This is a genomic window from Amycolatopsis dendrobii, assembly GCF_014145675.1.
Lineage (GTDB): Bacteria > Actinomycetota > Actinomycetes > Mycobacteriales > Pseudonocardiaceae > Amycolatopsis > Amycolatopsis dendrobii.
The window spans coordinates 227,662-285,015 of sequence record NZ_JACGZW010000006.1 but is presented as its reverse complement, the minus strand read 5'-3'; the positions used below and the strand labels follow the sequence as shown (position 1 = coordinate 285,015).

Below are 57,354 nucleotides of genomic sequence, written 5' to 3'. Positions count from 1 at the left end.
CGGTTCGGGCGGCCGTGGCGGCTCGCGGGCGTGTGGTTCGCGCCGAACCTCACCATGACCGCCGTCTTCACCGGCACCCTCGGCGCGACGCTCGGGCTCGGCTTCACCACCGGGTTCGTCATCGCGCTGATCGGCACGGTGATCGGTTCGCTGCCGGTCGCGTGGCTGTCCACCTGGGGTCCGCGCACCGGCACCGGCCAGCTGCCGCTCGCGCGGCTCCCGTTCGGCCGCGGCGTCGTGCTGCCCGGCCTGGTGCAATGGCTCGGCTCGATCGCGTGGGACGCGCTGGTCGGGCTGTTCGGCGGCGAAGCGCTGGCGCAGCTCACCGGGCTGCCGTTCTGGGCGGCGGTGCTCGTCGTGCTGGTGCTGCAGTGCACGCTCGGCGTATTCGGTTACGCGGTGATCCACCGGGTCCAGGCCGTGATGAGCGTGGTGCTGGTTGTCGCATTTGTCGCGCTTGCGGTAAAGGTGGTGCTTGACCACCCGATCACATTCGCCGATTCCGCCACGGGTGGCGATTTCGCCGGCGCCGTCGTGCTGTTTTCCACCATTACGCTCAGCCTGGCTATTTCGTGGGCTCCTTATGCGTCGGATTTCAGCCGTTACTTGCCCGCTTCGACTCGGCCGAGCGGCGTCTTTTGGTTCACCCTGCTCGGACTGACCGCGTCGTACGCGCTCGGCGAGGGCATTGGTCTCGCACTCGGCACCGCGCTGGGCGACCAGACCGCCGCCGGGGTGTCGACGCTGCTCGGCGGCGGTGTGCTGGGTGCGGTGGCGTTGCTGGTGATCGCGCTGGCGGCGGTCTCGTCCAACGCGATGAACGACTACAGCGGCTCGCTCGCGTTGCAGACCGTCGGCGTACGGGTGCGTCGTCCGGTTTCGGCGGTGGTCGTGACGGTGCTGGCGTTCGCGCTGATTCTCTGGATGCACACCGGCGACCTGGCGGCGAAATTCCAGAACGTGCTGCTGGTGGTGAGTTACTGGATCCCGCCGTTCCTCGGCGTCGTCGTGCCGGACTGGCTGCGGCGCACGCGTCGCGGCCGCGAGGTCGACGTGCTGGCTGAGCTGCGACGTCCGGTGCACAGCTGGGCAGCGCTGGTGGCGTTCGTGGTGGGCTTCGCGGCGGCGGTGCCGTTCATGAACACGACTGTCTACACCGGACCGGTTGCCGCGGCGCTGCACGGTGCGGATCTGGCCTACTACGCCGGGTTCGTGGTTTCGCTGGTGGCGTACACGGTGCTGCGCGGCCGCCGTCCGGTTGACCTCCAGTAAGGTAGAGGTCGCACGCTGGCAGGTGCCTACTTCTGGAGGGACCATGCCAGTAGCTGTTGTCACCGGCGCTTCCGCCGGTCTGGGCCGGGCGCTCGCCTCGGCTCTCGTCCGTCGCGAATGGACAGTGCTGGGCACCGGGCGCGACCCGGGCACGCTGCGCGCCGCCGCGGCGGAGGCCGGGTTCACCCCGGTGCCCGGCGACGTCACCGACCCCGCACACCGCAGCCAGCTCGCCGAAGCCGCCGGACCCCGGCTCGACCTGCTCGTCAACAACGCCAGCACGCTCGGCGTCAGCCCGCTGCCGCCGCTGGCCGAGTATCCGCCGGACGAGCTGGAAACTGTCTTCCGCACCAACGTTTTCGCGCCGCTCGCACTCGCCCGCCTGCTGTTGCCCGCGCTCGCCGCGGCAAAGGGAGTGCTGGTGAACATCAGCTCCGACGCCGCCGTGGAGGCGTATGAGGGTTGGGGCGGCTACGGTTCGGCGAAGGCCGCGCTGGACCACGTGAGCGCGGTGCTCGGCGTGGAAAACCCGGATATCGCGGTGTACGCCGTCGATCCCGGGGATCTGCGCACCGCCATGCACCAGGCCGCCTTCCCCGGTGAGGACATTTCGGACCGGCCGCTGCCGGAGACCGCGGTACCGGCTTTCCTGCGGCTGCTGGAGGAACGCCCGGCGAGTGGCCGGTTCCGCGCGGCAGATCTGCAGGTGCAGTCATGACCGCACCGCGTACCCGGTTCGACCTGGCCGAGGACCGCAGCGCGTCCGTGCCGCCGGAAGCACGAGGTCTCGCCCGGGACGAGGTGCGGCTGCTCGCGGCCGGTCCCGAGGGTGTGCACCACGCCGCTTTCCGCGACCTGGCGGCGTTCTTGAATCCTGGCGACCTGTTGATAGTCAACACTTCCGGAACCTTGCCCGCTGCGGTCGACGCCGTCCGGGACGACCACGTCATCGCCATCCACTTCTCCACCGAACTCGACGACGGCACCTGGGTGGTCGAACTCCGCGCCCCAGGAGGCCCTCTTCTCGACGGGCGCGCTGGGGAGCGGCTCAGCCTGCCCGCCGGCGCCGTCGTCACACTGCGCGAGCCGCACGTCGCCGGTGCGCAACGGTTGTGGCGCGCGAAGATCGAAGTGGAAGGCGAGATCCCGCGGTATCTCGCGAAGGTCGGGCGGCCGATCCGCTACGGCTATGTCCCGCGCGCCTGGCCCTTGCCGAATTACCAGACCGTGTTCGCGCTCGATCCGGGTTCGGCGGAGATGCCGAGCGCGGCCCGGCCGTTCACTGCGGAGCTGGTCGCTCAACTCGTCTCGCGCGGGGTGCTGTTCGCGCCGATCTTGTTGCACACCGGCGTCTCGTCGCCGGAAGCGGGGGAACCGCCTTACGGTGAGCGATTTCGCGTTCCGGCGACGACTGCCGCGTTGGTCAATTGGGTGCGCGACCAGGGTGGACGCGTTATCGCAGTAGGGACAACTGCGGTGCGCGCGATCGAATCGGCCGCGAATCCCGGCGGACTCGTCACCGCGGCGGCGGGCTGGACCGAACTCGTGCTCGGTCCCGACCGGCCTGCCCGCGCGGTCGACGGATTGATCACCGGATTGCATGCCCCGGAGGCATCCCACCTGCTGCTTCTCGAAGCGGTCGTGGGTCCGGAGCTGGTGCAGCGGGCTTACGACGCGGCAGTGCGGCGGGAGTATCTGTGGCACGAGTTCGGCGACGTCTCGCTCCTGACAAGCAGGTGAGGCCCGGGCCTGTCAAGTAATCCCACACAATTTCCCGGGATGCGGATGCATATGCAGTCTCGCGGGTGACCGTGTCATTCTCGCCCCGTTCCGCTGACCGCGAAAGGGCCATTTGTGCGTACATTTCCGCGAACCCGATTGCTCGCTTCCGCACTCGCCGCGCTGACGGTGCTCGGGGCGCTCGCCGGGTGTTCCCGCGCGGACCGCACCGAGGCCGCGACCAACCAGGGCGCCGCCGGGGAGATGCGCGTCGGCTTCTTCCCGAACGTGACGCACACGCCCGCGCTGATCGGGGTCAAGAAGAACTTCTTCGCGCAGAACCTCGGCGGCGCCAAGCTCACGACACAGACGTTCAACGCCGGTCCGTCCGAAGTGAACGCGCTGCTCGGCGGTTCGCTCGACGTCGCGTTCATCGGCTCCGGGCCGGCGATCAACGCCTTCACCAAGTCCAAGGGCGCGATCCAGCTCGTGGCCGGCGCGGTCACCGGCGGCGCGCAGCTGGTGGTCAAGCCCGGGATCACCTCGGTCGACCAGCTCAAGGGCAAGACGATCGCGACGCCGCAGCTGGCCAACACCCAGGACGTCGCGCTCAAGAAGTTCCTCGCCGAGAAGCACCTGACCGGCCAGGTCAACGTGACCAACCTGGACAACCCGAAGACGCTCGACGCGTTCCGCAAGGGCGAGGTCGACGGCGGCTGGCTGCCCGAGCCGTGGTCGTCGCGGCTGGTCACCGACGCGGGCGCGAAGGTGCTGGTCGACGAGAAGTCGTTGTGGCCGGAAGGCCGGTTCCCGACCACCGTCGCGATCGTGCGCAGCGAATTCCTCAAGCAGCACCCGGACACCGTGCGCGCGCTGCTGAAGGGCGAACTGCAGGCGATCGACTGGGCGAAGAAGAACCCGGCCGAGGCGAAGACCGTCGTCAACGGCGCGCTCAAGGAGCTTTCCGGCAGCTCGCTCAGCCCGGCCGTGCTCGACCGCGCGTTCGCGAACATCGAACTGACCACCGACCCGGTGCCCGCGCAGTTCCCGCAGCTGGCCAAGGACTCGGTGACCGCGGGCGTGGTCGACCAGGTGGTGGACCTCAAGGGGTTCGCCGACTTCGGCCCGCTCAACGAGGTCCTCAAGGCACAGCAGCTGCCCGCCGTCAACGCGCCCGAACTGGCGAAGTGACGTCCCGACCGGAAGGCGATCCGCGATGACCACCACCCTGGCCCGGCCCGTGACCGCCGCCGTCCACCTCGACCGCGTCGGCAAGGTGTTCGGCTCCGCGGGCAGCGCCGTGACCGCGCTCGACGGGGTCGACCTCACCGTCGAACCGGGCGAGTTCGTCTGCCTGCTCGGCGCGTCCGGCTGCGGCAAGAGCACGCTGCTGAACCTCGTCGCCGGTCTCGACCAGCCGTCGGCCGGTGAGATCACTCTCACCACCTCGCGGCCCGCGGTGATGTTCCAGGAGGCCGCGCTGATGCCGTGGCTGACCGCGTCCCGGAACGTGGAACTGCCGCTGCGGCTCGCCGGTTTCGGCCGCTCCGAGCGTCGCGAGAAGGCCGCTGAGCTGCTGGATCTGGTGCGGCTGAGCGACGCGGCACGCAAGCGTCCGCACGAGCTGTCCGGCGGGATGCGGCAGCGGGTCGCGCTGGCCCGCGCGCTGGCCGCGACCCACCGCGTCGGCGGCGACGACGGCAACGCGTTGCTGCTCATGGACGAACCGTTCGCGGCGCTCGACGCGATCACCCGCGACGTGCTGCAGAGCGAACTGCTGCGGGTGTGGCGCAGCACCGGTACGTCGGTGCTGTTCGTGACCCACGACGTGCGCGAGGCCGTCCGGCTCGGACAGCGCGTGGTGCTGCTGTCGTCGCGTCCGGGCCGAGTGGTCCGCGAATGGCACGACGTGCCGTCCGCCGATGCTGAACTGCTGGCCGAGGAGATCACGGCCGATCTGCGAAAGGTGATCAGCACCCATGCCGCAGCCTGACCAGGCGGCCCCGGAGCTGGACGAAGCCGTCGGCGCCGGACTGGACCGGCTCGACACCCCCACCGGCGCGCGGCCGGCTTCGCTGCGCCGCCGGTTCGTGCGCGGTTTCCTGCCGCCGGTCGGCGCGCTCGTGCTGCTGATCGCCATCTGGCAGGTCCTGTGGGCCGCCGCGTTCTGGCCGGAAACGACGCTGCCCGCGCCGCTGGACGTCTGGGCCGAGTTCTGGCACACCGTCACCGACGGTTCGGTGTTCGGTTTCATCTGGACCTCGGTGCACCGTGCCGCTTTGGGTTTCGCCGCCGGGGTGATCATCGGTACGCCGCTGGGCATCCTGGTGGCGAAGGTCCGCATAGTGCGCGCGGCGATCGGCCCGCTGCTGAGCGGATTGCAGAGCCTGCCGTCGGTGGCCTGGGTGCCCGCCGCGGTGATCTGGTTCGGCATCAACGACGCGGCGATCTACTTCGTCGTGCTGCTCGGTTCGGTCCCGTCGATCGCGAACGGCCTCGTGGCGGGCATCGACCAGATCCCGCCGATCCTGCCGCGCGTCGGCAAGGTGATGGGGGCAGGCCGGTTCGCCGCGGCTCGCCACATCCTGCTGCCCGCCGCGCTGCCCGGGTTCCTGGCCGGGCTCAAACAGGGCTGGGCGTTCTCGTGGCGCTCGCTGATGGCCGCGGAACTGATCGCGCGTTCGCCGAGCCTCGGCGTCGGGCTGGGGACGTATTTGAACGACGGGTCGTCGTACAACTCGATGCCCATGGTGATCGCGGCGATTTTCCTGATTCTGTTCGTCGGGGTGGCGATCGAGCTGATCGTGTTCCGTCCGCTGGAGCGGTCGGTGCTGCGCGCGCGGGGCTTGACGACGTCACTCTGAGTACCTGCCCGAGCGCCGCTCACGGGTGCCAGACAGAATGCTGGACCATGACTTCCGGGCTGTTCGCGCTGGCTTCCGCGCTCGTATTCGCCGTACGGTTCGCGCGCGAGCCGCGGCGGGTCGGCAACGCGGTGTGGTTCCTGGTCGCGCTCGGGTTCACCGGGTTGTGGCTGCTGTCGTTCTTCAACCACGTCGAATGGGCCCAGATCGCGATCATCGCGCTGGTGGCGCTCGTCGGCGGGCTCGGCGCGTTGGCGTTGCCGTGGGCACTGATCGCGAACGGCGTTGTGATGCTGCGCCGCGAAGGACGGCGGCTCGCGAACCTGCTGTCATTGCTGGCCGGGCTCGGTCTGCTCGCGGTGTTCGCTCTCGCGGTCAGCTCGCTGGTCTTCGACGATCAGCCGGTGCTGCGCGTGGCCGCGATGGCGGTGCTGTTCGTGACCGGGTACCTGGCGTTCCTGTTCACGGCGCTGTTGCTGTACTCGATCCTCTACAGCCGGGTCACCCGCCGCGCTCGTGCCGGAGCGGTGGTCGTCCTCGGCTCCGGCCTGCAGGGCGACCGGGTGCCGCCGCTGCTGGCGAGCAGGCTCGACCGCGCGGTGCAGGTGCAGCAGCGGTCGCCGGGGGCGTTGCTGGTGGTGTCCGGCGGGCAGGGCGCGGACGAACTGACGTCGGAAGCGGACGCGATGGCGCGGTACCTCATGGACGCTGGGGTTCCGGCGGAGCAGATCGTGCTGGAAGACCGGGCGACGACCACGAGCGAGAACCTGCGGTTCAGCGTCGCTTTGCTTGCGCAGCGGGGGTTTTCCGGGCCGATTCTGGCGGTGACGAACAACTACCACGTGTTCCGGACCGCGGTGCTGGCTCGGCAGTTGGGGTTGCGGCTCAACGTGATCGGGGCGAGGACGGCGTCGTACTTCGTGCCGAGCGCGTTCTTGCGGGAGTTCGTGGCGTTGCTGCTGGAGTACCGGAAGACGAACGCGGCCGCGTTGCTGGTTTTGGGCGTGGGGCCGTTTTTGCTGTTCCTGATCAGCTGATCGGGCCGGATCGCCGTGCCGCACTCCGGAACGCGGCACGGCGATCCGGTTTCTAGCGAACCAAGGTGCAGGAGTTGCGCTGCGCCTCCACGTCGGAGAACTGCTGCCACCCGCCGTCGCCGATCACGGTCGGGCCGGGGGACCAGGTGTCGCTGTAGGGCAGGTAGCGGTACCAGCGCAGTTCGCCCTTGCCGGTGACGGTGTAGAGGACGTCCGCGCCCGCGGAGGTGATGCGGGTGAACGCGTTCCAGCCGCCGTTGCCGACTAGCTTCTTTTCCTGCGCCCACTTGTGTCCGGCCTCGTCCCAGACGTAGCGGTACAGGAAGCCGCCGGTGCTGCGGGCGTAGAGCACGCCGTCGCCGCCGCCGGTGATGAGGTCGTAGGAATTCCAGCCGGTGCCGAGGGTTTCGGCCGACCAGGTCTTGGCGGCGTTGTCGTAGCGGCGGCGGGAGAGCGAGCCGTCCGCGTTGACGACGTAGATGTCGCCGCGGCTGTCGATGGTGATGCGGTTGTGGTTGGCCGCGTCGTCGAACCCGGTCCAGCCGGTGGCGACGACGGTGCGCGAGTCGGCCGTCCAATCGGTGCCGTTCCATTGGTAGCGGTAGACGTCGCCGTTCGCGCGGATGCCGTAGACCAGCCCGTCCGGTCCGGCGAGGAGGCGGACGTAGCCGTTCCAGCCGCCGGTGCCGATCGTGGACTGCTGGGGCGCCATCGGCCCGCCGTCAGCCGGATTCGGGTGCTGGTAGAGCTGCAGGTCGCTGGTGACAGCGAAGAGCGGAACCGTTGCCTGGCACTGGATTGTCAACTCGGGCGCCTGCGCGCGGATCCAGTCGACGAGGTCGTCGGTGCGGGTTTCGACGCTGCCCTGGCGAGTTTCGGCGACGGCGAGGCAGCCGTGCTGCCACGACCGCGAGTTGATCCCGACGAGTTCGGGAGTGTTGTTCGCCGCGGTGCGGATCGCGGGGCCGCCCGCGTCGCCGAGGCAGGTGTCGTGCCCGTTGGCGTTGGCAAGGCTGAAGGTGGTGGCCGCGACCGACGCGGTGATGAAGGGCGAGGTCGTGGCCTTGTCCGGAACCCAAGTGTCGGAGGTGCGGCCAAATCCGGCGACGGTAAGCGCTTCGCCCACCGCCGGCGCGGTCCGTCCTAGAGCGATCGGGGTGACGTTGACGATCGGAGTGGCGAGCTTGGCCAGCACCAGATCCCGGTCCGGCCGCGGGACCAGCGTGGCGACCTTCGCGGTGGTTCCGCCCGCGGTGACGGTGACCGGACTGCTCGGCGCTCCGGAGCCAGCCGGAACGCACCCGCTGGCGGTGACGATCCACTGCGGTCCGAGAAGAACGCCGCTGCAGCCGTGCCCGTCGGCGGCGACGCGAACGACGAAGTCGAATGCCTTGTCGGGGACGGGGGTTCCGCCGCTGATGGCGTCCGCGGCCGGAACGATCAGCAGGCCTGCCGCGAGGGCGGCCGAGACAGCGACGGCCAGCCTCAGGCGTGGGGGAGTAGTCACGGCAACGTTATCGGGGGTGCGGGCGCGGTATTACCGCGAGTGCCGGTGAGCGGGAGCGGTATTCCCGGCCGTCGGTACAGACGCGCGGAAACGGCCGGCGAAACAGTTTCCGCCAGCCGCTCCGAAATCACGAGGATGCGTCCAATTGGAGCAGGGTGGTCGGCGCGCCGGGCGGGTTGGTCCCGACTCCGACCTGAGTCGTTCCGCTCGGATTCACGTCGACGGTGCTGTGCTGCCCGCTGTCGGTGGTCAGTTCCGCCCGCACCTTGTGCCCTGTCCCGGAATTGATCCCGTCGCCCCGGATGGAATAGACGGCCGGGATTTTCATCGTGAGATGACCGGTCGGCGCGATGACGTGGAAGCACACGCGGCCGTCGCTGCCCTGCCCGACCGGTTCGCTGGTCCGGACCTGGATCAGGCCGACGGTGTCCGGGCCGGACGGGCAGGCGGCGAACAGGATGTGCCCGTCGCCGGAGAGCAGTTCGACGTGATAGTCGGCGAGAATCTGCGCCGCGCCGGGGTAGTGGTAGTCCTCGACGACGGAGGGCTGCTGGTCCTCCGCGGTGGCGGCGGCTCCGGTGCTCAGTGTCAGCGCCGCCGCTGCCGCGGTGCAGGCCGCGGCCGCGGCCGCGGCGGCGGATTTCGTTCGGGTCGACAAGCTCAAAATTCCCCCTTGCGGACTAGCGAATCATGGCAAAGCGAGCAATGAACCCGGCTCGGCCTGCGTGCGCGGACGATCCTGGCGGGCGTTTTTCGCTGAACCCAGTGCGAGTGTTAGCACTAATGTGACGCGGTTCACTTTCTATTCTTCAATAAAAGAAAAAGTAAACAGTTCTTGACTCGGTTTCCCTTGGTAACTTTATGAATTCGAAATCGCTTCCGGGTGGCGGCGACTGGCTAGTCTCGACCGGAGACGCGTGGTGATCGGACGGTCACCGGGGATCGCGTGGCATTTCACAGGGGGAATCGATGCGTACGGCGAAAGCCCGCTTTCGTGCTGCTCTGATGACGTTCTTGACCGCCTCCTTGGCCGCCGGAACGGTGCAGGCCCCGGCCGTCGCGGCCGAGGCGCCGCGAGCAGCGGCTTCCGCCGCGCCGGCGGGCAGCACGGATACCGATCGGGCCAAGACCTGGCGGTTGTGGCAGTTCGGCGGCCCGGCGACCAAACGGGACGCCGCGGTCGCGCTGGTCGGTTCCGACGCGGATGTCACGCGATTCCTCACCTCGCAGAAAGACGTCGACGCGTCCATCGACCGGAGCATCCACGTCAACCAGCTGATGTCCTCCGGCGGTGTCGCGACCCGGACGGCCGCGCAGAAGGCGCTGGACGCCAACAGCGACGACGCACTCGAAGCCTTCCTCGACACCGGCTGGGAAGGCGCGCACGAGAACGACCTCGCGCTGCGCGTCAACCAGATGATGGCCGCGGGCGGGCCGCAGCTGAAGCAGGCCGCTCAGAAAGCCTTGGACGCCAACACCGAAGAAGCGTTGCGGACCTTCCTCGCCACCGGCTGGAAGGTTCCGTTCGGGACCGACCAGGCGGTCAAGGTCAACCAGGAAATGGCCGCAGGCGGACCGGAGGTGAAGAAGGCCGCGCAGCAGGCGCTGGACGCCAACACAGACGACGCCCTCACCCAGTTCCTGGCCATCGATCTTCCGGTCGCGCAAGCTCGCGACGCTGAAACAGCGACCATCGCCGACCTCGTCGCCACCGCCAACTCGGCTTCGGCGCAGGCAGCGACCCAAACTGAGCTGGCAAAACAGGAATCCGACCGCGCAGTCGCCGAAGCTGCTGCAGCGGCGAAGGCCGCGCAAGCCGCCAAGGACGCTGCTGCGGCCGCGCAGGGACATGCCGGTCAGGCGACCGAAGCTGCTTCGCAGGCTGCGTACGCCGCGAACCAGGCCGCGATCACCGCTCGAGAGGCGATCGGGGCCGCGAACGCTGCTTCGCGCGCCGCACACACCGCGGCCGCTGCGGCGTCTCGTGCTGCTGCGGCGGCTTCCCGTGCGGGACAGGCTGCGTCGAACGCGTACGACGCGGCTGCGCAGGCATCGCTCGATAAGGAGCACGCGGACGTCGCGCGGAATGCCGCGCAGACCGCGCGCGATGCCGCAGTAGGTGCGGAGAAAGCAGCTGGTGCTGCCCGCGCGGCGCGGACGGCGTCGCAGCAGGCGGAGAACGCGGGTGCCGCCGCACACGATGCTGCACTGCAGTCAAGCAACGCTGCCGCTGCCGCTACGGATGCCGCTAACAACGCTGCTGCCGCAGGCGCGGACGCACGTCAGGCGCAAGCCGCGGCCGCGACGGCTCGCGCGCAGGCGGCTCGCGCCGTCTCGGCGGCGAACGCGAGCCAGTCGTGGGCACACCAGGCGAGCGATGCCGCTGATCAGTCTGCGAACGCAGCGCACGCGGCTGCCCTCGATGCGAACGCCGCTGCGCAAGCGGCCGACGACGCGGCAGCACATGCCGGCGAGGCAGCGGACGCGGCGAAGAAAGCCACCGAGCACGCGAACGCCGCGACAGCCGCCGCGAACGCCGCGGTCACTGCCGCCAATCAGGCCATCCAGATCGCGCAAGCCGCGCGCAAGGCGGACGACGACCGGATCGCACAGGCCAGCCAAACAGCGGACGATGCCGCCAAATCCGCGTTGGCCGCTTACGCCGCACAGCCGAAGCCGAAGCGGTGGGACGTCGACCAAGTCAGTACCTGGGACGCGGAAACCACCCGGTTGATCGCCGAAGCGACGGCGGCAGGCGCTCCGCGGGCCACAGTGCTCGCCGACGCGCGCAAGGTCGCGCTGACGCTGGCCGACACCGGAGGACAGTGGACGAAGGCGGCCGCGCAGGCAGCGCTCGCAGCGACCGACGACGAGGCGATCGACTTCGTCACCACCGGCGTGCAAGCCGCCGCGGGGCAGGACGACCGGTCGATCCTCCGGCAGCTGTGCGAAACCGCGACGACCGGTTTCCAGACCGCGGCGAACACCGCGCTCGCCGGCAGCGACGCTCAGGTGCGCGACTTTTTGCGCAGCCGGGATTACCCGGGCCGGGAGCAGGACGACGCGCTGCAGGTCAACCAGATCATGTCGGGCGCTCGCACGGCCGGGCGCACGATCGTCGTCCAGTACGCGCAGAAGGCGCTGGACGCCAACACCGATCAGGCTCTGCGCGACTTCCTCGATGCCGGCCAGTACACCGCGCTCGGAATCGACGACCAGGTCAAGGTCAACCAGGTGCTGTCCGGCGCCCGTAACGCCGGGCAGCGCGAGGTGGCCGCCGGAGCGCAGGCCGCGCTGGACGGACCGCCGACGCTGGCCCACGAGTTCTTGGTCGTCGGGCAGTACAGTGCGGCGCGGCGGGACCAGAACACTGCCGCGCACAACGCTGCGATCGATTCCTTGCTGGCCCAAGCGTCCCGCGCGGCCGCGAACGCGACTCACGACGCCAATGAAGCGCAGGCTGCGGCCGCCCGCGCCCGCAACGCGGCGGATGACGCGAACCGGTACGCACAAGAGGCCAACGCGGCCGCCGCTCAAGCCGCGGACTACGCGAAGACCGCGCAGACGGCCGCCGACCGCGCAGCCGCGTCCGCTAAGCAGGCGCAGGATTCCGCGAACGCCGCCGCTCGGGCAGCGGCCTCCGCGGTCGCTTCCGCGGACGCGGCCGGCCGTTCGGCGGCCTGGGCGCAGCATTCCGCGCAGGTAGCCGCGAACTATGCCCGCGAGGCAGCGGATTCAGCCGCGACCGCGCATCGGATGGCGGTCGACGCGGGCAAGGACGCCCACGATGCCGCGGTCGCCGCGCAGCAGGCCTGGGAGGCCGTCGCCACCAAGGCGAAGGCGGAGAAACAGCAAGCGATCCAGGACCGGCAAGCGTCCTGCCGAGACCAGTACCGGTCGCACGACTCGCTGCTCTACCTGAACAACCAGGACTGCAACCTGCTGTTCTCCGGCAGCAAGGCCGACCAGGAGCGGATTCTCGCGCACCTGCAAGAGGTCTGCCGGAACATGAACCCGGCAGGCAGCGCAGACACCGCGCGCTGCCTCGACCCGCACAACCTGCTGAGCTCCAACTTCGTGGCCCGGCCGTTCGACGGTTCCGGCCAGGAACTCTCCGAGTACGGCGGTTTCGTCCTGATGGGCTTGGTCGCACTGGCCTGCCCGGAGTGCGACCTGGTCGAACTCCTGGGCGGGGCGGTCGCCGACCTGGCCGACGGGGTCGGGCTCGGCGAGATCTTCGCCGGGGACCTGCTCGACGCGGCCATGGGCAGCGCGCTGGACACGGTGACCTCGCGGGCCATCGCCGCGGCCGGCGAGGCAGGCGACCTCGCCGCCGAGGCGGTCGCGGAAGCGGCGCAAATGGCCAGGGTGGCGCAAGAACTGTCGGAAAACCCGTTGCTGTGCGGGCTGAACAGCTTCACACCCGAGACGCGGGTCTTGATGGCCGACGGGTCGGCGAAGCCGATCAAGGACATCCGCGTCGGGGACGCGATCACCAACGCCCGCCCCGACGACGCGACGCGGCAGCAGCACACGGTGGCGCACATCAGCGTCACCGACACGGACACCGATTTCGTCGACCTGCGCATCGACACCCCGGCCGGGCCGCGGACGATCACGTCGACCGCGCACCATCTGATCTGGAACACCGGTGCCCACGCGTGGACCGCTGCGGCCGACTTGCGCCCTGGCGATCAGCTAGACACGCCCGGAAACGGGCATGCGCGGCTGATCGACAGCCGCCGGTACACGGCGAACAGCCGGACGTACAACCTGGCGATCAACACCACGCACACGTTCTACGTGCTGGCCGGCGAGACGCCGATTCTGGTGCACAACGGGGCCAAGTGCATCGAAGAGGTGGAGCCGGGAATCTTCCGCTATGACGACGGCTCGATCCGGACGTCGGACGGCAAGTTCGCGGGGACCGACGGGACGAACGTCGGGGCGGACGCGGAGAAGGCGGTATGGGACGCGCTCGAGGCGGATGGGTTCAAGGTCGTCCGCGGCCGGATTTACACCAAGGGGAACGGCGACCAAATCCGGGTCTACGACGGTGCGGTCGATCTCGGGAACGGCCGGTACCGCGGACTGGAAATCAAGAGCGGAAACGCGAGAAAGACGACTGCGCAGAACCGGTTCGACAATTGGGTCATGTCCGGGAACGTCGCGGTCGGCATCGGGAATTCGACCGGCTTTGCTATCGTTGACGTCGAGTTGCGGAAATTTGGCGGCTGAGCCGGCGAGGCCGGTCGCCTCCCACGGGTGCGGGCAAGGTGGGCAGCATGTTTTCGACGAGTCGGGCCTTGGTGTCGAGAGGGCTGGTCGAGTACGGGGAGGAGGCCGTGGCCGAGTGGGTTTCCGGATGCGGCGACGACGACTTCCACCGGGTGTGCGGCGTCGCGGAATGGCTCATGGCGGATCCGTTGGGATGTCTGCCCGGCCCGGGGTTCACTCCTGTGGCGGCCTCGTCGATCGCCGCGGTCTTTGTACACGACGGGCATCCGAGGAAACTTGCCAGGGCCAGGAGGCGGAAGCTTCCCGAGTTGTCCCGGGAGGAAGCTCGCAAATTGTCCTTCGCCGGTTCACCGGATTCGCGTGATTTGGCAGCAAAAGGAAGCTTCTACGGGGTGACTGAGGAGTTCAAGTCGTTTTGGCGGGAGGCTCGGCGTTCGTGACGAGCCGCTGCGCTGTCGGTGCCGCGGCCTGAAGGCCACGGTGCGGGCCTCGAACGGCGTCGCCCTCGGAAACGCTGCGGAGGCGAATATCGTCGCGATTCTCGAATCGATGTTGCGTGGCGGGGAATGCGGTCATCTCCAGCAACCGCAACCCGGAGAACGTCTTCATTCAGGTGTGGCTTCGCGACAAACGCTGACTTTCCCGCAGGGCAAGGTCGTCGCCGCCATCGTCGGATGGCTTGCCGCCGACGGCTGCTGGACAGCAGCTTTCCCATAGAAGCACATCGGCGACTGGTTCGCCGACGAGGAAGCGGGCTGACCCCCGCACGGAAAAGCGGGTCGGGGACCGAAATCCCCGACCCGCCCCGTGCACAACTCAGGACTCTGACTGCCGCCGACCGCTCGAGCCGTTGCGGCGATTGCGTGGCGGCTGGCCCGATCCGCGACGGTCGGCACCGGCAGCGCGACGTCCAGCGCCCTCCGCCCCTCGGCGACCGGCACCTGATCCGCCGCGGCGCTGGTCTTCCCGCCGGGCCTGACCTGGCTGCCGCTCCGCGGAACGAGCCTCGCCCTGCCGAGGTCCGCCGCGGCCGCCGGAACGCCGGGACTGCGCGCCAGTCCGAGCGCCGAGCCCGCCTCGGTTCTCCGAGGGGGCGCCGCGGCGTCGGCCGGTGCCTGGTGCGGCGCCGGAGGCGGTCACCGTCTTCGGGCGGTTGTCCACCACGGGGCGGCGCGGCGAAGCGGTGAACGAGCGGTCCCCGGGGGCCAGTTCGGCCAGCAGCGGGTGCGTCGGCGAGATCCGCGTGGTGGTCGGCGAGATGCCTGCCTTCCGGGTCAGTGCGCGGACGTCCGCGACCTGCTCGTCGGTCATCAGGGTCACCACGGTGCCGGACGCGCCCGCGCGAGCGGTGCGGCCGGAGCGGTGCAGGTACGCCTTGTGCTCGACCGGCGGGTCGGCGTGGATGACCAGCGTGACGTCGTCCACGTGGATGCCCCGGGCGGCGATGTCGGTGGCCACCAGGGTTTTCGCGGTGCCCGACGAGAAGGCTTCCAGGTTGCGCGTGCGCGCGTTCTGGCCGAGGTTGCCGTGCAACTCCACCGCGGGGACGCCGCTTGCGACGAGTTTGCGGGTGAGGGCCTTCGCGCGGTGCTTCGTGCGGGTGAAGACCAGGGTGCGGCCGGGAGCCGCGGTGAGGTCGACCAGGACGGGCAGGCGGTGGGTTTCCTCGAGGTGCAGCACGTGGTGCGTCATGGTCGAGACGGGGGACTGCGCCGAGTCGACGCTGTGCAGCATCGGGTCGTTCATGAAGCGCTTCGCGAGCACGTCGATGCCGTTGTCGAGCGTCGCGGAGAACAGCAGCCGCTGGCCGCGCTCGGGGGTCGCCGCCATGATGCGGCGGACCTCGGGCAGGAAGCCCAGATCGGCCATGTGGTCGGCCTCGTCGAGGACGGTGATCTCGATCTTGTCCAGCTTCGCTTCGCCGGAGCGCATGTGGTCGGCGAGCCGTCCGGGGCAGGCGACGACGATGTCGACGCCGTCGCGAAGGCGGGTGATCTGCGGGTTCGCGCTCACGCCGCCGAAAATCGTGGTCGCCTTGAGGCCAAGCGGGCGCGCCAGCGGCACGATCGCGGCCTCGATCTGGGTGGCCAGTTCGCGCGTCGGGGCGAGGATCAGCGCCCGCGGACGGCCGGGGCGGCGCCGCGTCGGGCCCGCGGCCAGGCGGGCCAGCACGGGCAGCACGAAGCCGTAGGTCTTGCCGGAGCCGGTGCGGCCGCGGCCGAGCACGTCGCGGCCCGCGAGGGTGTGCGGGAGCGTGGCGGCCTGGATCGGGAAGGGCTCGGTGACGCCCTGTGCGGCGAGCGCGTCGACAAGAGGCTTGGGCAGGCCGAGTTCGGTGAAAGTCGTCATGGTTGGTGCGGACGCGAAAGCGTCCCGTATCTCCGTACGTAGCGCGGTTGTCCTGCCCGGCGCGGCCTCGGATGGCTGCGGCGCGTGGTCGTCGACAACAGTGAAACGCGGTCCGAGGCAGAACTGAGCGGACCGCATCGTCCACTATACCGTCCCAAGATCCGGCGGGCTACGTGATATCGCCCGCAGGCCGCCACGCGCGAACCGACGAAGCGGACGCGCGATGTTCGTTCGTTTCCACCATCGACGCCGCGCACGCGGGTGCGAGGCTGGCCGCATGAGCGCAGACGAACTCCGGGGACTGCTGGGCGAATGGGCGCGAGAGGCGCGAGTTCCCGGCGTCTCAGCCGGGATTTTCCACGAGGGCAAGGAAACCCTGCTGACCGCGGGGGTGTCCAGTGTGGACACCGGAACGCCGGTGGACGACGACACGCTGTTCATGATCGGCTCCACGAGCAAGACGTTCGCCGCCGCCGCGGCGCTCGTGCTCGTCGAGGACGGCGTACTCGAACTGGACCAGCCGGTGGTCGAGTACCTCCCGGATCTGCGCCTGGCCGACCCGCTCGCCCGCAAGACCGTGACGCTGCGCCACCTCCTCACGCACTCCTCCGGCTTCCTCGGCGACATCGAGGTCGACACCGGCTGGGGCGACGACGCGCTCGCCCGCGCGGTGCAGCGGTTCGACGAGTTGCCGCAGGTGTTCCCGGTCGGCGAGGTGTTCTCCTACTGCAACGCCGGATTCCTGCTGGCCGGCCGGGTCGCCGAGGCGGTGTCCGGGACCGCCTACGAGGAGCTGGTCCGCACCCGGCTGCTGGAGCCGCTCGGCATGACCGATTCGTTCTTCCAGCCCTGGGAGGTGCTGACCCGGCGGCACGCGGTCGGGCACGCGCTGCGCGAGGACGGTCCGGCGGTCGCGCACACTGTCGGCCTCGCTCGGGCGGACGCGCCGGCCGGCGGTCTCTGGTCGACTGCCCGTGACCAGCTGAAATGGGCCCGATTCCAGCTGAATGGCGCGGAGGTGCTGAGCGACGAAACCCGTCGGCTGATGCACGCCGCACAGCGCAAGGGCGCGCTGCCGTTCGAGGAGGTCGGGCTGTCCTGGCTGCGGCTGAGCCACGGCGACGCGCAGTTGGTGCGGCACGGCGGGAACGTCAGCAACCTGCAGTTGTCGGAGTTCGTCATGGTGCCGAGCGAGAACCTCGCGGTCACCGTGCTCACCAACAGCGCGGGCGGCGGCGCGCTCGGTCCGCGGATCGTCGACTGGTGCCTGGACAACCTGGCTGACCTGCCGAAACTGGACAGTCGTCCGTCCAGGGCAGTCGACCCGGGCGACTGCCCTGGACGCTATCGGACCGGCTCGCTCATCTTCGAGGTCGCCGAACGGGACGGCTCGCTCTGGGCGCAGATGATCCTCGACACCGACGATCCGGACATCCTCTCCGCTCCGCCGTTCGAGGTCGTCTTCGTCGCCGAGGACGTGCTCGCTCGCGCCTCGGACACCCGCAGGCCGAGCGCGCGTTTCCGGCGCGACGGCCACGGCCGGGTGGACGCGGTGGAGTTCGGCGGCCGCACCGCGCTAAAGTTACCGGGCAGTAATATCGGCTGACCTGGAGATGCGATGAGCGAAACGGCGACAGCGCTGCTGAACCCGCGCGATTACGACGCCCGGAGGTTCGACCCGGAGACCCAGCGGCTGCTGCGGGCGACGATCGACTGGTTCGAAGCGCGCGGCAAACGCCGTCTCGCGCAGGCGTATCACGACCGCGAGTTCTACGCCGACTTCCTGGAGTTCGCGGGCAAGGAAGGCCTGTTCGCCACGTTCCTCACGCCGGCCGCGGATTCGGCGGGGAACCCGGAGAAGCGCTGGGACACCAGCCGGATCGCCGCGCTGGCGGAAATCCTCGGCTTCTACGGCCTCAACTACTGGTACCCGTTCCAGGTCACCGTCCTCGGCCTCGGCCCGGTGTGGCAGAGCGGAAACGCGGCCGCCCGCAAGCGGGCCGCGGAAGCGCTGGCCGAGGGCGGCGTCGGCGCGTTCGGACTGTCGGAAAAGGAGCACGGCGCGGACATCTACTCGTCCGACCTCGTGCTCACCCCGGACGGCGAGGGCGGCTACCGCGCGAACGGGTCGAAGTACTACATCGGCAACGGAAACTGCGCACGCACGGTTTCGGTGTTCGGCCGGATCGACGGCGTCGAAGGACCCGGGCAGTACGTGTTCTTCTACGCCGATTCCGAGCACCCGAACTACCACGTCGTGAAGAACATCGTGCCGTCGCAGATGTACGTCGCGGAGTTCCGGCTCGAGGACTACCCGGTGCGCGCCGAGGACATCCTCCACACCGGGGCCGAAGCCTTCAGCGCCGCGCTGAACACGGTCAACATCGGCAAGTTCAACCTGTGCTTCGGCGGCATCGGGATGGCGACGCATTCGCTGTACGAGGCGATCACGCACGCGCAGAACCGCATCCTGTACGGCAACCCGGTCACCGATTTCCCGCACGTGCGCCGCGAATTCGTCGAGGCCTACGCGCGGCTGACCGGGATGAAGCTGTTCTCCGACCGTGCGATCGACTACTTCCGCTCGGCGAACCAGCAGGACCGCCGCTACCTGCTGTACAACCCGATCACCAAGATGAAGGTCACCACCGAGGCGCAGAAGGTGATCGGACTGGTCGCGGATGTCGTGGCGGCCAAGGGTTTCGAGGCCGACACGTACCTCGCGATGGCCAAGAACGACATCGACGGCCTGCCCAAACTGGAGGGCACGGTCGCGGTGAACCTCGCGCTGATCGCGAAGTTCATGCCCGCCTACCTGTTCGCGCCGCAGGAATACCCGGCGGTGCCGACCCGCGACGACGCCTCCGACGACGACTTCCTGTTCCGCCAGGGCCCGGCGCGCGGGCTGTCCAAGATCCGGTTCCACGACTGGAAACCCGCGTACGAGAACGCGAAGCACCTGCCGAACGTCGCCCGGTTCACCGAACAGGCCGACGTGCTGGTGCGCCTGCTTTCCGAGGCGACCCCGGACGAGGCGCAGCAGAAGGACCTGGACTTCGGCCTCGCGCTGACCGAGCTGTTCACGCTCGTCGTGTACGGGCAGCTGATCCTGGAGCAGGCTGAGCTGACCGGCGTGTCAGACGATGTGCTAGACCAGCTGTTCGCGGTGCTGGTGCAGGACTTCAGCGTCGCCGCGGTCGATCTGCACGGCAAGCCGAGCTCCACGGAGAAGCAGCAGGAACTGGCACTGGCCGGGTTGCGGAAGCCGGTGGTGGACCACGAACGGTTCGGCCGCGTGTGGGAGAAGGTGCGCGAGCTTTCCGGCGCGTACGAGATGAATCCGTAGAGGAGCTGCCGAGTCGCTAGGGTCGGGACGGCGGGCGGCGCTGTGCCGCACCAGCGCCGGTGTCTGCGATATCGCCGAAGCGATTCGCAGCACCGGCGCGGTGATCTTCGCGCTCCCCGGAGTGCGCCGCCTGATCAGCTAATGGACGATTGCCGCTTGCGACTCGGCGGCTTGTCGTTCCGCAATAGAGGCCGCTGCTCGGACTGATGGGCAACAGCTCCTGGCGCGCTAGAGCTCTATCGTGATGCGTGTCCTTGGTTAGTACAGCTTCACGCCGACATGGTCGACGATGATGCGTCCTTCCGCGGAGTCGAGGGCGAAGTGGATCCTCCCTACTTCTTGTCTGGGTGCGGCATCTCGGACCTTCACGTGCGGGGTTCTGTCGTAGTCCTGCCTCTCGAAGTGGAACTGGCGCAAGATCTTGTTCTTTTGGATCGTGTCGTCCTGCATTGCGACTTTGAGTCCGAAATTCTCGTGAATCCAGAGGTCGAGATGGGTCATGGATTCTGGTGAGCCGTCGTAGAGCTTGATTGCCATGTTGGCCAACTTTATAAGAGCGGTGCGCATTTCATCGGGGTACGGGTATTTTGCCCTCTTCCAGGAAACTTCTGCCCGCTCCGTGAAGACCAGGCGCTCTGAGGTCAGCCTTTCAAGTTCCTTGAATAAGGCTTTGGCGCTTGGTCTGGATCCCGTCTCGAGCGTGGGCAAGCTTTCCCAGGGATTCTCACTCGGGTGCGACAGGGGTTCTTGCTGATAGGTGGCCAGCGCGATCTTCAGCTGTTCTATTTGTGCTTGAAGTGCGGGGACGCTGTCCGCTCTGCTTTCGAAGTCCGTGGCTAAAGACAACAGGTACTCGTTTTCTTGTCGAAGCTCCTGGACTGCAGACCGCAACTCTGCGGCCTGGTCGGCGATGTCGCCGTGGGTCTTTGCGTCGTTGAGGCGCGCGTCGGCCGCCTCATGGCGCGCATTCGCCTGCGCTTGGCGAGCGCGCCGGTAAGCATGGTCGGTTCCGCGGGTCAGTGCTGTGATCGGCGCTATTCGCTGCATGAGAAGGCGTCTCAGAAGGTCTGTGTCCGCAGTGTTTACGTCTGACGCGCCAAAGGTCAGCGCATGCATTTTCCGGTCGCTCCAGAGCAGTCGTGCTCCTGCGTAAGGTGGCGCGCTTGCGGGAACGAGCTGGTCGAGCTTCGACAATGCCGCGTAATTGAGGGTGACCGTTCTGACCAGGCCGATCAGCTTTGTGGCCGTGGTTCGTGCGGTTGCCTGTGCCTGCCGGGTTCTGGTGTGAATGAGCAGGATCGGGAGCCTGGTCGTGTCGTCGAGCACCTGTGCCAGCGTGGCTACCTCGGCGTCAGAGCGGATCTGGATGTACTGACCATCTTGCTTTTGTTGCTCGATGCGAAGAGTGATCCGCTCGTCATCGACGAAGGCACGGATGACACCGGGCTGCCTCAGATCAGCAGGAGGAATGGGCGAAAGCCAAGCAGTTGGCACGTCGCGGGACATCGATACACGCAGGCTCGTCCGGCCACCTTCCTCGCTCAGCGTGCTGCGCGTCAGGAACACGCCGCCTGACTCTTCGTCGCGATCAGTGACCTCTACCCGCAGTACTCGGATATCAGCTGCCTCGATGAACTCCCAAGTTGCGCTTCGAGGAAGCCCCTTTGTGCGTTCCCTGAGTTTGAGAGTGTTGCCGGTGCGGAACCGAGATGCGTCGAACGACTCGGGCGAGAGGTGGCTGAGCCAACGCCCGATGCACTCCATGCCGTGCTCGAAGGCCTGGTCTGCGGAGTGCGCTGGTGTTTCCTCCGCGGAGTCGATGTCGAAATAGACCGCGTACAGCGATTGCACGGTAGCCACCAACCCTTCGGCCGCGAGAAGACGACGAAGATAGGTCGGTATAGGCATGCACGCTGTTACGAATTCGGATCTTGGTGCGATCCCCGCGCCGGAAAACGGCCTCTCCGAACAGCTGAAGAGGCCGTTTTCCGTGATGAAGCTACTTGCCGAATCCGGCGCGCCGCAGCGCGTCCGCCATCGCGCCGCCGCCTCCGGAGTCGCGACGGTCCCGGCCGCCGCCCCGCTGCTGCGGCTGGTTCCGGCGCTGACCGCCGCCGCCCTGGCCGCGGTCCCGTCCGCCGCCACCGCCGCCGCGGTTGTTGCCCGCGCCGGGTTCGTCGTCCAGGCGCAGCGTCAGCGAGATCCGCTTGCGCGGCACGTCGACGTCCAGCACCTTCACCTTCACGATGTCGCCCGGCTTCACGACGTCGCGCGGGTCCTTCACGAAGTTCTTCGACAGCGCCGAAACGTGCGCGAGACCGTCCTGGTGCACGCCGACGTCGATGAACGCGCCGAACGCGGCCACGTTCGTCACGACGCCCTCCAGGCGCATGCCCGGTTTGAGGTCGGCGATCTTCTCGACGCCCTCGGCGAAGGTCGCGGTCTTGAACGCCGGACGCGGGTCGCGGCCCGGCTTCTCCAGTTCGGACAGGATGTCGGTGACCGTCGGGAGCCCGAAGGTGTCGTCGACGAACTCGGCGGGCTTCAGCGCCTGCAAGGTCCGGGCGTTGCCGATCAGCTCGCGGATGCCGGTGCCGGTGCGGTCGAGGATCCGCCGGACCACCGGGTACGCCTCCGGGTGCACCGAGGACGCGTCGAGCGGGTCGTCGCCGTCGGGGATGCGCAGGAAGCCCGCGCACTGCTCGAACGCCTTCGGGCCGAGCCGCGCGACGTCCTTGAGCGCGGTCCGCGAGCGGAACGGGCCGTTGGAGTCGCGGTGCGCCACGATGTTCTCCGCGAGCGACGTCGTGATGCCCGAAACCCGGGTCAGCAGCGGGGCGGACGCGGTGTTCACGTCCACGCCGACCGCGTTCACGCAGTCCTCGACCACCGCGTCCAGCGAACGCGACAGCGACACCTCGGACAGGTCGTGCTGGTACTGGCCGACGCCGATCGACTTCGGGTCGATCTTCACGAGTTCGGCCAGCGGGTCCTGCAGCCGGCGCGCGATCGAGACCGCGCCGCGCAGCGAGACGTCCATGCCCGGCAGTTCCTGCGAAGCGAACGCCGAGGCCGAGTACACCGAGGCGCCCGCCTCGGACACCACGGCCTTGGTGAGCTTCAGCTCCGGGTGCTTCTTGATCAGCTCGATCGCCAGCTTGTCGGTCTCGCGCGAGGCGGTGCCGTTGCCGATCGAGATCAGGTCGACGTTGTGCTTCCCGGCCAGCACGGCCAGTTCGGCGATCGACTGGTCCCACTTGTTCGCGGGCTGGTGCGGGTAGATGACGTGGGTGTCGACGACCTTGCCGGTCGCGTCGACCACGGCCACCTTGACGCCGGTGCGGAAGCCCGGGTCGAGGCCCATCGTCGCGCGGGTGCCCGCCGGGGCGGCCAGCAGCAGGTCGCGCAGGTTGGCCGCGAACACGCGCACGGCGTCGTCCTCGGCCGATTGGCGCAGCCGCATCCGCAGGTCGATGCCCAGGTGCAGGAGGATCTTCGTGCGCCAGGCCCAGCGCACGGTGTCGCCGAGCCACTTGTCCGCGGGACGGTCCTGCTGGCTGATGCCGAACCGGGCGGCGATGCGCTGCTCGTACTCGGTCGGGCCGACCCGGACCGGGGCGTCCTCGGCTACCGGCTCGGAAGGCTCCATCGACAGGTCGAGGATCTCTTCCTTCTCGCCGCGCAGCATCGCGAGGATCCGGTGCGAGGGGAGCTTGGTGTAGGGCTCGGAGAAGTCGAAGTAGTCGGAGAACTTGGCCCCGTCGGTCTCCTTGCCCGCGCGGACCTTCGAGGCCAGGTGGCCCTCGGTCCACATCTTCTCGCGCAGCTCGCCGATGAGGTCGGCGTCCTCGGCGAAGCGCTCGACCAGGATGGCGCGCGCGCCGTCGAGGGCGGCCTGCGCGTCCGCGACGCCCTTGTCCGCGTCGACGAACACCGCGGCGGCCGCCTGCGGATCGGTCGACGGGTCGCTCAGCAGGCCGTCGGCCAGCGGCTCGAGACCGGCCTCGCGGGCGATCTGCGCCTTGGTCCGCCGCTTCGGCTTGTAGGGCAGGTAGATGTCCTCCAGCCGCGACTTCGTGTCCGCGGCGAGGATCTGCGCCTCGAGCGCCTCGTCCAGCTTGCCCTGGCTCCGGATGGACTCCAGCACCGCGGCGCGGCGCTCGTCGAGCTCGCGCAGGTAGCGCAGCCGCTCCTCGAGCGTGCGCAGCTGCGCGTCGTCCAGCTCTCCGGTGACTTCCTTGCGGTACCGGGCGATGAACGGCACCGTGGACCCCTCGTCGAGGAGGGTGACGGCGGCCTTGACCTGCCCTTCGCGCACCCCCAGCTCTTCGGCGATCCGCTGCTCGACCGACTGCACGCTCAAAACCAGGCTCCTGCTTCGTCTCGGGTTGCTCCGAGCCTGCATTGTGCCGCTGCCCGCCCCGCCCGCCGCGCATGGCCCGCCGAAGCACCTCCGGAAGTTCCTTGACATCCGTATTGGTCTAGTCCATTTTGAGGTGACCTGGCTCACTGTCGTGCGGAGGTCTGCCCGTGTCCCCACACCCGTCCCCCCGGCGGATGCCTGCCCTGGTGTCCCTGCTGGCCTCGGTCGCGCTCGCGCTCGGCGTCACGCTCGCCCTCGGCACCAGCAGCGCGTCGGCCGCGAACATCCTCGCCAACCCCGGCTTCGAGAGCGGCTCGCTCTCCGGCTGGACCTGCACCGCCACCGCGTCGGTCGTCTCGACCCAGGCGCACGACGGCAGCCACTCGCTGAGCGCGGCGCCATCCGGCTCCGACACCGGGCAGTGCTCCCAGCAGGTCACCGTGCAGCCCAACACCGCGTACAAGCTCTCCGCGTGGGTTCAGGGCAGCTACGTCTACCTCGGTGTCTCCGGCTCGGCCACGCAGAACACCTGGACGCCCGGAGCGAACGGCTGGCAGCAGCTCAGCCTGAGCTTCACCACCGGCTCGTCCACGAGCCTCACGGTGTACCTGCACGGCTGGTACGGCCAGCCCGCGTACCTCGCCGACGACGTGAACCTCGACGGCCCGGGCACCCCGCCCACGACGTCCACGAGCCCCACGAGCCCCACGACGTCCACGACGTCCACGACGCCGACGACCCCGACCTCGCCGACGACGACCACCACGACCAGCACCCCGCCGCACAACGGCGACCTGCCGAAGCACATCCTCACCGGCTACTGGCAGAACTTCGACAACGGCGCGAAGACGCTCCGGCTCGCTGACGTGCCCACGACGTACAACGTCATCGCGATCGCCTTCGCCGACGCCACCACGACGCCCGGCGCGGTGAGCTTCACGCTCGACCCGGCGTTGTCGTCGAAGCTCGGCGGCTACACCGACGCGCAGTTCCGCGAGGACGTCAAGACTGTGCAGGCACGCGGCCAGAAGGTGATCATCTCGGTCGGCGGCGAGAAGGGCACGATCAGCGTCGGCGACAGCTCCTCGGCGAGCAACTTCGCCAACTCGGTGAAGCAGCTGATCTCGACCTACGGTTTCGACGGCGTCGACATCGACCTGGAGAACGGCATCAACGCCACCTACATGGGACAGGCGCTGCGCAGCATCCACGACGGCGGCGGCTCGGTGATCACCATGGCGCCGCAGACGATCGACATGCAGTCCACCCAGGGCGGCTACTTCCAGCTGGCACTGAACGTCAAGGACATCCTCACCGTCGTCAACATGCAGTACTACAACTCGGGCGCGATGAACGGCTGCAACGGGAACGTCTACTCCCAGGGCACCGTCGACTTCCTCACCGCGCTCTCGTGCATCCAGCTGCAGGGCGGCCTGCGGGCCGACCAGGTGGCGTTCGGGCTGCCGTCCTCGGGCTCGGCGGCGGGCGGCGGGTACCAGTCGCCGTCCAACGTCGTATCGGCGATGAACTGCATGGCCAAGGCCACCGGCTGCGCCTCCTTCAAGCCGTCGACGACGTATCCGGAGTTCCGCGGCGCGATGACCTGGTCCATCAACTGGGACGCGTCGAACGGCTACTCCTTCGCCAACACGGTCAGCGCGGGCCTGAAGAACCTGCCCTGATCGAACGCACCAGGTAGTCGGCCGGGTCGAGTGCCCTGGTCCGGCGGTCGTATTCGGTGACCAGCCCGGGCCAGTTGGTGCTCACCCGGCCGTTTTCCTGCCGGTACCAGCTGGTGCACCCGCTCCAGACGCTGTGCGAAAGCCGTGCTTGCACCTCGCGGTCGTAGCGCTCCTCGACCTCGGCGCGCACCTCCAGCGACGCCACGTCCGGCCGGGCGAGGTGCTCGACGGCCTGGCGGAGGTAGCGGGCTTGCCGTTCGATCATGTAGATGATCGAGCCCGCGCCGAGGTTGGTGTTGGGGCCGTAGACGCAGAACAGGTTCGGGAATCCCGGCACCGTCATGCCGAGATATGCCCGCGCGCCGCCGCTCCACGCCTCGGCCAGCGACCGGCCGTCGCGGCCGAACACCTTCATCGGGCCGAGGAATTCCGTCGCCTTGAACCCGGTGCCGTAGATCAGCACGTCCGCCTCGTGCTCCACGCCGTCCTCGGTGCGCACGCCGCGCGGGGTGATTTCCTTGATCGACGAGGTTTCGACGGAGACGTTCGGCTGGGCGAGCGCGGGCAGGTAGTCGTTGGTGAACAAGATCCGCTTGCAGCCCAGCGGATAGTCCGGCTTGACCTTGCGGCGCAGCGTGCGGTCCTTGAGATGGCGGCGGCGCAGCTGAGCGGTCCGCAGCTCGAAGATCTTGGTCAGCACCGGGTGCCGGGTCATGCCGTAGGTCGCGTATTCGGCGAGCAGGAAGATCCGCGCGCGGCCGAACAGCTGCGTCTTCGGCAGGCGGCGGAAAAGCCGCTTCTGCCAGGCTTTGTAGCGGCCGTCGTTCTTGGCCATGATGTACGGCGGCGTGCGCTGGAAGACGGTGACGTGCGCGGCTTCCTTGCGGATCTCCGGCACGAACTGGATCGCGCTCGCGCCGGTGCCGACCACCGCGACGCGCTTGCCCGCCAACGGGATTTCGTGGTTCCACTCAGCGGAGTGGAAAGCCGCGCCGGCGAAGGTCTCACGGCCGGGGATCGACGGCCAAGCGGGCCGGGAAAGCTGGCCGACGGCGGGCACGAAGACGTCTGCCTCGAAGGTTTCGCCCTGTGCGGTCTCGACGTGCCAGCGGCCGTTGTCGTAGGTCGCGGACGTGACCTCGCGGCCGTACCGGATGTGCGGTTCGATGCCGTATTTCGCGATCACGCGCTTGAGATAGGCGTGGATGTCCGGCTGCATCGCGTACCGCTTCGGCCAGTCCGGATTGGGCTCGAAGGAGAACGAGTACAGCGGCGACGGGATGTCGCAGGCCGCGCCGGGGTAGGTGTTCTCGCGCCACACACCGCCCGGTTCGGCCGCCCGCTCGAGGATCGTGACGTTCGGGAAACCGGCGCGCTTCAGCTCGATCGCGGCGCCGATTCCGCCGAACCCGGTGCCGACGATCAGCACCGACGGGGTGTCGTCCATAGGCTGAAGCTACGCAGGCGCCCAGCTCGGCGGAAGGGCACGAACGGCCACCCGATCGAGAATTCCGGCCAGCGGACGAGGCTACCCGGGCACGACCTCGACCTCGTGCGTCTTGCCTGGCTCGGCCCACGCGAGCAGCTTCCGCCCGTTGCTCTCCAACGCGGCGATGTCGCGTTTCGCCAGCCGTTCGAACGGGGTGAGGACCATCGTCGCCGACCCGCGGGCGGTCGTGGTCTCCCAGCTCCCGCGGACCCGGCCGTCGACCAGCAGGGTGCCTTTGACCAGGCCGTTGACGGTGATCACGCGTTTGCGGTGCTCGTCGCTGATCATCCGGGTGCGGTCGGCGTAGGACAGCAGCGTCTGGTCGAACGGGCCGAGCAGCCTCGTCGGCGCGGGCGTGTCCTCGTCGGGCAGCGTGGCGTCCGGCAGGTCGTAGAGCGTGCGGCCCTCGGGATCGAGGTACGTGCGCAGGTCCATCTCCTCGACCACCTCGCCAAGCTTCGTGACACCGGCCCAGGCCTGCACGTCGGCGACCGTCGCCGGACCGAACGCGGCGAGATAGCGGCGGACCAGTTCGGCGGCGGACGGTTCGGGCGCGGCGACGCCGTCGAGCCAGTGGTCCGCGACCTGGTAGGTCGGCTGCCCGGCCTTGCCCCACACGCCGCGCGGCGGGATCTGCACGAGCGGCAGGACGGCGCGGACCAGGAACATCAGCGACCCGGCCGGCGTCTCCGGATAGTGCTCGACCAGCGCTTTGCCGAGTTGATCGCTCGAATACGGCCGTTCGCGCAGGAGTTCGCTGGTCGTCTTCGCCACCGCGTCGTGGTCGAGTTTCGACAGCGGTTCGCGATGCTGGTTGGCCGCGGTCAGGGCGCGGTCCATGACGATCTGCACCAGCGGACGCCACGCCAGCGCGTCTGCGGCGGGGACGAGGTGCACGGTGCCGCGCATCAGCACCATCCGCACCACGCTGCGGTCGAGCAGCAGACTAGCGAGATCGTCCGGCTGGAAGCCCTGCAACCGGCACCACAGCGCGTAGTACGGCGGGAACGGCGCTTGCGCTTGCAGCCCGGCGAGGTGGGTGACGGCGTCGAGAACCGGCATCTTGGCGGGCTTGAGGAGCAGTTGCCGGTCGAGGGTCGCGCGGTTGAGGACGCGGTGGGAAAGGCGCACGGCGGGAGCTTAACGAGCAACCCGGACAGTTTTGGCCCTCGAACGGCACGCGGACGGCGGGTTGATCCATAATTCCGGCCATGGCCGAGCTAGCCGCACCCGCCATCCGCGACTGGGACTACCCGCGCGGCACGGCGAGTGTGCTGCTCATGCACCGATTCGCCGAGGAACGCGGAGTCTCGTTGCCCGGGGTGCCGGTCGAGGAACTGCGCGCGCCGGACCGGCAGCTCGACGCGCGGCAGGAGCTGGCCGTCGTGCGGGCGTTGCTGTCGACGGTCGGCTCGGGCGACGACGTCGCGCTCAGCCTCGGCTGCCGGTACCGCGTGACGACGTTCGGCATCTTCGGGTTCGCCTGCATCAGCAGCCCGACGATGCGCGACGCGATGGTGTTCGCCTTGCGCTACCTGGATTTGTCCTTCACCTTCTGCATTCCGCACGTCGAGCTGGACGCCGCCGGACTCCGCCTGGTGCTGGACGATTCGCGGGTGCCAGGCGACGTCGCCCGGTTCCTCGCGCTGCGCGACCTTTCCGCGATCTGCACCGTCATGCGGGACCTGCTGCCCGAGATTTCCCTGGAAAGTCTGAAGTTCCGCTTTCCGTCCTCGTCCTTTGTGGACGCATACCGGACTGCCTTCGGCGTCGTCCCGGTTTTCGGCGCGGCCGAGCATCAGGTCGCCCTCGACCCGGAGTTGCTCAACCTTCCTTTGCCGCAGGCCAACGAGCAAACCGTCGCGTTGTGCGCCGCGCAGTGCGACGCCCTCGTCGCCCGCCGCCGCACGCGCTCGGGAGTCCCGCAGCTGGTGCGGGAACGGCTGGTGCGGCTCGGCGGCGCGGACGCCGGGATGGACGAGATCGCCCGCCAGCTCACCCTCAGCTCGCGAACCCTGCGGCGGCGGTTGACCGAGGCGGGCACCGGCTACCGCCAGCTGCTGGACGAAGTCCGCCAGACGCTCGCGGAAGAAATGCTCGACACCGGCGTGCTGTCCGTCGACGACGTCGCCCTGCGCCTGGGCTACGCCGAAGCGTCGAGCTTCATTTACGCCTTCAAACGCTGGACCGGCACGACGCCCGCCGCGTACGCCCGGCGCAATCGCTAGCCGTTATGGACACTTCGTTACATAATGCCGTAGGCTGCCCGCATGGCTCGACCGCGCACCTTCGACCGCGAGCAAGTGCTCACCGCCGCCACTGAGCTGTTCTGGCGGCGGGGCTTTCACGCGGCCAGCGCCGAAGAACTGTGCCAGGCAACCGGTCTCGGCCGCAGCAGCCTGTACAACGCCTTCGGCAGCAAAGGCGCGCTGTTCGCGGAATGCCTCGCTCGCTATCTCGACACGACAGCGCGCGCCACGGCCGACGTGATCGCGAAGAAGGGCGACGCGGTAGCGCGAATCGAGGCTTACCTGACGAAGGTGGTACTCGAAGAAGCCGAGCGGTCGAGCACCGGTGCGCCGAGCGGATGTCTCGCGGTCAATTCCGTCGCCGAGTTGGCCGGCGACACCGGGAACGCGGAGTTCCTGGAGCAGATCGCTCGCGATACCGATGCCCGGTTGCGCCTGCTGACCGACCTGTTGCGGGCCGGTCAGGCGGCCGGCGAAGTCACCGCCGAGGTTCCCGCGGAAGGGCTGGCCGCGTATGTGAACGCCAGCGTCGCCGGGCTGCGGATCTCGGCCCAAGGCGGTGCGCCGCTGGCTCGGCTTGCCGACATCGTCCAGGTATCCGCTCGGGCACTTCGTCCGTAATCAGCCCTGCCCGTCCCGGCTTAACGACGGCCAGGTTTTGAAACGATCGTTACAAGAAAGGGTCTCCCATGTCGTCGCCTCAAGTGCCGTCCGCGGTCTACGTACTGGCTGCTGGCATCTTCGCCATGGTCACCAGCGAGTTCGCGGTCGCCGGGCTGATGCCGCAGCTTGCTGCCGGACTCGGCGTCGACGTCGCACAAGTCGGCTACCTCATCACGGTGTTCGCCGTCGCGATGGCGCTCGGCGGTCCGGTGCTGACGCTGGCATTGCTGCGCGTTCGGCCCAAAGCGGCGCTGATGGTCATCTTCGCGGTGTTCCTGGCCGGCAACGTGCTGGCCGCGCTCGCGACGACGTACTCGGTGATGGTGGCTGCCCGCGTGATCAGCGGCGTCGCGTCGCAAGCCTTCTTCGGAATCGCGATTTCGCTGTGCGGGCAGCTGGTCGGCGAACGCGTGCGCGGGCGGGCGATCGGCGTCGCGATGAACGGCCTGATGCTGGGCACGCTGCTCGGGCTGCCGCTGGCGACCTTCGCGGGCGGACATTACGGCTGGCGGGCGGCGTTCTGGACGATCACCCTGCTGACCGTGCTCGCCGCGCTGCTGACCCAGTTCCAGGTCCGGGACGTCGGACAGACCGATCGCCGGGAAGCCGCGGACTTCAGCGTTTTCCGCCGCCCGAAGCTGCTTCTCGCGCTCGTCTCCAGCACACTGATCATCGGCGCGACGTTTTCCGCGTTCAGCTTCTTCACCCCGATCCTGACCGAGGTCAGCGGGTTCTCGCCGGACACGGTCCCGGTGCTGCTGCTCGGCTACGGCGCGGCCACCGTCGTCGGCAACAGCATCGTCGGCCGCCTCGCTGACCGGCACACCTTGTCGGCACTCGTGGCCGGCACGCTCCTGAACGCGGTGTTCCTCACCGGGTTCGCGCTGTTCACCGACCTGCCCGCGGCCGCGCTGGCGTTCCTGCTCGCGATCGGTCTGGTCGGCGTGACGATGAACCCCGCGATGGCGGTGCGGGTGCAGCGGGCCGGGAACACCAGCCCGCTGGTCAACACGGTGCATTCGTCGTTCATCACACTCGGGGTCATGCTCGGCTCGTCCGTCGGGGCCAGCCTGATCGAGCCGTACGGCCTGCGCGCGCCGATCGTCCTCGGTGCGGCGATGGCGGTGGGCGCGGTGCTGACCATCCTGCCCGCGTTCGGCGGGCGTGCTGCTCAGCCGGTGGCGGAGGTCTGCTGCGCCAGCACGGCCGGATAGGTCGTTTCCAGCAGCTGCACCAGCGATTCCACCAGGAACGCACGCAGTTCGGCCCGCTCCAGCGTGCCGCGGACCAGCCATTCCCGGGACGCGGCGCGCAACATCCCGCCGTACGCGCGGATCATCGCCCGCAGCTGCGGATGCCCGTTCTCGGGCAATTGGGCCGCGGCGAGCACGCGGTCGGCGGCGATCTCGTCCGCCTCGCGCATGATCCGCTCGACCTCCGGGTCGTGTGCCGCGTCGATCACGGTGAGCCAGGCGTCGCGGTTGCGTTCCACGACGTCGATCCAGCGGTCGATGCCGACCTCGAGGCGCAGCCGGGGCGGGCCGTCCGGCAGCGCGTCGACGACCGGGGCGGGCACGATCGTCATCTGCCGCACCACTTCGAGGTACAGCTCGCGTTTGCCGCCGAAATAGTGGTTGATCAGCGGCCGGGCGACTCCCGCCGCGGCCGCGATGTCCGAAGTGGACACCGAGGAGTAGCTGCCCGCGCCGAAGCACCGCCGGGCCGCGGCGAGGATCTCGGCCCGGCGCTGCGCGGGATCCAGCCGCCGCCGGGGTCCGCTGCTCACCGCGCCAGCCTCGCCGCCGGGCGAGGTCGTTGTCAACACGTTGCGGACCGTGTCGCGGTGCTGTCACCGGATGCCGTTACCCAACCGGAACAACCGGCTGGTAACTCCGGCCGCCCCGGCCGCGACCTTCAGCCGGGGGACATGGGGCGAGCGGGAGCGGGCGATGGACGGCACGGACCAGCAGCCGCGGCCGCCCGGCCGATGGGTCGGGGTGCGGTTGCACTACCGGCATGTGCGGATGGACGACCGGCCGTGCGCGACCGGCTGCCCGGAGGACGAACTGACGGTTTCGTATCCGGGGATACTGATCAGCAGCTACGACGACGGCGAACTGGTGGAGGAGCGCTGGGTTCCGCTGGGCGCGGACCCGAGCGAGGAGGACGACGAGGCCCTGATCGAACAACTGCGCGCGGCGCTGTGGTGGCAACTGGGCGAAACCCAGCCGGACACCTGAGCACATGCGGAGAAGTCCTCACGGAAGGTTCAGTCGCCGTTCGAGGCCGTCGAGGAGCAGGCACAGGCCGTAGTCGAAGGTCTGGTCGATGGTGTGCTGGGTCTGCTGGGTGGTCAAGTGGTCGAGTGCGGGGTAGCGGCCGGTCTCGACGATGCGGCGGAACTCGGCCTCGTGGCCGTCGAGCCACTCGTCGTTGGCCAGGCCGGTGTCCTGACGCGCCCACGCTTCCGACTGCCAGGTGAGCGCGAGGCTGCGGACGTGGCCGAACAGATTGAGGTGCACAAGAAGCAGCTCTTCGGCAGGCAGCCTGGTCCGGAGCAGCGCGGCCAGCACCCACTCGGAGTACCGCATCAGGTTCGGCATAGGCCGGGGCCGCGTCATGGACAACGCCTCGGCAACCCACGAATGACGCCGGCAGACCGTCCACAAGAGACGGAGAGTGTATTCCAGGCAGGCTCGCCACGGTACTGGCGGCTCGCGGCGGATCGCTTCGCCCGCAACGACGTCGGCCATCAGGTGGATCAGTTCGTCTTTGTCGCCGACGTGCCGGTACAGCGACATCGTCGCCGCACCGAGCTCGGTGGCGATCCGGCGCATGGACACCGCCGACAGCCCGTCCGCGTCGGCGATTTCGATGGCGACGCGCACGATCCGGTCCCGGCTCAGCTCCGGTTCCCGCTTCCGCTGCACTGAACGCACGACGGTGCCCGCACCCGGTTTGGTGTCGACCAGTCCCTGGTCGCGCAGTTCGGCGATCACCTTCGTCGCGGTGGCCATCGCGACGCCCCATTCCCGGGTGATCTGCCGGGTCGACGGCGCGCGGTCGCCCGCTAGGAGCCGCCCGCTCGTGATGCGCTCGCGGATCTCGGTCACGATTCGCTGGTAGGGCGCAGAGTCCATTGATGCCTCCAGTGCACTAGTGCGCTCCACTGCTCTTATGGTGCAGCAGAAGAACTGCACTAGAACAAAGGTACCCGCTGGGGAAGTTCTCGTACGGTGTACACATGCGCACTGTTCTGATCTCCGGCGCGGGCGTCGCCGGACTTTCCCTCGCGTACTGGCTGCGGCAGTACGGTTTTCACCCGACGCTGATCGAACGCGCTCCCGCGTTTCGGTCAAGCGGCCAAGCGGTCGACATCCGCGGCGCGGCCCGGGAGGTCGTCGCTCGCATGGGCCTGCTGGACGAAGTCCGCGCCGCGCACACCGGCGCCCGCGGCATCGCGTGGCTCAATGAACGCGGCCGTCGCGTGGCGGAGATGACGGCAGACGCGTTCGGCGATTCCGGCGGCGTGATCGCGGATCTCGAAATCCTCCGCAACGACCTCGTTCGGATCCTGCACCACGCCGCAGCCGCCGACATCGAATACGGAACCGAAATCACCGGGCTGACCGAGGAATCCGACGGAATCCGCGCGACCTTCACTCACGGCCCCGCGCGGAAGTTCGACGTCGTGGTCGGCGCGGACGGCATCAGATCGGGCGTGCGGTCGCTGGTGTTCGGCCCGGAATCCGTCCGCGATCTGGGCTACCACCTCGGGTACTTCCCGGCCCGGACGCGGCTCGCTCTCGACGGCTGGGAGGTCGTCTACAACCTGCCCGCGGGCAACGGCGTCGGCGGCCGGATCGTCATGCTGTACCCGCTGGGCGCTTCCGGCGACTGCCGGGTCCTGATCGGTTTCACCTCACCAGAACCGATTTCGCCGCGAGCAAACCCAGCCGCGGTGATAACCGAGGCGTTCGCCGGTGCTGGCTGGGAGATTCCCGCTCTCCTGGACCAACTCACGGACGACCTGTACTTCTCCCGCGCCGGGGAGGTCCGCCTGACGGAATGGCACCGCGGCCGCACGGCCCTGCTCGGCGATTCAGCCTTCGGCGGTTCGCTCGGCATGGGAACCAGCCTGGCGATCGTCGGCGCGTATGTCCTCGCCGGTGAACTATCCACTATGGATGACCCGCGAGCGGCTTTCGCCCGCTACACCGACGAGATGCGGGATTACGTGGCAGCGAACCGAAAACGCCCGCCCGGCCGGGCCAGCGGGTTCGCCCCGCGGACCCGGAACGGCATCCGGCTGCGTAACGCGGTCATGCGCGCGTTACCGCATCTGCCGGGCAGGCAACGGATGCTGGGCGGGCTTCAACGCTCGGCGAACGCCATCACGCTGAAGCCCTACCCAGCCTTACGCCTCTGACCCAGCGACCGTCCGGTCCGCCGTCTCGGTCTTCTCCCGCAGGTCCACGCCCCGGGTCTCCGGCAGCGTGAACACGACCAGCGCGCTGATCACCATCAGCACGATCCCGTAAATGATGAACAGCGACGGATGCCCGTTCCCGGCGAACAGCGTCTGCAAGTACGGCGCGGTCCCGCCGAAGGCCGCGACCGCGATCGAGTACGGCACTCCGACGCCGACCGCGCGGATGCGGGTCGGGAAGATTTCCGCGTAGACCGCCGGGCCGATCGAGGAGAATCCGGCCATGAACAGCAGCGCGATCGACATCGCGACGAACAGCTGCCACGGTTCGTGCCCGACCATCGCGTTCAGCGGGAAGCTCAGCAGGAGCAGGCCCGCGATCGCGATGAACAGCACCGGCTTGCGGCCGATGCGGTCGGACAGGATTCCCCACAACGGCAAGGCGATCAGGAAGACCACGTTCGCGAACACGCCCGCCCACAGCGCACCGGTCGGAGGGACGCCGCGCACGGTGATCGCGTACGACGGCGCGGCGACGGCCCACATGTAGTAGATGACCGTCGCGCCGACCGTCAGCCCCACGACCTGGGCGAGCAGCTTCGGGTTCTGCTTGATCGTCTGCCAGATCTGGCCCTTCTCCTTCGCCGCGTTCTTCTTCGCCGCCTGGAAGACCTCGGTCTCGCGCATGCGGAGCCGCACATAGAGCGAGTAGATCCCGAAGACGCCGCCGAGGATGAACGGGATCCGCCAGCCGAAGGAGAGCATCTGCTCGTGGGTCAGCACGCCGGAGAGGACCGCGCCGAGCAGCGTGCCGACGAGCACGCCGCAGGTGCCGGAGAAGTAGATGAGGCTCGACCACAGCCCGCGGCGGGCCGGCGGGGCGACCTCGGCGATGTAGGTCTGCGCGGACGGCAGCTCGCCGCCGTGCGCGAGGCCCTGGGCCAGCCGCGCGACCACGAGGATCACCGACGCCCACACGCCGATTTGGCCGTAGGTCGGGGAAAGGCCGATGACCAGGCTGCCCGCGGCGGCGATCGCGACGGTCAGCGCCATCGCGAGCTGACGGCCCTTGCGGTCGGCGATCCAGCCGAACACCCAGCCGCCGATCGGCCGCGCGGCGAAGCCGACCGCGAACACCGCGAGCGTGCTCAGCAGGGCCGAAACCGCGCTGTGGGCATTGAAGAACTGCGCGGCGAAGAACGACGCGAACGTGGCGTAGACGTTCCAGTCGAACCATTCCATCGCGTTGCCGGCACCGAGCCCGAACAGGGTGCGGCGACGGTCTGGGACCACAGAAGTCATCGCGATGCTCCTTCGGCGAATCGGTCGAGACGGCGGACGGCGAGTTCGGCGTAGACGGTGGCCGCGCGGGACAGCACGGACGGGTCGAAATCGGCGTACGGGCTGTGGTTGTTGGGCGCGGTGTGCGGTTCGAGGCCCGGCATCAGCGCGCCGAGGCCGAGGAACGTGCCCGGCACCGCGGCGAGCACGCGGGAGAAGTCCTCGGAACCGGCGACCGGGTTGGGCAGGTCGGTGTAGTACTGCTCGCCGATCGTCTCGCGGACGACCTCGGCACCGAACGCCGTTTCGTCGACATCCGTTACGGTCACTGGATATTCGTTTTCGAACACGACGTCCGCGGTGACGCCGTTCGCCCGCGCGACACCGTCGATCGTCTCGCGGATGGTGGTGTCGAGCAGAGCCGCGGTGTCATCGGAGAAGCAGCGCACGGTGGCTTCGAACTCGGCGGTCGCGGGGATGACGTTGCGCTTCGTGCCGCCGCGGATGACGCCGACGGTGAGCACCGCCGGGTCGAAGATGTCCAGGCGGCGCGTGATCATCGTCTGCAGCGCGGTGATCATCGCTGCGGCGGCGGAGATCGGGTCCTTGGCGCGGTGCGGCATCGACCCGTGGCCGCCCTCGCCGTGCACGGTCACGAGCAGCTTGTGCGAGGCCGACATCAGCGTCCCGGGACGACTGGCGAACTGGCCGCTGGGCAGCATCGAGGAGAAGACGTGGAGCCCGTACGCGGCGTCAGCGCGTCGGCCGGCGGCGTCGAGCACGCCTTCCTTCAGCATCACGCCCGCGCCGTCCCAGCCTTCTTCGCCGGGCTGGAACATCAGGACGACGTCGCCGTTGATCCGGTCGCGGTGCGTGTGCAGCAGCCGAGCCGCGCCGACCAGCGACGTGGTGTGCAGATCGTGGCCGCACGCGTGCATCGCGCCGTTGGTGGCGGCGAAATCGAGTCCGGTCGCTTCCTGGACCGGGAGCGCGTCCATGTCGGCGCGCAACAGGACCGTGCGCGGCTGAGCCGAATCGCGAGCGGAGCCCTCGCCGCGCAGCACCGCGGTCACCGACGTCGTATCGGTCCCGGTGGAGATCTCCAGCCCGAGCCCGTCGAGTTCGCGCAGGACTCGTTCCTGGGTGCGCGGCAGGTCGAGGCCGATTTCAGGCTCGCGGTGCAGTTCCTGGCGCAGCCGCGCCAGGTCGTCCTGCTGGCTGCGGGCGTCTTCGTGGAGGTCCACCGGCTCGGCTCCTCTTCGTCGGGGAACGGCGTCTTGGTGGTCGAGTGTGCGAACTGCCGCCCGATATCGGGTTAGAGTTGCCGGAATCGCTCGCGACCTGGCTCCTTGGAGAAGAAAAAGTGATCGAATCGCTGGAGGAGGAAGACTTTTCGCTCATCCACGCACTGCAACTGCGCCCCCGCGCCACCTGGACGCAGCTGGCCGCGGCGCTCGACTCCTCTCCGGTGACGCTGGCCCGGCGCTGGGAGCGGCTGCGCGACGGGGGAGCGGCGTGGGTGACGGCGTATCCGCACGTGCCCGGGCTGTATCAGGTGCAGGCCGCGTACGTGGAAATCCGCTGCGCGAGCGGCCAGGTGCGCGAGCTGATCCGCGAGCTGTCGACGTGGCCATCGGTGGCCAGCATCGAGGAAGCTTCGCGTGAGTACAGCCTGGTGCTGACCGTTTTCGGCCTCGGCCTGCGCGACCTGTCCGCCTTGCTGCTGGACGCGATCCCCAGCTTGCCCGGCGTGCTCAACACGCGCTCGCACCTGGCGTCGCGACTGCATGTCGAGGGCAGTTCGTGGCGAGTGGGCGCGCTGGACCGGCGGCGGGTGCGGGCTCTGTCGCAACTGCCGGCCATCGGCGGCGGGCGGATGGCGAAACTGCAGCCGTGGGAAGAGCCTTACGCCCCGCTGACGGTCGCGCTGGGCGAGGACGGTCGTCGCAGCGCGGCGGACTTGGCGCGGATCACCGGACGTCCGGTGTCGACCGTGCGCCGCCAGCTCGGGCATCTGCTGAACGCCGATGCTTTGACGTTCCGCTGCGAGATCGCGCAGGGGCTGACGCCGTCGCCGATTGTCGTGAACTGGTGGTGCCAAGTCCCGGTGGCGCACGTGTCAACGTGCGTGGACCGATTGCGCGCCAACCCGACGGTGCGGCAGATGGCGAGTTTGCCGGGGCCGGCGAATCTTCTGGTGACCACATGGATGCGGTCGATCGAGGAATCGATGCGGATGCAGGAACATCTGGAACAGGACCTCGCGCCGCTGTCGGTGGTGGATTCGGCGCTGATCTTGCGGACGGTCAAGCGGATGGGCTGGCTGCTGGACGATTTGGGGCGCAGCACGGGGTTCGTGGTGACGATGCCTGCCCCGGCGCGGGAGGAAGCGCCTTAGCCGAGCCGGAATGTCGCGCGGTATTCGGAAGGGGTGACGCCGAGCGCGTCGCGGAAGCGGCGGCGGAGGGTGGCGGCGCTGCCCATTCCGCAGCTGGCGGCGATCTGGTCGATTGAGGAGCCGGTGCGTTCGAGCAGTTCCTGTGCGCGGGCGAGGCGTTGCTGGTGCAGCCAGGTCAGCGGTGCCGCACCGAATTCGGCGTGCATCCGGCGGGCGAGTTGCCGGGAGCTGAGGCCCGCGTGGCGGGCGAGGTCGACGACCGTGAGCGGTTGATCCAGCCGGGCTCGCGCCCACTCCGCGGTGCGGGCCAAGCCCGAACCGCCGGGGGACGGCGGCGGGGACACGAATTGCGCCCGGCCGCCGTGCCGATGCGGCGGGACGACCAGCCTGCGCCCGAGGTCATTGGCGACCGCCGCTCCCAGGTCTCGGCGGACCAGGTGCAGGCACAGGTCCAGGGCGGCCGTTTTGCCCGCGGAGGTGAGGATGTCGCCCTCGTCGACGTAGAGCACGTCGGCGCGCACTTTCACCCGCGGATAGCGGCGGGCCAGGTCGTCGGCGTGCATCCAGTGGGTGGTCGCGACCCGATCGTCCAGCAGGCCCGCCTCGGCCAGGACGAACGAGCCGGTGCACAGGGCCGCGATCCGGGCCCCGCTCGCGTGCGCTTCCCGGAGGGCGGTCGCGAGCGCCGGATCGATCTCGTCGCCGGGGGAATCCGTGGAGGGGACCACGATCAGGTCGGCGTCGCCGATCTCCGAGACGTCGATCGCGGGCAGCTGCGGCAGCCAGTGCCGCGGCGACCGTTCCGGGCAGGCCACGACGACCTCGTACCAGTCGCCGGTGGGGGAAAGGTCCGAACGGTCGACGCCGAAGACCTCGGCCGCGATCGCGACCTCGTACAGCATCGCGTGCTCATGCAGGACGAGCACCAGTCGGGGCATGTCCGATACTGTACGCAAAGCGTCCTTTCAGACACTCACCAGTGGCTCGCGGGAGTATCCAGAATCGACGGCATGACAGATTCCCAGCGTGTCCTGGTCTACGGCGCAAGCGGCCATACCGGAAAGTTCGTGGTCGACGAGCTGCGGCGGCGCGGCCTTCAGCCGATCGTCGCGGGGCGCAGTCTCTCGCGGCTCGCGCAGTTCACGGACCCGGAGCGGCGTGCGGCGAGCATCAATGACGGGCCTGGTCTGCGGGCGCTCCTCAACGACGTCGCGGTGGTGATCAACTGTGCTGGCCCGTTCCTGGACACCGCGCTCCCGCTCGCGAAGGCAGCCGTCGAGACCGGCACTCACTACCTGGACGTCACCGCGGAGCAGCCAGCCGTCCAGCAGCTCTACCGCGAACTCGACGCAGCCGCCCGCTCGGCAAAGACCGTCGTAATGCCCGCGATGGCGTTCTACGGCGGGCTGGCCGATTTGCTCCTCACCGCCGTGCTCGGTCCCGAGAAGTCCGCAGACGAGGTCGAAATCGCCATCGGACTCGACCGGTGGTGGCCCACGGAGGGAACCCGGGTCACCGGCGCCCGCAACACCGCGACCCGGCTGGTGATCCGCGACGGCGCCCTCGTCCCGATCTCCGATCCGGCAGCGACCGGGGAATGGGACTTCCCGGAGCCGATCGGCGCACAGTCCACCGTGGAGCTGCCGTTCTCCGAGGTTGTCACCATCAATCGGCATCTCGCGGTGGGAACCCTGCGTTCCTGGCTGAACACCGCCCCGCTCGACGACCTGCACGACCCGGAAACCCAGGCCCCGCACGGACGCTCGGCGCAACGGTTCGCCGTCGAAGTCACCGTCGGCTCCGGGACGCAGATTCGCCGCGGCACCGCGACCGGGCGCGACATCTACGCCAGCACCGCACCGATTCTGGTCGAGGCCACTGCCCGCCTTCTCGACGGCCGGTACCGCGGCTCGGGCGCGCTGGCACCGGGCGAGGCATTCGCGGCCGCCGACTTTCTGCAGTCGATACCGGACGCCGATTTCGAAGCGGCCTGGGGATAACCGCTAGGCGCGCAACCCGTCGAACGCCATCTTGCACACCGCGTCCGCCAGTTCCTCCGGAGACGATCCACGGCGCGGCCGGTACCACTCGATCAGCGAGTTCACCGTGCCGAACAGCAGTCGCGCCGCGATCGCCGGGTCGATGTCCGGACGGACATCCCCCTCGGCTTCGGCCTGCTTGACCAGATCCGTCACCAGATGATCGAACTCGCGCCGCCGCGCCAACGCCGCCCGCTCGGCTTTCGTATTGCCCCGCACCCGCAGCAGCAACGTCACGAACGGCAGCCGATCCGCCAGCACCAGCACACTTCCGCGCACCAGATGCTCCAAGCGGTCGATCGCACGCCCGTCCAGTGCCTCGGTGGACTCCGCGACCTCGAACAGCCCGTCCAGCGCCCGGCCCACCGCCAGCCGCAGCAGTTCCTCCTTGCTCGGCACGTGGTGGTAGATCGCGGATTTCGTGATGCCGAGCTTGCGCGACAGGTCCTCCATGCTGGTCCCGTCGTAGCCGCGGTCGTTGAAAAGCTTGACCGCGACCTGGAGCAGCGACTCCAGGTCGTAGCCGGGCCGGCCGCGGCGAGCGGGGGCAGTCACGAGCGTTCGTCCAGCACGCGGCGCATTTTACCGAGCGAGCGCTCCAGCGTGTCCGGGTCCACGACCTCCACCGAAACGCTCACGCCGACGCCGTCCTTCACCCCGGCGGCCACCGCGGCAGCCGCGGCGGTGCGGGCGTCGGCGGTGGTGCCGGCGCGGGCTTCGACGCGCACGGTGAGGTGGTCCAGGCGGCCGCGGGTCGAGCGGACCAGCTGGAAGTGCGGGCTCAATCCCTCGGTGCGCAGCACGATTTCCTCGATCTGCGTGGGGAAAACGTTGACGCCGCGCAGGATGATCAGGTCGTCGCTGCGGCCGGTGACCTTCTCCATCCGGCGGAAGGCCGGGCGCGCGGTGCCGGGCAGCAGGCGGGTCAGGTCGCGGGTGCGGTAGCGGATGATCGGCAGCGCCTGTTTGGTCAGCGACGTGAACAGCAGTTCGCCGCGTTCGCCCTCGGGCAGCACCTGCTCGGTGAACGGGTCGATCACCTCGGGGAAGAAGTGGTCCTCCCAGATGTGCAGGCCGTCCTTGGTTTCCGCGCATTCCTGCGCGACGCCGGGGCCCATCACCTCGGACAGGCCGTAGATGTCGACCGCGTCGAGGGCGAACCGTTCTTCGATCTCGGACCGCATCTGCTCGGTCCACGGCTCCGCGCCGAAAATGCCCACCTTCAGCGAACTGGCCCGCGGATCCACGCCCTGGCGCTCGAATTCGTCGAGCAGCGTCAGCATGTAGGACGGCGTGATCATGATGATTTCCGGTTTGAAGTCCGTGATCAGCTGGACCTGCCGCGCGGTCATGCCGCCGGACGCCGGAATCACCGTGCAGCCGAGCTTTTCCGCGCCGTAGTGCGCGCCGAGCCCGCCGGTGAACAGGCCGTATCCGTACGCCACGTGCACCTTGTGCCCCGGCCGTCCGCCCGCGGCGTGGATCGAGCGCGCCATCACGGTGGCCCAGGTGTCGAGGTCGTCCTCGGTGTAGCCGACGACGGTCGGTTTCCCGGTGGTGCCGCTCGACGCGTGCAGCCTGCGGATCTGGTCCTGCGGCACGGCGAACATCCCGAACGGGTAGCTCTCGCGCAGGTCGGCCTTGGTGGTGAAGGGGAATTTCGCCAGGTCACCCAGTTCGCGGCAGTCGTCCGGGTGCACGCCCGCTTCGGCGAACTTCTTGCGGTACAGCGGGACGTTCTCGTACGCGTGCCGCAGGGTCCACTGCAGCCGTTCCAGCTGGAGCGCGGCCAGTTCGTCGGCGCTGACGGTTTCGGCGAGGTCTGCGGTCGTGGGGGTCACTGTGCTTCCCGGGTCTTCTCGATGACGCGGCTGCGGCCGCGGAATTCGGCGACGACCTCGGGCCCTTCGGGGGTCTCCCGGTGCACCGTGACGTCGTAGATGCCGTTGCGGCCGTAGCGGGTGCGCTCGGCGGCCGTCGCGACGAGGTGGTCGCCCAGTTTTCCGGCGGCGACGAACGAGATCTCCGCGCCCGCGGCGACGGTGACCGGCCCGTGCGTGTTGCAGGCGAGGGCGAAAGCGGTGTCGGCCAGCAGGAACACGTAACCGCCGTGGGCGATGTCGTGCCCGTTGACCATCGTCTCGGTGACCTTCATCGTGGCCACCGCCCGGCCGTCGGCCGCCTCGACGAGTTCGATGCCGAGGGAGCGGGACGCCTCGTCGGTGTCGAACATGGCGTGCGCGGCGTTGCGGGTCACGAGGTAGCCCTCCGGGATGGTGACTTACTGACCGAATGGCCGGTAATCCCGGCTGGGGCCCAGTAAAGGCCGCGCCTGGTGCGGTGTCAAGCGATGCGGGGGTTCCGGTCGGCGAGGAGAACGGCTATCCTGCGAATTACTGAACGTCCGGTTGGTAATTCGGCGAGAGGGTCGGCATGGTTCTGCTCCGCAGCTACGTCTCCGGGGGATGGCACACGGCGCCGGGCGAGGGCGCCCCGCTGCACGACGCGGCGACCGGGGAGGAAGTGGCCCGGATTTCGTCGGAGGGGATCGACTTCGCCGCGGCGCTCGAGTACGGCCGCAGCGTCGGCGGTCCGGCGTTGCGGAAGCTGACGTTCCATCAGCGAGCCGCGCTGCTGAAGTCGCTCGCTTCGCACCTGCGCGAGCACCGCGAAGAGCTGTACGCGCTGTCGGCGCGCACGGGTGCGACGCTGGGTGACTCGAAGTTCGACATCGACGGCGGCATCGGCGTCCTGTTCAGCTACGGCTCGAAGGGCAAGCGCGAGCTGCCGAACGACACCGTGTACGTCGAGGGCGCGGTCGAGCCGCTGAGCCGCGGCGGCACGTTCGTCGCGCAGCACATCGCGACCCCGCTGCAGGGTGTCGCGATCCAGATCAACGCCTTCAACTTCCCGGTGTGGGGCCCGCTGGAGAAGTTCGCGCCCGCGTTCCTCGCCGGCGTGCCGAGCCTGATCAAGCCGGCCAGCCAGACCGCATACCTGACCGCGCGGCTCGTGGAGCTGATCGTCGAATCCGGCATCCTGCCCGAGGGCACGGTGCAGTTCGTCGCGGGCAGCGTCGGCGATCTGCTCGACCACGTCACCGCGCAGGACCTGGTGTCGTTCACCGGTTCCGCGTCCACCGCGCAGAAGCTGCGCGCGCATCCGGCGATCGTGCGGAACTCGGTGCGGTTCAACGCCGAGGCCGACTCGCTGAACTGCTCGATCCTCGCCCCGGACGCCCGGCCGTCCACGCCGGAGTTCGATCTGTTCGTCAAGCAGCTGACTACCGAGATGACGGTGAAGGCGGGGCAGAAGTGCACCGCCATCCGCCGCGCGTTCGTCCCGGCCGAGATGCTGGACGACGTCGCCGAAGCGGTCAGTGCCCGGCTCGCCAAGGTGACGGTCGGCAACCCGAACGCCGAGGGCGTCCGCATGGGCGCGCTGGCCAGCCTGGAGCAGCGCGAGGAGGTGCGTCGGTCGTTGAAGGCGCTGCTCGACGCGGGCAGCATCGTCTTCGGCGACCCGGAGCACGTCGATGTCGTGGACGGCGACGAGGCGACCGGCGCGTTCATCTCGCCGATCCTGCTCAAGGCCGACCCGGAGCGCGCCGAACCGCACGAGGTCGAGGCGTTCGGCCCGGTGTCCACGCTGATGCCGTACACGTCGGTCAAGCAGGTCATCGAGTTCGCGGCACGCGGCGGCGGCAGCCTGGCCGGGTCGGTCGTGACCGGCGACCCGGTGTTCGCCCGCGAAATCGTGCTCGGCGTCGCGCCGTATCACGGCCGGCTGCTCGTGCTCGACAGCGAAGACGCGAAGGAATCCACCGGGCACGGTTCGCCGATGCCGCAGCTGGTGCACGGCGGCCCCGGTCGCGCGGGCGGCGGCGAGGAGATGGGCGGTATCCGCGGCGTGCTGCACCACATGCAGCGCACGGCCGTGCAGGGCAGCCCGAGGGTGCTCGGCGCCGTCACCGGCCGGTGGGTCGAGGGCGGTCCGCGCGTCGAAGGCGAGCACCCGTTCCGGAAGTCGCTGGCGGAGCTGAGCATCGGCGACACCGTGGTGGCCGGTCCGCGCACCGTCACCCGCGCCGACATCGACCACTTCGCCGAGTTCACCGGCGACACCTTCTACGCGCACACCGACGAAGCGGCCGCCGCGGCGAACCCGCTGTTCGGCGGCATCGTGGCGCACGGCTACCTGGTCGTCTCGTTCGCGGCGGGCCTGTTCGTGTCGCCCGAGCCGGGGCCGGTGCTGGCCAACTACGGCCTGGAGAACCTGCGCTTCCTCACGCCGGTGAAGGTCGACGACGCGCTGACAGTCACCTTGACGGCCAAGCAGATCACGCCGCGGATCGACCAGGAGTACGGCGAAGTCCGCTGGGACGCCGACGTCACCAACCAGGACGGCGACTCGGTCGCGAAGTACGACGTGCTCACCCTCGTCTCGAAGGAGCAGCCGTGACCGCTGTGGCAGAGCCCGAACTCGAAGCCCTCTTCGAGCACACCATCGAACGGGACCAGCGCATCGAACCGCGCGACTGGATCCCCGAGGGCTACCGCAAGACGATGATCCGCCAGATCGCGCAGCACGCGCATTCGGAGATCATCGGCATGCAGCCGGAGGGCAACTGGATCACCCGCGCGCCTTCGTTGCGCCGCAAGGCGATCCTGCTCGCGAAGGTGCAGGATGAGGCCGGCCATGGGCTATACCTGTACTCCGCCGCGGCGACGCTAGGCGCCGACCGCGCGGACCTCACCGACAAGCTCATCACCGGCAGGCAGAAGTACTCGTCGATCTTCAACTACCCGACGCTGACCTTCGCCGACGTCGGCGTGATCGGCTGGCTGGTGGACGGCGCGGCGATCTGCAACCAGGTGCCGCTGTGCCGGTCGTCGTACGGGCCCTACGCGCGGGCGATGATCCGGATCTGCAAGGAGGAGTCCTTCCACCAGCGGCAGGGCTACGAGCTGCTGATGACCATGATGAGGGGCACGCAGCAGCAGCGGGACATGGTGCAGGAGGCGGTGAACCGCTGGTGGTGGCCGTCGCTGATGATGTTCGGCCCGCCGGACGCGGATTCGCCGAACACCGCGCAGTCGATGGCGTGGAAGATCAAGCGGCACACCAACGACGAGCTGCGGCAGCGCTTTGTCGACATGTCCGTGCCGCAGGCCGAGGCGCTCGGCGTGACGTTCCCCGACCCGGAGCTGAAGTGGAACGCCTCGCGCGAGCACTACGACTTCGGCGCGGTCGACTGGGACGAGTTCAAGAACGTGCTCAAGGGCAACGGCCCGTGCAACGCGGAGCGGATCGCGCACCGCCGCCGCGCGCACGACGAAGGCGCCTGGGTCAGGGAAGCCGCGGCGGCGCACGCGGCCAAGAAAGAGGTTTCGGCATGAAGCACGACTGGCCGCTGTACGAGGTTTTCGTCCGCGGGAAGCGGGGACTGAACCACGTCCACGTGGGTTCGCTGCACGCGGCGGACGACGAGATGGCGCTGCACCACGCACGCGATCTCTACACGCGCCGCAACGAAGGAGTGTCGATCTGGGTCGTTCGCGCCTCGGACATCACCGCGTCGTCGCCGGACGAGAAGGACCCGTTCTTCGCGCCAAGCGGGGACAAGGTGTACCGGCACCCGACGTTCTACGACATTCCCGACAACGTTCCCCACATGTGAGGTCTGGGATGTCCTTTGACAACGTCTACGAAGCCATCACCGAGGACAACGACGCCCGGTGGGCTTTCGGTACCGGGTTCGCCGATCCTTTGTCCGGCGTGGACACTTCGGTTCCGTCCGGAGTGGACGGTGCGCAGCTCGCCGCGTACTGCCTGATGCTGGGCGATGACGCGTTGATCTTCTCGCACCGGTTGCAGGAGTGGGTCAGCAATGCGCCCGAGCTGGAGGACGAGGTCGCTCTCGCGAACATCGCACTCGACTTGCTCGGCCAGGCTCGCCTGTTGCTGGCTCGATCCGGTAAAGCGGACGGCACCGATCGGTCTGAGGACACCTTCGCGTTCCTGCGGGCGGAAAACGAGTTCCGGAACGTTCGGCTGGCTGAGCTGGGCGGCGGGCACTTCGGGCAGCTGATCGCGCAGCTGTTCGTGTTCTCGACCTGGCGGCTCGCGCTGTTCCAGCAGCTGGAGTCCAGTGTGGACCCGGTGCTGGCGGCTATCGCAGCCAAGGGGGTGAAGGAATTGGCCTATCACCGGGACTATGCCGCGCAGTGGCTGGTGCGGCTGGGCGACGGGACGTCGTTGTCGCACGAGCGGATGGCCGAAGGGCTGGCCGCGGTGTGGCCGTATGTCGAGGAGTTGTTCGCGAGCCATCCCGCTGAGCTGGTCGATGCGGTTTCGGTGCGGCCGGAGTTCGACGCTGTTCTGGATCAGGCGTTGGCGGCGGCTACGTTGGAGCGGCCGGAGATCGGGGCTGTCGCTGGGGTTTCCGGCCGGATGGGGCGTGACGGCGTGCATACCGAGCAGATGGGGTTCCTGCTGGCCGAGATGCAGAGTGTGGCTCGGGCGATGCCTGGGGCGTCGTGGTGACCGCCGACGTGCTCTTTCCCGCGGAGGCGGCGCCCAACACCGCGGTCGCGGTGGCTGCCACGGTCACTGATCCCGAGCTGCCGATGCTGACGCTCGCGGATCTGGGCGTGCTGCGCGAGGTGTCCGAAGAGGACGGCCGGGTTACGGTTTCCATTACGCCGACCTACACCGGTTGCCCGGCGATGGACACCATGCGGGACGACCTGGAGCATGCCCTTCGGGGTGCTGGGTATACCGAGATCGATATTCGCACTGTGCTGGAACCGGCTTGGACGTCGGATTGGATCAGTGCGGACGGGCGGCGGAAGCTCGCCGAGGCTGGGATCGCGCCGCCGGGGGCCGCGCCTAAGCGGGTTGCCGGGCCGATTCCGTTGACGCTCGGGCCTTCCGTGCGGCGGGTGGCCTGTCCGCATTGCGGGTCTTCGGATACCGAGGAGCAGTCCCGGTTCAGTGCGACTGCCTGCAAAGCCTTGCGGCGCTGCCGGTCCTGCTGGGAGCCGTTCGAACACGTCAAGGAGATTTGAGTGACTGCCACCGTTTCCCGCCGTGCCGGATTCCATTCGTTGCGGGTGGCTGAGGTTGAGCGGCTCTGCGACGACGCCGTGGCCGTCACCTTCGACGTGCCTTCCGAGCTTGCCGAGACTTATGCCTTCGCGCCTGGGCAGTCGCTCACCCTGCGCCGGGTGGTGGACGGGCGCGACGAGCGCCGCTCGTACTCCATCTGCGCCCCCGCCGGGGAGCGCCCGCGCGTCGGCGTGCGTCTCGTGCCGGACGGGGTGTTCTCGTCTTGGCTGGTCAATGAGGTTCGGCCTGGGGACACAGTTGAGGTCTCCGCGCCGACCGGCTCGTTTACTCCGGATCTTGCTGCTGGCGGTCACCATGTGCTGATCGCTGCTGGATCTGGGATTACGCCGGTGTTGTCTATTGCGGCCTCTCTGCTGGCGACGCCGGATGCTTCGGTGACTGTGCTGTATGGGAATCGGCGTACCGACACGGTGATGTTCGCTGATGATCTGGCTGATTTGAAGGATCGGCATCCGGCGCGGCTTGAGCTGGTGCACGTGCTGTCCCGGGAGCCGCGCGAGGCCGAGTTGTTCACTGGGCGGTTGGATGCGGACAAGCTGCGTGCGTTGTTCGAGTCGATCGTGCCGGTTGAGGATGTTGACCATTTCTGGCTTTGCGGGCCGTTTGGGATGGTCACTTCCGCGCAGGATCTTCTTGGCGTGTTGGGGGTTCCCGGGGAACGGATTCATCAGGAACTGTTCTATGTGGACGATGTGCCGCCGGAGCCGGTCAAGCATGTTGATCCCGCTGTTGCCGGTGCTTCGGCTGAGGTGACGTTGGTGCTGGACGGTCGGTCTACGACGATGAATTTGCCCCGCGAGTCTTCGGTGTTGGATGGGGCTCAGCGGTTTCGGCCGGACTTGCCATTTGCTTGCAAGGGCGGGGTTTGCGGGACCTGCCGGGCGAAGGTGACTGAGGGTTCCGTTGACATGCGGCGGAATTTCGCGTTGGAGAAGGCTGAGGTGGAGGCTGGGTTTGTGCTGACCTGCCAGTCTCATCCGGTTTCTGAGCGGGTTACTGTGGATTTTGACGCTTGAATGCTCGTCGCCTGGCGGCGACATCGCTGGTGGTTGCGTGGGGCACCCCGAAGCTTGATTGTGCTGACGGTCTGGGGGTGCTTGTCAAGGCGGGAAAGATGCCTTGACAAGCACCCCCAGACCGCAGGGAGGCTTCGTATCGGGGTGCGGGGGAGGGGCTGGGTGCCTCGATAGCCGGGTGCATCGGCTGCGGTGTCGTAGGTGGTGGGGCTTGCGCCCCAATGTGGCGTTGGGTGCGTGGGACGCACCCAATGTGGCGTTCGGTGCATCTGACGCACCCAATGCCGCATTGGGGCGGCATCCGGCGCGGGGTGGGCGGCGGGCTGTGGAGGGCTCCTTGAGGGAAGCTAAGTCCGGGAAGGGGTCCCTCACGACCGGCGGCGGGTCGTGCGGAACGGGGTTAGCGGCGCCGGCGGCGTTTGCGTGGCGCGGCGGGGGTGGGGAAGTCGTCTGGTTCTGGGGTTTCGGGCGGGGCGGGGTCGCCTAGGCCTAGCATTTCCGCGGCCAGTTGCTGGGACGACGCGAAGCGGCCGGTGGGTTTGTCCTTGGCCCTGCGGAGGGCTGACGGGCGGAGGCGGTTGTAGCCGCGCACCGCGATCGGGCGGCGGGTGCGGAGATCGAACTGTGGCAGCGATTCCAGTTCCCCGGCCAGTTCGCGATCGACCAGCACGGTCCCGGGGCGCGCGGCTGAAGTGAGCCGGGCAGCCAGGTTCACCACGGAGCCGTAGACGTCGCCGAAGCGGGAAAGGACCCTCCCGGACGCCATTCCGGCCCGGACTGCTGGGAGGCCGCCGTCTTCGCCGGTGCGTTCGGCTAGCGTCAGGGCGATTTCGGCGCCGTCGGCGGGAGTGTCGGTGACGAAGAGGACTTCGTCGCCGATCATTTTCACGACTCGGCCGTGGTGTTCCGCGATGACTTCAGTGGCCAGGGATTCGAAGCCGTCCAGGACCTGGGTCAGTTCTTCTTCGTCGGCTTCCCTGGTGAATCTGGTGTAGCCGACCATGTCCACGAAGCCGACGACCAGGGCGCGCGTTTCCAGGTCCTCGTCGGGGCTGGCGAAGGCGCGGCCCGCGAAAGCGGCCAGGTGGCGGCGCCAGACGTAGTTTTGCACTTGCTCCAGTTCGGGGAGCAGGCGCTCGACCAGGCGGGTGACCTGGCGGTCGCTGCGGGCCAGTTCCGGGTTTTCGGTGATCAGCGACCACAGCATGTGGACCTGCCACTCGGCCAGCCGGGAAAGATGCTGGCCGAGGGCACGGGTCACCGCGACTTCCATTCCGGGCGCGACCAACCCGGAACTCACCAGACCGTCGGCGATGCGCATGGCTTCGACGTCGGCGTCGGTGAACACCATCTCGTCGTCTTCGACGGTGGCGAAACCCAGCGCCCGCCACAGCCGGCGCGAGCGTTCTTCGGGTACTCCGGCTCGTTTGGCTACCTCGAGCCGGGTGTAGCGGCGGGGGCCGCCCAGCAGGGCGCGTTCCAGCCGCTGCTGCAGGTCCCGGGAAGAATCGGCCACGGCCTCAGGTGGTGTGCACGATCAGCACGTCGACGCCCGACTTCCGGGCCACCTCCGACGGCACCGAGCCCAGGATTCGCCCGGTCAGGGTGTTGAGCCCGCGGTTGCCGACCACCAGGAGATCAGCCGAGCGGTCCTTCACGACCTTGCGCAGCATGTCGACCGGCTGACCCTCCAGCGCGACCGTTTCGATGTTCGTGGCGCCGGCCTTCGCCGCGCGGTCCCGTGCGGACTGCAGCGTGTCCTCAGCGGGCGCGGAGCCGACTACCTGGTAGGCCTCGTCGCCCAGTTCGTCCTGCGCGCGTTCCACGTCTTGGCGGCTGGCCGGGTGGTACGCGCAGACGACGACGAGCGTCGCCCCCGCGTCGGCGGCCACCCCGGCCGCCTTGTCCACCGCGGCGAAGGACGAGTCGGACCCGTCCGTGCCCACCACCACAGTCCGATAGACAGCCATCCACTACCTCCCGGCGAATCGGTCAGCGGGGCGGCGCGGCCCCTTCGCGGGGGAAGGTTACTCGCCAGTCGGTTTTCCCGCCGGGCGCGGTTGCGGCTGCGGCTTGGGCACGTCGGACGTGCGCAGCCGGACGGTCTGCTCGACATCGCCGCTCGCCGCGGGCTTTCCGCTGTTCGCCGGGGCGTTCTTGCCCCCCTGACCAGCGGAGTTCTGCCCGGCCGGAGTGCTGGTCTTGCTGTTTTGCGCACCCGAAGCGGTACCGCCGGCCTTCGAGCCGGCCGGAGATCCGTTCGTGCCGGACTTCGGACCGGACCCGTTGGCGGTCTCGGCCTTGATGTCCGCGGGCACCTCGCCGTCCATCTCGCCGAGCACGTGCTGTGCCTCGGCCAGCACCGTGCGCGCCGAGCGGACCTGTTCGGCCAGGCTCGCCCGCACGCTGCGCAGGGCCTCGACCCGCTCGTTCGCCTGGGTGATCCGGCGGTTGGACTCGTCGGTGGCCGTGCGGACGCGGCGGCGGGCCTCGTCGGCCGCTTCCGCGAGCCGCGCGTTGGCCTCGGTGATCGAGTCCTGGCGGCGCTTGTTCGCGTCGGCGACCGATTCGCGCTGGCGGCGGTCGATGTCGGCCTTGGCGGCGGTCTCCTCTTCCAGCACCTTCGCCCGGATCGCGGCCGCGTCCTCGGCGGCCTCGCGGACCCGGCGCTCGGCTTCCGCCTTGCTGGCCGCCTCCTGCTCGGCCAGCACGCGCATCGCCTCCGCGCGGCGGGTCGCCATCGCGATCTCGAAGTCTTCCTCGACCTGCGTGCGGCGGGCCTCGGACTCCGCGTCGAGCTTCTTGCGCTCGGCCTCGGCCTCGTCGGTGATCCGCTTGGCCTCGGCGCGCGCGTCCTCGAGCACCTTGCGGTGCTCGGCTTCCATTTCCTTGCGGCGCAGGTCGAGCTCGGTGAGCAACTGCTCGTACCGGGCGCGCATGGCGCTGGCGTCGGTCTCCGCCTTGGCCCGGATGTGACCCGCCTCGGCCTCGGCGCGGGCGCGCGTGTCGGCGGCCTCGTCTTGGGCCAGCCGCAGCATCCGCTGGAGGCGTTCGGACAGGCCCTCGACGCTCGTCGGCGGCTGCGCGAGCCGGTCGACCTGACCGCGCAGATCGGCGATCTCGCCGCGCGCGACCTCCAGCTGCCGGGCCAGATCGCCGGCTTGGGCGATGGCGGCGTCGCGGTCGGCGGTGAGCATCTTCAGGTCGCCGTCGAGCCGTTCCAGGTGCTCGTCGACCTGGGCCCGGCTGTACCCCCGCTTCGCTACGTCGAAGCCGGCTCCCAGCGGCACGAGTTCGCGTTCATCGCCAAGACTCATGACACCACCGTAGTCGCTCCGCGGTCACGGACGGGTGAGCACCCACGGGGTCCGGCCGCTCGTGCGCCGAGCGGCCGGACCGATCGGGCAGGTGGTCTGCCTTCACGCACCGCGGAAGGCGTTGATGCCGTCGAGGTGCTTCGCGCGCAGCTCCTCGTCGCGCACGCCGAGTCCTTCTTCCGGGGCGAGCGCGAGCACGCCGACCTTGCCCTGGTGCGCGTTGCGGTGCACGTCAAGGGCGGCCTGGCCGGTCTCCTCGAGCGAGTACGTCTTCGACAGCGTCGGGTGGATGAGGCCCTTCGCGATCAGCCGATTGGCCTCCCACGATTCGCGGTAGTTCGCGAAGTGCGAGCCGATGATCCGCTTGAGGTTCATCCACAGGTACCGGTTGTCGTACTGGTGCATGTAGCCCGAGGTGGACGCGCAGGTGACGATGGTGCCGCCCTTGCGCGCGGCGTAAACGGACGCGCCGAAGGTCTCGCGGCCCGGGTGCTCGAACACGATGTCCGGGTCCTCGCCGCCGGTCAGCTCGCGGATCTTCGCGCCGAACCGCTGCCATTCCTTCGGGTCCTGCTCGTTCTCGTTCTTCCAGAACTGGTAGCCCTCCGCGGTGCGGTCGATGATCAGCTCCGCGCCGAGCTTCCGGCAGATCTCCGCTTTCTCCGGGCTGGACACGACACACACCGGGATCGCTCCGCCGTTGAGCGCGTACTGCGTCGCGTACGAACCGAGGCCGCCCGACGCGCCCCAGATCAGCACGACGTCGCCCTGCTTCATGTCCGCGCCGTTGCGCGACACCAACTGCCGGTACGCGGTCGAGTTCACCAGCCCCGGGGAGGCGGATTCCTCCCAGGTCAGGTGCGCCGGCTTCGGCATGAGCTGGTTCGCCTTGACCAGCGCGACCTCGGCGAGCCCGCCGAAGTTGGTCTCGAAGCCCCAGATCCGCTGCTCGGTGTCGAGCATCGTGTCGTTGTGCCCGTCCGGGCCTTCCAGCTCGACGTTCAGGCAGTGCGCGACGACCTCGTCGCCGGGCTTCCAGTTGTGCACGCCCGCGCCGGTGCGCAGCACGACGCCGGACAGGTCCGAGCCGACCACGTGATACGGCAGGTCGTGCCGCTTGGCCAGCGGCGAGAGCTTCCCGTACTTGCGCAGGAACTTGAACGTCGGGATCGGCTCGAAGATCGACGTCCAGACAGTGTTGTAGTTGATCGCGCTGGCCATCACCGCGACCAGCGCCTCGCCGGGGCCGAGCTCCGGCGTCGGGACCTCGTCGACGTGCAGCGAGCGGCGCGGGTCCTTGTCCCGGCTTTCGAGGCCCTCGAACATGTCGACCTCGTCTGCGTGCACGGTGACGCCCCGGTAGCTCTCGGGCACGGGCAGCTCGGCGATCGCGTCGAGGCGGCCGTCGAGGATCGCCTGCTGGATCTCGTCGAGGTGCGTCATCGGGAACCTCCAGGGGTCGGTCGCGGCGCGACTGGACGAAATTACTCGTCGGTAACCGGGTGCCTCACTGTACGAGACAGAGGCCTTATGGACGAGTCGAAGTGTGACCAACGAATCTTGACCGCCTGGCCAGTCAAGGCGCATAGTCGGCAGTGGGAAATCTCCCTGAACGGCTCTTTTCCGGCGGAGGTGAGCACGAATGAGTGAAGTCTCGACGCGCGCCTGGACGCGGCCCTACGACTGGGCCGAGGTCGTCATCGGTGTTGTCGCCGCTCTTTCACCCCTTTGGCTGAGCACGAACACCACGATGGTGTGGACGATGGTGGTCCTCGGTGCGCTGATCGCGATCGACGGCCTGGTGTCGCTCGCGGCGCCGAGCATGGTTTACGGCGAGGGCGTGCAGATCGTCCTCGGCGCGTTGCTGTTCATCGCGCCGTGGGTGATGGGGTATACGGAATTCAACGGGGCGTCGTGGACGTCCTGGGTCGGCGGTGCGCTGACGATCATCGCCGGCGCGGCCGCGATGCCGGAGGCCAACGCCGCCCACCGGATGGCGGGCCAGCACTGACGGGGCAGCGACGCCCTGGTTGGGAAAGGTGAGATGACCGACGACTCGGCGAAGGAACGGATCCTGTGCGCGGCGGAGGAGCTGTTCGCCGAGTCCGGCTTCGAAGCGACCCCGACGTCCCGCATCGCGGAGCGCGCCGGGGTCCCGAAGGGCCTGGTCCACTATTACTTCCGCCGCAAGTCCGACCTGCTGGCCGCTCTGGTCGACCGGCTGCCGGACGAACGCATCGAACCCGCCGCGGTCGTCGTCCCCGGCGACCTGGCGGGTTCCCTGCGCAGGCTGGTCGGCGAACTCGACCGCCGGTTCACCGGCTCGCTGGGCCTGTCGCACCTGCTGTGGCGCGAGGCCGACACCCATCACGTGGTCCGCGACGCGCTGTCCGAACGGTTCCAGCAACTGGTCCGGCTGATGCGGTCGGTGATCGTGGCCGCCGCCGGCGGACGGCTCGCCGGAGCGGACATCGACAACGCGTCCGGGCTTTTGGCCCGCGCGGTCACCCACCGGCACGCGACAGCCCGGCACACCGGCGACGACCGGCCCGCGGAGTTCGACGGCGAGCTGACCTTCGTGGCGAACGCGCTGTCGGCGCGGGCGGCCAAGGGCAACCCGCCTGCTTCGGCGGTGTGAGAACCGCACCGCGCCCTTCGCGCCCGAAGCTTCCCCAATGTGGCATTGGGTGCATGCGATGCACCCAATGTGGCGTTCGGTGCGTCAGATGCACCCAATGCCACATTGGGGCGCGGTTCAGCGCGCGGGCTCCACCAGTTCGACCAGAACCCCGCCCGCGTCCTTCGGATGCACGAAGTTGACCCGGCTGTTCGAGGTCCCGCGCTTGGCCGCGTCGTACAGCAACCGCAGCCCCTGCGCGCGAAGCGCCGCCGCCGCGGCGTCCACATCGGACACTCGCAGCGCGAGCTGCTGCAGGCCGGGACCGTTGCGGCCGATGAACTTGGCGATCGTCGAATCGTCCCGGGACGGGGCCAGCAGCTGGATCATCGTCTCGGTGCCCGCGGTACCCGGCGCGCGCAGCATCGCCTCGCGCACGCCCTGCTCGTCGTTCACCTCCTCGTGCGCGACCTCCAGGCCGAAGTGGTCGCGGTGGAAGGCGATGGCCGCGTCGAGGTCGGGCACGGCGATGCCGACGTGGTCGATCGCGGTCACGAACGGCTTGAGCACGGATGCGCTGGGCTCGGTGTCCATACCGGGGAGGATAAGCCCCGCCGGGCCTCGCGGAACCCCGCGTGCGCCCCCTCACACTGGCTCCATCAAGACGCGCCGGGAACCCCGCGCAGGCCGTATCGTGGGAACACTGCCAGTGCACCGATGCTTTGGAGGACGTCGTGTCCGGTTCCGTGATCCTGGGCGCTGCCCGTACCCCGATCGGGCGACTGCTCGGCTCGTTGAAGGACTTCTCGGGAGCCCAGCTGGGCGGGATCGCGATCAAGGCCGCGCTCGAACGGGCCGGCGTCTCCCCGGACCAGGTCCAGTACACGATCATGGGCCAGGTGCTCACCGCCGGCGCGGGCCAGATCCCGGCGCGCCAAGCCGCGGTCGCCGCGGGCATTCCGATGGACGTCCCGGCGCTGACCATCAACAAGGTCTGCCTGTCCGGCCTCGACGCGATCGCGCTCGCCGACCAGCTGATCCGCGCGGGCGAGTTCGACCTCGTCGTCGCGGGCGGCCAGGAGTCGATGACGCAGGCCCCGCACCTGCTGCCGAAGTCGCGCTCCGGGTTCAAGTACGGCGACACCACGCTGGTCGACCACATGGCCTACGACGGCCTGTTCTGCGCGTTCGACCAGGTCGCGATGGGTGTTTCGACAGAGAAGCACAACGGCCGCTACAGCGTCACCCGCGAGCAGCAGGACGCGTTCTCCGCGCGTTCGCACCAGCGGGCCGCGGCGGCGATCGAGGCCGGGTTCTTCCGCGAGGAGATCGCGCCGGTGTCGATCCCGCAGCGCAAGGGCGACCCGGTCGTGTTCTCCACCGACGAGGGCGTGCGGGCCGACACCACCGGCGAGAGCCTCGCGAAGCTGCGTCCGGCGTTCGCCCCGGACGGCACCATCACCGCCGGTTCGGCGTCGCAGATCTCCGACGGTGCGGCCGCGGTGATCGTGGCCAGCCCGGAGAAGGCGGCCGAGCTGGGCATCACGCCGCTGGCCGAGATCGGCGCGCACGGCGTCGTCGCCGGTCCGGACGCGAGCCTGCACGAGCAGCCGTCGAACGCGATCCGCGCCGCGCTGAAGAAGGCGAAGCTGGACGTCGGCGACCTGGACCTGGTGGAGATCAACGAGGCGTTCGCCGCGGTCGGCCTGGTGTCGAGCGAGAAGCTCGGGCTGGACGAGTCGAAGGTGAACGTCAACGGCGGCGCGATCGCGCTGGGCCACCCGATCGGCGCTTCCGGCGCGCGGCTGGCCGTGCACCTGGTGCACGAGCTGCGCCGGCGCGGCGGCGGCCTCGGTGCGGCCGCACTGTGCGGTGGCGGCGGACAGGGCGACGCGCTGCTGATCCGCGTCCCGTCGGCGTAAGTTGGCCGGCCCGGACCTCGACGAGCTGGTCGGCCGCGCGCGGGAAGGACAACCGCGCGCGGTCGCCCGGCTCATTTCGCTTATCGAGTCGGACACTGCTTCGTCGCCGCAAGTCGCGGACATCGCCCGCGCTTTGACGCCCTGTACCGGGCGCGCCCGCGTCGTCGGGCTCACCGGCCCGCCCGGGGTCGGCAAGTCAACCTCGACGTCCGCGCTGCTCACCGCTTTGCGCGGCGAGGGTTTGCGCGTCGGGGTGCTGGCGATCGACCCGTCGTCGCCGTTCTCCGGCGGTGCGTTGCTCGGCGACCGGATCCGGATGACCGAGCACGCCACCGATCCCGGCGTGTTCATCCGCTCGATGGCGACCCGGGGACACCTCGGCGGGCTTTCGTGGGCGACCCCGCAGGCGGTGCGGGTGCTGGACGCGGCCGGTTTCGATGTCGTGCTGATCGAGACTGTCGGGGTTGGACAGTCCGAAGTGGACGTTGTGAAACTGGCCGACACCACCGTGGTTTTGCTGGCTCCGGGAATGGGCGACGGCATCCAGGCGGCGAAAGCCGGGGTGCTGGAGATCGCGGACGTGTTCGTGGTCAACAAAGCCGACCGCGACGGCGCCGACGCGACGGTGCACGACCTCAAGCAGATGATCACCCTGGCCCGCCGCGAACTGCGCGGGCCGAGCTGGCGGCAGCCGATCGTCCGCACGGTGGCGGCGAAGGGCGAGGGCGTCGACGAAGTGGTGTCGGCGTTGCGGACGCATCATGAATGGCTTGTGGCACACGGGGAATTGGACCGCCGCCGCGCCGCTCGCGCCCGGGAGGAGGTCGCCGCGATCGCGTTGCGGAGGCTGCACGCGGAACTGGCGGACCTCCGGGACGGCGATCGGCTGAGCGACTTGGCGGCGCGAGTGGTGGCCCGGGAACTGGACCCGTTCGCGGCGGCGGACCGGCTGATCGCGGAGCTGAAAACCTCGTGAGCGGCAATGCCGGTGCTAACCGGCGTAGACACTCACGACCCCGCTGACAGCCGGTCAGGTTGCGACTTTCGCCGGAAGCGCAGGCAGTTTCCCGTCCCTATACTGCGATCCTCCGTGCACTGGGAGGGAACCGGAATGAAAAGACTGCTCGTGTCCGTGCTGACCGCGTTGTCGCTGGTCGCCGTGGCTGTACCGGCTTCGGCGGCTGAGGCGCCGCCGAAGGTCGCCTCGGGGCCGTGCCAGTACACCCCGACTCCGGACGACCCCGCGGTGCGCCCGGTTTCCCTGCCGCGCGACCCGAAGCACACGCCGGACCACGGCAGCGTCGACGTCGCCGTCTTCTCCAACCAGGGCCTGCTCCCGCTGCGGCTCGACCGCGCGCAGGCTCCGTGCACCGTGCAGAGCTTCTTGCACCTGGCCGCGCACGGCTTCTACAACCAGACGACTTGC

General features: G+C 68.9%; 49 protein-coding genes (2 of these 49 cut by a window edge). 29 read left to right on the top strand and 20 right to left on the bottom strand.

The window, feature by feature from the left end:
- From H4281_RS19430 to H4281_RS19400, 7 genes are all read left to right on the top strand, one after another.
- Window positions 1-1,272: the 3' portion of a purine-cytosine permease family protein gene (locus H4281_RS19430; protein ID WP_182892344.1), read on the top strand. Its footprint begins 102 nt before the window's first position; 1,272 of the gene's 1,374 nt are visible here — the last part of the coding sequence; its start codon lies beyond the left edge, outside the window; the stop codon is at window positions 1,270-1,272.
- A 43-nt stretch (window positions 1,273-1,315) separates the two neighbouring features.
- Complete coding sequence (locus H4281_RS19425) at window positions 1,316-1,990, top strand: SDR family NAD(P)-dependent oxidoreductase (RefSeq protein WP_182892343.1); 675 nt, start codon at window positions 1,316-1,318, stop codon at window positions 1,988-1,990.
- Window positions 1,987-3,012 (top strand): S-adenosylmethionine:tRNA ribosyltransferase-isomerase, encoded by a 1,026-nt coding sequence (locus tag H4281_RS19420; protein ID WP_182892342.1) that lies wholly within the window; start codon window positions 1,987-1,989, stop codon window positions 3,010-3,012. The genes H4281_RS19425 and H4281_RS19420 overlap by 4 nt, the downstream gene beginning before the upstream one ends.
- A gap of 114 nt (window positions 3,013-3,126) precedes the next feature.
- Window positions 3,127-4,182 (top strand): ABC transporter substrate-binding protein, encoded by a 1,056-nt coding sequence (locus H4281_RS19415; protein WP_182892341.1) that lies wholly within the window; start codon window positions 3,127-3,129, stop codon window positions 4,180-4,182.
- Window positions 4,183-4,207: 25 nt separating this feature from the next.
- Window positions 4,208-4,984, top strand: a complete 777-nt coding sequence (locus H4281_RS19410; protein WP_182892340.1) for an ABC transporter ATP-binding protein — start codon at window positions 4,208-4,210, stop codon at window positions 4,982-4,984.
- The gene (locus H4281_RS19405) at window positions 4,971-5,855 is read left to right on the top strand and encodes an ABC transporter permease (RefSeq protein ID WP_182892339.1); all 885 of its coding nucleotides are present in this window, start codon (window positions 4,971-4,973) and stop codon (window positions 5,853-5,855) included. The genes H4281_RS19410 and H4281_RS19405 overlap by 14 nt, the downstream gene beginning before the upstream one ends.
- A 47-nt stretch (window positions 5,856-5,902) precedes the next feature.
- Complete coding sequence (locus H4281_RS19400) at window positions 5,903-6,892, top strand: YdcF family protein (protein WP_182892338.1); 990 nt, start codon at window positions 5,903-5,905, stop codon at window positions 6,890-6,892.
- A 52-nt stretch (window positions 6,893-6,944) separates the two neighbouring features.
- Here H4281_RS19400 and H4281_RS19395 read toward each other — a convergent pair whose 3' ends face one another.
- Both H4281_RS19395 and H4281_RS19390 read right to left on the bottom strand, forming a co-directional pair.
- Window positions 6,945-8,399 carry a tachylectin-related carbohydrate-binding protein gene (locus H4281_RS19395; RefSeq protein ID WP_182892337.1) on the bottom strand — a complete coding sequence of 485 codons (1,455 nt, stop codon included), beginning with the start codon at window positions 8,397-8,399 and terminating at the stop codon, window positions 6,945-6,947.
- A 127-nt stretch (window positions 8,400-8,526) separates the two neighbouring features.
- On the bottom strand, window positions 8,527-9,057 hold the full coding sequence (locus H4281_RS19390) for a hypothetical protein (RefSeq protein ID WP_182892336.1): 531 nt from the start codon (window positions 9,055-9,057) through the stop codon (window positions 8,527-8,529).
- A gap of 347 nt (window positions 9,058-9,404) precedes the next feature.
- On the opposite strand from H4281_RS19390, the gene H4281_RS19385 reads away from it, so the two are divergent.
- On the top strand, window positions 9,405-13,637 hold the full coding sequence (locus H4281_RS19385; protein WP_182892335.1) for a hypothetical protein: 4,233 nt from the start codon (window positions 9,405-9,407) through the stop codon (window positions 13,635-13,637).
- A gap of 816 nt (window positions 13,638-14,453) precedes the next feature.
- On the opposite strand, the gene H4281_RS19380 is transcribed toward H4281_RS19385, so the two are convergent.
- Window positions 14,454-15,986 carry a DEAD/DEAH box helicase gene (locus tag H4281_RS19380; protein WP_182892334.1) on the bottom strand — a complete coding sequence of 511 codons (1,533 nt, stop codon included), beginning with the start codon at window positions 15,984-15,986 and terminating at the stop codon, window positions 14,454-14,456.
- Window positions 15,987-16,263: 277 nt separating this feature from the next.
- Between H4281_RS19380 and H4281_RS19375 the strand changes: the two genes are divergently transcribed.
- Entirely contained in the window at window positions 16,264-17,592 is a 1,329-nt protein-coding gene (locus tag H4281_RS19375) for a serine hydrolase domain-containing protein (protein ID WP_182892333.1), read from the top strand.
- Window positions 17,593-17,604: 12 nt separating this feature from the next.
- Window positions 17,605-19,332, top strand: coding sequence for an acyl-CoA dehydrogenase family protein (locus H4281_RS19370; RefSeq protein WP_182892332.1), 1,728 nt, complete (start codon window positions 17,605-17,607; stop codon window positions 19,330-19,332).
- Between the two features lie 258 nt (window positions 19,333-19,590).
- Here H4281_RS19370 and H4281_RS19365 read toward each other — a convergent pair whose 3' ends face one another.
- Together H4281_RS19365 and H4281_RS19360 are read right to left on the bottom strand one after the other, a co-directional pair.
- Window positions 19,591-21,183, bottom strand: a complete 1,593-nt coding sequence (locus tag H4281_RS19365) for a hypothetical protein (RefSeq protein ID WP_182892331.1) — start codon at window positions 21,181-21,183, stop codon at window positions 19,591-19,593.
- Between the two features lie 148 nt (window positions 21,184-21,331).
- The gene (locus H4281_RS19360; RefSeq protein WP_182892330.1) at window positions 21,332-23,695 is read right to left on the bottom strand and encodes a Tex family protein; all 2,364 of its coding nucleotides are present in this window, start codon (window positions 23,693-23,695) and stop codon (window positions 21,332-21,334) included.
- A gap of 194 nt (window positions 23,696-23,889) precedes the next feature.
- Between H4281_RS19360 and H4281_RS19355 the strand changes: the two genes are divergently transcribed.
- Window positions 23,890-25,377, top strand: a complete 1,488-nt coding sequence (locus H4281_RS19355) for a chitinase (protein WP_182892329.1) — start codon at window positions 23,890-23,892, stop codon at window positions 25,375-25,377.
- Here H4281_RS19355 and H4281_RS19350 read toward each other — a convergent pair.
- Together H4281_RS19350 and H4281_RS19345 are read right to left on the bottom strand one after the other, a co-directional pair.
- Entirely contained in the window at window positions 25,349-26,824 is a 1,476-nt protein-coding gene (locus H4281_RS19350) for a flavin-containing monooxygenase (protein ID WP_182892328.1), read from the bottom strand. The two genes, H4281_RS19355 and H4281_RS19350, sit on opposite strands and share 29 nt — an antisense overlap.
- An 81-nt stretch (window positions 26,825-26,905) precedes the next feature.
- Window positions 26,906-27,997, bottom strand: coding sequence for a winged helix DNA-binding domain-containing protein (locus H4281_RS19345; RefSeq protein WP_182892327.1), 1,092 nt, complete (start codon window positions 27,995-27,997; stop codon window positions 26,906-26,908).
- An 80-nt stretch (window positions 27,998-28,077) separates the two neighbouring features.
- Between H4281_RS19345 and H4281_RS19340 the strand changes: the two genes are divergently transcribed.
- The 3 genes from H4281_RS19340 (at window position 28,078) to H4281_RS19330 (ending at window position 30,992) form a co-directional block, all read left to right on the top strand.
- Window positions 28,078-29,094, top strand: a complete 1,017-nt coding sequence (locus H4281_RS19340; RefSeq protein ID WP_182892326.1) for an AraC family transcriptional regulator — start codon at window positions 28,078-28,080, stop codon at window positions 29,092-29,094.
- Between the two features lie 42 nt (window positions 29,095-29,136).
- A complete protein-coding gene (locus tag H4281_RS19335; protein ID WP_182892325.1) occupies window positions 29,137-29,736 on the top strand; it encodes a TetR/AcrR family transcriptional regulator in 600 nt (199 codons plus the stop codon).
- A 68-nt stretch (window positions 29,737-29,804) separates the two neighbouring features.
- Window positions 29,805-30,992 carry an MFS transporter gene (locus H4281_RS19330; protein ID WP_220507460.1) on the top strand — a complete coding sequence of 396 codons (1,188 nt, stop codon included), beginning with the start codon at window positions 29,805-29,807 and terminating at the stop codon, window positions 30,990-30,992.
- Here the strand turns inward: H4281_RS19330 and H4281_RS19325 are convergent.
- A complete protein-coding gene (locus H4281_RS19325; protein WP_182892594.1) occupies window positions 30,950-31,564 on the bottom strand; it encodes a TetR/AcrR family transcriptional regulator in 615 nt (204 codons plus the stop codon). The genes H4281_RS19330 and H4281_RS19325 overlap by 43 nt on opposite strands.
- Window positions 31,565-31,727: 163 nt before the next feature.
- On the opposite strand from H4281_RS19325, the gene H4281_RS19320 reads away from it, so the two are divergent.
- A complete protein-coding gene (locus H4281_RS19320; RefSeq protein WP_182892324.1) occupies window positions 31,728-32,018 on the top strand; it encodes a hypothetical protein in 291 nt (96 codons plus the stop codon).
- An 18-nt stretch (window positions 32,019-32,036) separates the two neighbouring features.
- On the opposite strand, the gene H4281_RS19315 is transcribed toward H4281_RS19320, so the two are convergent.
- A complete protein-coding gene (locus H4281_RS19315; RefSeq protein WP_182892323.1) occupies window positions 32,037-32,918 on the bottom strand; it encodes a TetR/AcrR family transcriptional regulator C-terminal domain-containing protein in 882 nt (293 codons plus the stop codon).
- Window positions 32,919-33,022: 104 nt separating this feature from the next.
- Between H4281_RS19315 and H4281_RS19310 the strand changes: the two genes are divergently transcribed.
- On the top strand, window positions 33,023-34,207 hold the full coding sequence (locus H4281_RS19310; protein WP_182892322.1) for an FAD-dependent monooxygenase: 1,185 nt from the start codon (window positions 33,023-33,025) through the stop codon (window positions 34,205-34,207).
- Here H4281_RS19310 and H4281_RS19305 read toward each other — a convergent pair.
- Window positions 34,196-35,509, bottom strand: coding sequence for an MFS transporter (locus H4281_RS19305; protein WP_182892321.1), 1,314 nt, complete (start codon window positions 35,507-35,509; stop codon window positions 34,196-34,198). The two genes, H4281_RS19310 and H4281_RS19305, sit on opposite strands and share 12 nt — an antisense overlap.
- Window positions 35,506-36,732, bottom strand: a complete 1,227-nt coding sequence (locus H4281_RS19300; RefSeq protein ID WP_182892320.1) for a M20 metallopeptidase family protein — start codon at window positions 36,730-36,732, stop codon at window positions 35,506-35,508. Before H4281_RS19300 ends, H4281_RS19305 begins: the two co-directional genes overlap by 4 nt.
- A 119-nt stretch (window positions 36,733-36,851) precedes the next feature.
- Here H4281_RS19300 and H4281_RS19295 point away from each other — a divergent pair, with 119 nt between their 5' ends.
- A complete protein-coding gene (locus H4281_RS19295) occupies window positions 36,852-37,886 on the top strand; it encodes an Lrp/AsnC family transcriptional regulator (protein ID WP_182892319.1) in 1,035 nt (344 codons plus the stop codon).
- On the opposite strand, the gene H4281_RS19290 is transcribed toward H4281_RS19295, so the two are convergent.
- Window positions 37,883-38,824: a GlxA family transcriptional regulator gene (locus tag H4281_RS19290; RefSeq protein WP_182892318.1), complete on the bottom strand. Its 942-nt coding sequence runs from the start codon at window positions 38,822-38,824 to the stop codon at window positions 37,883-37,885. The genes H4281_RS19295 and H4281_RS19290 overlap by 4 nt on opposite strands.
- Before the next feature lie 72 nt (window positions 38,825-38,896).
- Between H4281_RS19290 and H4281_RS19285 the strand changes: the two genes are divergently transcribed.
- Window positions 38,897-39,886, top strand: a complete 990-nt coding sequence (locus tag H4281_RS19285) for a saccharopine dehydrogenase family protein (protein ID WP_182892317.1) — start codon at window positions 38,897-38,899, stop codon at window positions 39,884-39,886.
- Between the two features lie 3 nt (window positions 39,887-39,889).
- Here the strand turns inward: H4281_RS19285 and H4281_RS19280 are convergent, their stop codons facing one another.
- Genes H4281_RS19280 through paaI form a run of 3 tightly spaced genes read right to left on the bottom strand, consistent with a single transcriptional unit; the run spans window position 39,890 to window position 42,158 of the window.
- The gene (locus H4281_RS19280) at window positions 39,890-40,480 is read right to left on the bottom strand and encodes a TetR/AcrR family transcriptional regulator (RefSeq protein WP_037811921.1); all 591 of its coding nucleotides are present in this window, start codon (window positions 40,478-40,480) and stop codon (window positions 39,890-39,892) included.
- Window positions 40,477-41,766, bottom strand: a complete 1,290-nt coding sequence (gene paaK / locus H4281_RS19275; RefSeq protein ID WP_182892316.1) for a phenylacetate--CoA ligase PaaK — start codon at window positions 41,764-41,766, stop codon at window positions 40,477-40,479. Before paaK ends, H4281_RS19280 begins: the two co-directional genes overlap by 4 nt.
- Window positions 41,763-42,158 carry a hydroxyphenylacetyl-CoA thioesterase PaaI gene (gene paaI / locus H4281_RS19270; protein WP_182892592.1) on the bottom strand — a complete coding sequence of 132 codons (396 nt, stop codon included), beginning with the start codon at window positions 42,156-42,158 and terminating at the stop codon, window positions 41,763-41,765. Before paaI ends, paaK begins: the two co-directional genes overlap by 4 nt.
- A 200-nt stretch (window positions 42,159-42,358) precedes the next feature.
- On the opposite strand from paaI, the gene paaZ reads away from it, so the two are divergent.
- From paaZ to paaE, 6 genes are read left to right on the top strand one after another with little or no spacing between them, the layout of a single operon-like run.
- A complete protein-coding gene (gene paaZ, locus H4281_RS19265; RefSeq protein ID WP_182892315.1) occupies window positions 42,359-44,386 on the top strand; it encodes a phenylacetic acid degradation bifunctional protein PaaZ in 2,028 nt (675 codons plus the stop codon).
- Window positions 44,383-45,324 (top strand): 1,2-phenylacetyl-CoA epoxidase subunit PaaA, encoded by a 942-nt coding sequence (gene paaA, locus H4281_RS19260; protein ID WP_182892314.1) that lies wholly within the window; start codon window positions 44,383-44,385, stop codon window positions 45,322-45,324. Before paaZ ends, paaA begins: the two co-directional genes overlap by 4 nt.
- A complete protein-coding gene (paaB, locus tag H4281_RS19255) occupies window positions 45,321-45,605 on the top strand; it encodes a 1,2-phenylacetyl-CoA epoxidase subunit PaaB (RefSeq protein ID WP_009073848.1) in 285 nt (94 codons plus the stop codon). The genes paaA and paaB overlap by 4 nt, the downstream gene beginning before the upstream one ends.
- 8 nt (window positions 45,606-45,613) lie before the next feature.
- Window positions 45,614-46,471: a 1,2-phenylacetyl-CoA epoxidase subunit PaaC gene (paaC, locus tag H4281_RS19250; RefSeq protein WP_182892313.1), complete on the top strand. Its 858-nt coding sequence runs from the start codon at window positions 45,614-45,616 to the stop codon at window positions 46,469-46,471.
- Window positions 46,468-46,995, top strand: coding sequence for a 1,2-phenylacetyl-CoA epoxidase subunit PaaD (paaD, locus tag H4281_RS19245; RefSeq protein WP_182892312.1), 528 nt, complete (start codon window positions 46,468-46,470; stop codon window positions 46,993-46,995). The genes paaC and paaD overlap by 4 nt, the downstream gene beginning before the upstream one ends.
- Window positions 46,996-48,072 carry a 1,2-phenylacetyl-CoA epoxidase subunit PaaE gene (gene paaE, locus H4281_RS19240; protein WP_182892311.1) on the top strand — a complete coding sequence of 359 codons (1,077 nt, stop codon included), beginning with the start codon at window positions 46,996-46,998 and terminating at the stop codon, window positions 48,070-48,072. It abuts the gene before it with no gap.
- A gap of 400 nt (window positions 48,073-48,472) precedes the next feature.
- On the opposite strand, the gene H4281_RS19235 is transcribed toward paaE, so the two are convergent.
- The 4 genes from H4281_RS19235 to ccrA form a co-directional block, all read right to left on the bottom strand.
- Window positions 48,473-49,588: an adenylate/guanylate cyclase domain-containing protein gene (locus H4281_RS19235; protein WP_182892310.1), complete on the bottom strand. Its 1,116-nt coding sequence runs from the start codon at window positions 49,586-49,588 to the stop codon at window positions 48,473-48,475.
- 4 nt (window positions 49,589-49,592) lie between these two features.
- Window positions 49,593-50,042 carry a universal stress protein gene (locus tag H4281_RS19230; RefSeq protein ID WP_182892309.1) on the bottom strand — a complete coding sequence of 150 codons (450 nt, stop codon included), beginning with the start codon at window positions 50,040-50,042 and terminating at the stop codon, window positions 49,593-49,595.
- Between the two features lie 57 nt (window positions 50,043-50,099).
- Window positions 50,100-51,389, bottom strand: coding sequence for a coiled-coil domain-containing protein (locus tag H4281_RS19225; RefSeq protein ID WP_182892308.1), 1,290 nt, complete (start codon window positions 51,387-51,389; stop codon window positions 50,100-50,102).
- Window positions 51,390-51,491: 102 nt separating this feature from the next.
- The gene (ccrA, locus tag H4281_RS19220) at window positions 51,492-52,832 is read right to left on the bottom strand and encodes a crotonyl-CoA carboxylase/reductase (protein ID WP_037811912.1); all 1,341 of its coding nucleotides are present in this window, start codon (window positions 52,830-52,832) and stop codon (window positions 51,492-51,494) included.
- A 199-nt stretch (window positions 52,833-53,031) separates the two neighbouring features.
- Between ccrA and H4281_RS19215 the strand changes: the two genes are divergently transcribed.
- Entirely contained in the window at window positions 53,032-53,400 is a 369-nt protein-coding gene (locus tag H4281_RS19215; protein WP_101435391.1) for an SPW repeat domain-containing protein, read from the top strand.
- A gap of 33 nt (window positions 53,401-53,433) precedes the next feature.
- Entirely contained in the window at window positions 53,434-54,027 is a 594-nt protein-coding gene (locus H4281_RS19210; protein WP_182892307.1) for a TetR/AcrR family transcriptional regulator, read from the top strand.
- A 117-nt stretch (window positions 54,028-54,144) separates the two neighbouring features.
- Here the strand turns inward: H4281_RS19210 and mce are convergent, their stop codons facing one another.
- Window positions 54,145-54,600, bottom strand: a complete 456-nt coding sequence (gene mce, locus H4281_RS19205) for a methylmalonyl-CoA epimerase (protein WP_182892306.1) — start codon at window positions 54,598-54,600, stop codon at window positions 54,145-54,147.
- Window positions 54,601-54,740: 140 nt separating this feature from the next.
- On the opposite strand from mce, the gene H4281_RS19200 reads away from it, so the two are divergent.
- The 3 genes from H4281_RS19200 to H4281_RS19190 all read left to right on the top strand — a co-directional run.
- Window positions 54,741-55,928 (top strand): acetyl-CoA C-acetyltransferase, encoded by a 1,188-nt coding sequence (locus H4281_RS19200; protein ID WP_182892305.1) that lies wholly within the window; start codon window positions 54,741-54,743, stop codon window positions 55,926-55,928.
- 1 nt (window position 55,929) lies between these two features.
- On the top strand, window positions 55,930-56,904 hold the full coding sequence (gene meaB, locus H4281_RS19195) for a methylmalonyl Co-A mutase-associated GTPase MeaB (RefSeq protein WP_182892304.1): 975 nt from the start codon (window positions 55,930-55,932) through the stop codon (window positions 56,902-56,904).
- A 135-nt stretch (window positions 56,905-57,039) separates the two neighbouring features.
- A protein-coding gene (locus H4281_RS19190; protein WP_182892303.1) for a peptidylprolyl isomerase crosses the window boundary here: on the top strand, window positions 57,040-57,354 show its 5' end (the start). Its footprint extends 423 nt past the window's final position; the window shows 315 of its 738 coding nt (coding positions 1-315); its start codon is at window positions 57,040-57,042; its stop codon lies beyond the right edge, outside the window.

Coding starts and splice junctions, on each gene's coding strand:
- H4281_RS19335 (WP_182892325.1), top strand. CDS start 29,137: ATGGCTCGACCGCGCACCTTCGACCGCGAGCAAGTGCTCACCGCCGCC.
- H4281_RS19230 (WP_182892309.1), bottom strand. CDS start 50,042: ATGGCTGTCTATCGGACTGTGGTGGTGGGCACGGACGGGTCCGACTCG.
- H4281_RS19330 (WP_220507460.1), top strand. CDS start 29,805: ATGTCGTCGCCTCAAGTGCCGTCCGCGGTCTACGTACTGGCTGCTGGC.
- H4281_RS19380 (WP_182892334.1), bottom strand. CDS start 15,986: ATGACGACTTTCACCGAACTCGGCCTGCCCAAGCCTCTTGTCGACGCG.
- H4281_RS19285 (WP_182892317.1), top strand. CDS start 38,897: ATGACAGATTCCCAGCGTGTCCTGGTCTACGGCGCAAGCGGCCATACC.
- H4281_RS19425 (WP_182892343.1), top strand. CDS start 1,316: ATGCCAGTAGCTGTTGTCACCGGCGCTTCCGCCGGTCTGGGCCGGGCG.
- H4281_RS19355 (WP_182892329.1), top strand. CDS start 23,890: ATGCCTGCCCTGGTGTCCCTGCTGGCCTCGGTCGCGCTCGCGCTCGGC.
- mce (WP_182892306.1), bottom strand. CDS start 54,600: ATGGACACCGAGCCCAGCGCATCCGTGCTCAAGCCGTTCGTGACCGCG.
- H4281_RS19340 (WP_182892326.1), top strand. CDS start 28,078: ATGGCCGAGCTAGCCGCACCCGCCATCCGCGACTGGGACTACCCGCGC.
- H4281_RS19410 (WP_182892340.1), top strand. CDS start 4,208: ATGACCACCACCCTGGCCCGGCCCGTGACCGCCGCCGTCCACCTCGAC.
- paaC (WP_182892313.1), top strand. CDS start 45,614: ATGTCCTTTGACAACGTCTACGAAGCCATCACCGAGGACAACGACGCC.
- H4281_RS19215 (WP_101435391.1), top strand. CDS start 53,032: ATGAGTGAAGTCTCGACGCGCGCCTGGACGCGGCCCTACGACTGGGCC.
- H4281_RS19370 (WP_182892332.1), top strand. CDS start 17,605: ATGAGCGAAACGGCGACAGCGCTGCTGAACCCGCGCGATTACGACGCC.
- paaB (WP_009073848.1), top strand. CDS start 45,321: ATGAAGCACGACTGGCCGCTGTACGAGGTTTTCGTCCGCGGGAAGCGG.
- H4281_RS19420 (WP_182892342.1), top strand. CDS start 1,987: ATGACCGCACCGCGTACCCGGTTCGACCTGGCCGAGGACCGCAGCGCG.
- H4281_RS19305 (WP_182892321.1), bottom strand. CDS start 35,509: ATGACTTCTGTGGTCCCAGACCGTCGCCGCACCCTGTTCGGGCTCGGT.
- paaZ (WP_182892315.1), top strand. CDS start 42,359: ATGGTTCTGCTCCGCAGCTACGTCTCCGGGGGATGGCACACGGCGCCG.
- paaI (WP_182892592.1), bottom strand. CDS start 42,158: ATGTTCGACACCGACGAGGCGTCCCGCTCCCTCGGCATCGAACTCGTC.
- H4281_RS19310 (WP_182892322.1), top strand. CDS start 33,023: ATGCGCACTGTTCTGATCTCCGGCGCGGGCGTCGCCGGACTTTCCCTC.
- H4281_RS19210 (WP_182892307.1), top strand. CDS start 53,434: ATGACCGACGACTCGGCGAAGGAACGGATCCTGTGCGCGGCGGAGGAG.
- H4281_RS19350 (WP_182892328.1), bottom strand. CDS start 26,824: ATGGACGACACCCCGTCGGTGCTGATCGTCGGCACCGGGTTCGGCGGA.
- H4281_RS19290 (WP_182892318.1), bottom strand. CDS start 38,824: ATGCCCCGACTGGTGCTCGTCCTGCATGAGCACGCGATGCTGTACGAG.
- H4281_RS19320 (WP_182892324.1), top strand. CDS start 31,728: ATGGACGGCACGGACCAGCAGCCGCGGCCGCCCGGCCGATGGGTCGGG.
- H4281_RS19225 (WP_182892308.1), bottom strand. CDS start 51,389: ATGAGTCTTGGCGATGAACGCGAACTCGTGCCGCTGGGAGCCGGCTTC.
- ccrA (WP_037811912.1), bottom strand. CDS start 52,832: ATGACGCACCTCGACGAGATCCAGCAGGCGATCCTCGACGGCCGCCTC.
- H4281_RS19385 (WP_182892335.1), top strand. CDS start 9,405: ATGACGTTCTTGACCGCCTCCTTGGCCGCCGGAACGGTGCAGGCCCCG.
- H4281_RS19315 (WP_182892323.1), bottom strand. CDS start 32,918: ATGGACTCTGCGCCCTACCAGCGAATCGTGACCGAGATCCGCGAGCGC.
- H4281_RS19400 (WP_182892338.1), top strand. CDS start 5,903: ATGACTTCCGGGCTGTTCGCGCTGGCTTCCGCGCTCGTATTCGCCGTA.
- H4281_RS19375 (WP_182892333.1), top strand. CDS start 16,264: ATGAGCGCAGACGAACTCCGGGGACTGCTGGGCGAATGGGCGCGAGAG.
- H4281_RS19405 (WP_182892339.1), top strand. CDS start 4,971: ATGCCGCAGCCTGACCAGGCGGCCCCGGAGCTGGACGAAGCCGTCGGC.